The organism is Streptomyces gottesmaniae (genome assembly GCF_031845845.1).
GTDB lineage: Bacteria > Actinomycetota > Actinomycetes > Streptomycetales > Streptomycetaceae > Streptomyces > Streptomyces akebiae.
This window is the reverse complement of record NZ_JAVRFJ010000056.1, coordinates 1-53,652: the sequence shown is the minus strand read 5'-3', so window position 1 is coordinate 53,652 and position 53,652 is coordinate 1. Positions and strand designations below refer to the sequence as shown.

At 72.1% G+C, this 53,652-nt stretch carries 45 protein-coding genes and 1 tRNA gene; 22 read left to right on the top strand and 24 right to left on the bottom strand.

Features of this window, described 5'->3' with window-relative positions; all coding sequences use genetic code 11:
* Nucleotides 1-192: 192 nt before the first annotated feature.
* Both RM704_RS41090 and RM704_RS41085 read right to left on the bottom strand, forming a co-directional pair.
* The gene (locus tag RM704_RS41090; RefSeq protein WP_033531938.1) at nucleotides 193-2,514 is read right to left on the bottom strand and encodes an MMPL family transporter; all 2,322 of its coding nucleotides are present in this window, start codon (nucleotides 2,512-2,514) and stop codon (nucleotides 193-195) included.
* A gap of 160 nt (nucleotides 2,515-2,674) precedes the next feature.
* Nucleotides 2,675-3,280, bottom strand: coding sequence for a TetR/AcrR family transcriptional regulator (locus tag RM704_RS41085; RefSeq protein ID WP_033531937.1), 606 nt, complete (start codon nucleotides 3,278-3,280; stop codon nucleotides 2,675-2,677).
* 241 nt (nucleotides 3,281-3,521) lie between these two features.
* On the opposite strand from RM704_RS41085, the gene RM704_RS41080 reads away from it, so the two are divergent.
* Nucleotides 3,522-6,896, top strand: a complete 3,375-nt coding sequence (locus RM704_RS41080) for a S41 family peptidase (protein ID WP_033531936.1) — start codon at nucleotides 3,522-3,524, stop codon at nucleotides 6,894-6,896.
* Nucleotides 6,897-6,938: 42 nt separating this feature from the next.
* On the opposite strand, the gene RM704_RS41075 is transcribed toward RM704_RS41080, so the two are convergent.
* On the bottom strand, nucleotides 6,939-7,601 hold the full coding sequence (locus RM704_RS41075; RefSeq protein ID WP_033531935.1) for an NADPH-dependent F420 reductase: 663 nt from the start codon (nucleotides 7,599-7,601) through the stop codon (nucleotides 6,939-6,941).
* 102 nt (nucleotides 7,602-7,703) lie between these two features.
* Here RM704_RS41075 and RM704_RS41070 point away from each other — a divergent pair, with 102 nt between their 5' ends.
* On the top strand, nucleotides 7,704-8,060 hold the full coding sequence (locus RM704_RS41070) for a winged helix-turn-helix transcriptional regulator (RefSeq protein WP_033531934.1): 357 nt from the start codon (nucleotides 7,704-7,706) through the stop codon (nucleotides 8,058-8,060).
* Between the two features lie 88 nt (nucleotides 8,061-8,148).
* Here the strand turns inward: RM704_RS41070 and RM704_RS41065 are convergent, their stop codons facing one another.
* From RM704_RS41065 to RM704_RS41050, 4 genes are all read right to left on the bottom strand, one after another.
* Complete coding sequence (locus RM704_RS41065; RefSeq protein ID WP_033531933.1) at nucleotides 8,149-8,433, bottom strand: hypothetical protein; 285 nt, start codon at nucleotides 8,431-8,433, stop codon at nucleotides 8,149-8,151.
* Between the two features lie 101 nt (nucleotides 8,434-8,534).
* Nucleotides 8,535-9,431, bottom strand: coding sequence for an SDR family oxidoreductase (locus RM704_RS41060; RefSeq protein ID WP_311592955.1), 897 nt, complete (start codon nucleotides 9,429-9,431; stop codon nucleotides 8,535-8,537).
* Nucleotides 9,428-10,363, bottom strand: a complete 936-nt coding sequence (locus tag RM704_RS41055; RefSeq protein ID WP_033531932.1) for an alpha/beta fold hydrolase — start codon at nucleotides 10,361-10,363, stop codon at nucleotides 9,428-9,430. Before RM704_RS41055 ends, RM704_RS41060 begins: the two co-directional genes overlap by 4 nt.
* Nucleotides 10,360-11,919: a flavin-containing monooxygenase gene (locus tag RM704_RS41050; RefSeq protein WP_033531931.1), complete on the bottom strand. Its 1,560-nt coding sequence runs from the start codon at nucleotides 11,917-11,919 to the stop codon at nucleotides 10,360-10,362. The genes RM704_RS41055 and RM704_RS41050 overlap by 4 nt, the downstream gene beginning before the upstream one ends.
* 190 nt (nucleotides 11,920-12,109) lie before the next feature.
* On the opposite strand from RM704_RS41050, the gene RM704_RS41045 reads away from it, so the two are divergent.
* The gene (locus tag RM704_RS41045) at nucleotides 12,110-12,745 is read left to right on the top strand and encodes a MerR family transcriptional regulator (protein ID WP_052146510.1); all 636 of its coding nucleotides are present in this window, start codon (nucleotides 12,110-12,112) and stop codon (nucleotides 12,743-12,745) included.
* A gap of 263 nt (nucleotides 12,746-13,008) precedes the next feature.
* Nucleotides 13,009-14,229, top strand: a complete 1,221-nt coding sequence (locus RM704_RS41040) for a recombinase family protein (protein ID WP_078937493.1) — start codon at nucleotides 13,009-13,011, stop codon at nucleotides 14,227-14,229.
* A gap of 59 nt (nucleotides 14,230-14,288) precedes the next feature.
* Here the strand turns inward: RM704_RS41040 and RM704_RS41035 are convergent, their stop codons facing one another.
* Nucleotides 14,289-15,131, bottom strand: coding sequence for an exodeoxyribonuclease III (locus RM704_RS41035; RefSeq protein WP_078937499.1), 843 nt, complete (start codon nucleotides 15,129-15,131; stop codon nucleotides 14,289-14,291).
* Between the two features lie 28 nt (nucleotides 15,132-15,159).
* Here RM704_RS41035 and RM704_RS41030 point away from each other — a divergent pair, with 28 nt between their 5' ends.
* Nucleotides 15,160-15,642, top strand: a complete 483-nt coding sequence (locus RM704_RS41030; RefSeq protein WP_033531928.1) for a GNAT family N-acetyltransferase — start codon at nucleotides 15,160-15,162, stop codon at nucleotides 15,640-15,642.
* Nucleotides 15,643-15,698: 56 nt separating this feature from the next.
* Entirely contained in the window at nucleotides 15,699-16,112 is a 414-nt protein-coding gene (locus RM704_RS41025) for a hypothetical protein (RefSeq protein WP_052146509.1), read from the top strand.
* Between the two features lie 22 nt (nucleotides 16,113-16,134).
* On the opposite strand, the gene RM704_RS41020 is transcribed toward RM704_RS41025, so the two are convergent.
* Nucleotides 16,135-20,775 (bottom strand): CHAT domain-containing protein, encoded by a 4,641-nt coding sequence (locus tag RM704_RS41020; protein ID WP_052146508.1) that lies wholly within the window; start codon nucleotides 20,773-20,775, stop codon nucleotides 16,135-16,137.
* Between the two features lie 145 nt (nucleotides 20,776-20,920).
* Between RM704_RS41020 and RM704_RS41015 the strand changes: the two genes are divergently transcribed.
* Entirely contained in the window at nucleotides 20,921-21,331 is a 411-nt protein-coding gene (locus tag RM704_RS41015) for a hypothetical protein (protein ID WP_033531927.1), read from the top strand.
* A 1-nt stretch (nucleotide 21,332) separates the two neighbouring features.
* The gene (locus tag RM704_RS41010; protein WP_033531926.1) at nucleotides 21,333-22,289 is read left to right on the top strand and encodes a hypothetical protein; all 957 of its coding nucleotides are present in this window, start codon (nucleotides 21,333-21,335) and stop codon (nucleotides 22,287-22,289) included.
* Nucleotides 22,290-22,339: 50 nt separating this feature from the next.
* Here the strand turns inward: RM704_RS41010 and RM704_RS41005 are convergent.
* The 7 genes from RM704_RS41005 to galU form a co-directional block, all read right to left on the bottom strand.
* A tRNA-Ala gene (locus RM704_RS41005) sits at nucleotides 22,340-22,413 on the bottom strand.
* A gap of 147 nt (nucleotides 22,414-22,560) precedes the next feature.
* Complete coding sequence (sepX, locus tag RM704_RS41000) at nucleotides 22,561-23,913, bottom strand: divisome protein SepX/GlpR (protein ID WP_033531925.1); 1,353 nt, start codon at nucleotides 23,911-23,913, stop codon at nucleotides 22,561-22,563.
* A gap of 241 nt (nucleotides 23,914-24,154) precedes the next feature.
* The gene (locus RM704_RS40995; protein ID WP_033532012.1) at nucleotides 24,155-24,769 is read right to left on the bottom strand and encodes a GNAT family N-acetyltransferase; all 615 of its coding nucleotides are present in this window, start codon (nucleotides 24,767-24,769) and stop codon (nucleotides 24,155-24,157) included.
* A 26-nt stretch (nucleotides 24,770-24,795) separates the two neighbouring features.
* Nucleotides 24,796-25,377, bottom strand: a complete 582-nt coding sequence (locus RM704_RS40990; protein WP_052146507.1) for a MogA/MoaB family molybdenum cofactor biosynthesis protein — start codon at nucleotides 25,375-25,377, stop codon at nucleotides 24,796-24,798.
* Nucleotides 25,374-25,856: a cyclic pyranopterin monophosphate synthase MoaC gene (gene moaC, locus RM704_RS40985; protein ID WP_033531924.1), complete on the bottom strand. Its 483-nt coding sequence runs from the start codon at nucleotides 25,854-25,856 to the stop codon at nucleotides 25,374-25,376. The genes RM704_RS40990 and moaC overlap by 4 nt, the downstream gene beginning before the upstream one ends.
* A gap of 84 nt (nucleotides 25,857-25,940) precedes the next feature.
* Nucleotides 25,941-27,263 carry a molybdotransferase-like divisome protein Glp gene (gene glp / locus RM704_RS40980; RefSeq protein ID WP_033531923.1) on the bottom strand — a complete coding sequence of 441 codons (1,323 nt, stop codon included), beginning with the start codon at nucleotides 27,261-27,263 and terminating at the stop codon, nucleotides 25,941-25,943.
* A 5-nt stretch (nucleotides 27,264-27,268) separates the two neighbouring features.
* Nucleotides 27,269-28,171: a UTP--glucose-1-phosphate uridylyltransferase GalU gene (gene galU / locus RM704_RS40975; protein WP_033531922.1), complete on the bottom strand. Its 903-nt coding sequence runs from the start codon at nucleotides 28,169-28,171 to the stop codon at nucleotides 27,269-27,271.
* A gap of 133 nt (nucleotides 28,172-28,304) precedes the next feature.
* On the opposite strand from galU, the gene RM704_RS40970 reads away from it, so the two are divergent.
* Entirely contained in the window at nucleotides 28,305-28,880 is a 576-nt protein-coding gene (locus tag RM704_RS40970) for a 5-formyltetrahydrofolate cyclo-ligase (protein WP_052146506.1), read from the top strand.
* 84 nt (nucleotides 28,881-28,964) lie between these two features.
* Here RM704_RS40970 and RM704_RS40965 read toward each other — a convergent pair whose 3' ends face one another.
* Nucleotides 28,965-31,742 carry a penicillin acylase family protein gene (locus tag RM704_RS40965; protein WP_033531920.1) on the bottom strand — a complete coding sequence of 926 codons (2,778 nt, stop codon included), beginning with the start codon at nucleotides 31,740-31,742 and terminating at the stop codon, nucleotides 28,965-28,967.
* Nucleotides 31,743-32,004: 262 nt separating this feature from the next.
* On the opposite strand from RM704_RS40965, the gene RM704_RS40960 reads away from it, so the two are divergent.
* The 6 genes from RM704_RS40960 to mscL all read left to right on the top strand — a co-directional run bounded on the left by RM704_RS40960 (nucleotide 32,005) and on the right by mscL (nucleotide 38,169).
* The gene (locus RM704_RS40960) at nucleotides 32,005-33,570 is read left to right on the top strand and encodes a potassium/proton antiporter (RefSeq protein ID WP_033531919.1); all 1,566 of its coding nucleotides are present in this window, start codon (nucleotides 32,005-32,007) and stop codon (nucleotides 33,568-33,570) included.
* Nucleotides 33,571-33,909: 339 nt separating this feature from the next.
* On the top strand, nucleotides 33,910-35,199 hold the full coding sequence (locus tag RM704_RS40955; protein WP_033531918.1) for an MFS transporter: 1,290 nt from the start codon (nucleotides 33,910-33,912) through the stop codon (nucleotides 35,197-35,199).
* Nucleotides 35,200-35,268: 69 nt separating this feature from the next.
* Nucleotides 35,269-35,601, top strand: coding sequence for an FmdB family zinc ribbon protein (locus RM704_RS40950; RefSeq protein ID WP_078937492.1), 333 nt, complete (start codon nucleotides 35,269-35,271; stop codon nucleotides 35,599-35,601).
* Between the two features lie 194 nt (nucleotides 35,602-35,795).
* Nucleotides 35,796-36,689 (top strand): S-methyl-5'-thioadenosine phosphorylase, encoded by an 894-nt coding sequence (locus tag RM704_RS40945; protein WP_311592941.1) that lies wholly within the window; start codon nucleotides 35,796-35,798, stop codon nucleotides 36,687-36,689.
* Nucleotides 36,690-36,933: 244 nt separating this feature from the next.
* On the top strand, nucleotides 36,934-37,563 hold the full coding sequence (locus RM704_RS40940) for a CpaB family protein (protein ID WP_311592938.1): 630 nt from the start codon (nucleotides 36,934-36,936) through the stop codon (nucleotides 37,561-37,563).
* 129 nt (nucleotides 37,564-37,692) lie between these two features.
* Nucleotides 37,693-38,169: a large conductance mechanosensitive channel protein MscL gene (gene mscL, locus RM704_RS40935; protein ID WP_033532009.1), complete on the top strand. Its 477-nt coding sequence runs from the start codon at nucleotides 37,693-37,695 to the stop codon at nucleotides 38,167-38,169.
* A gap of 10 nt (nucleotides 38,170-38,179) precedes the next feature.
* Here mscL and RM704_RS40930 read toward each other — a convergent pair whose 3' ends face one another.
* Nucleotides 38,180-38,368: a hypothetical protein gene (locus RM704_RS40930; RefSeq protein ID WP_033531915.1), complete on the bottom strand. Its 189-nt coding sequence runs from the start codon at nucleotides 38,366-38,368 to the stop codon at nucleotides 38,180-38,182.
* Between the two features lie 163 nt (nucleotides 38,369-38,531).
* Between RM704_RS40930 and RM704_RS40925 the strand changes: the two genes are divergently transcribed.
* The 4 genes from RM704_RS40925 to RM704_RS40910 all read left to right on the top strand — a co-directional run bounded on the left by RM704_RS40925 (nucleotide 38,532) and on the right by RM704_RS40910 (nucleotide 43,238).
* Complete coding sequence (locus RM704_RS40925; protein WP_052146505.1) at nucleotides 38,532-39,809, top strand: low temperature requirement protein A; 1,278 nt, start codon at nucleotides 38,532-38,534, stop codon at nucleotides 39,807-39,809.
* On the top strand, nucleotides 39,799-40,830 hold the full coding sequence (locus tag RM704_RS40920) for a P1 family peptidase (RefSeq protein ID WP_033531914.1): 1,032 nt from the start codon (nucleotides 39,799-39,801) through the stop codon (nucleotides 40,828-40,830). The genes RM704_RS40925 and RM704_RS40920 overlap by 11 nt, the downstream gene beginning before the upstream one ends.
* Nucleotides 40,831-41,104: 274 nt before the next feature.
* Complete coding sequence (locus RM704_RS40915) at nucleotides 41,105-42,322, top strand: L,D-transpeptidase (RefSeq protein ID WP_033532007.1); 1,218 nt, start codon at nucleotides 41,105-41,107, stop codon at nucleotides 42,320-42,322.
* Between the two features lie 157 nt (nucleotides 42,323-42,479).
* Nucleotides 42,480-43,238: a DUF6227 family protein gene (locus RM704_RS40910; RefSeq protein ID WP_033531913.1), complete on the top strand. Its 759-nt coding sequence runs from the start codon at nucleotides 42,480-42,482 to the stop codon at nucleotides 43,236-43,238.
* A gap of 69 nt (nucleotides 43,239-43,307) precedes the next feature.
* Here RM704_RS40910 and RM704_RS40905 read toward each other — a convergent pair whose 3' ends face one another.
* The 3 genes from RM704_RS40905 to RM704_RS40895 form a co-directional block, all read right to left on the bottom strand.
* Nucleotides 43,308-43,586, bottom strand: coding sequence for a hypothetical protein (locus RM704_RS40905; protein WP_033531912.1), 279 nt, complete (start codon nucleotides 43,584-43,586; stop codon nucleotides 43,308-43,310).
* Nucleotides 43,587-43,785: 199 nt separating this feature from the next.
* The gene (locus tag RM704_RS40900; protein ID WP_033530403.1) at nucleotides 43,786-46,581 is read right to left on the bottom strand and encodes an alpha/beta hydrolase; all 2,796 of its coding nucleotides are present in this window, start codon (nucleotides 46,579-46,581) and stop codon (nucleotides 43,786-43,788) included.
* Nucleotides 46,582-46,891: 310 nt separating this feature from the next.
* Nucleotides 46,892-47,617 (bottom strand): dienelactone hydrolase family protein, encoded by a 726-nt coding sequence (locus tag RM704_RS40895; RefSeq protein WP_033530404.1) that lies wholly within the window; start codon nucleotides 47,615-47,617, stop codon nucleotides 46,892-46,894.
* A gap of 352 nt (nucleotides 47,618-47,969) precedes the next feature.
* On the opposite strand from RM704_RS40895, the gene RM704_RS40890 reads away from it, so the two are divergent.
* Nucleotides 47,970-49,505: a fused MFS/spermidine synthase gene (locus RM704_RS40890; RefSeq protein WP_033530405.1), complete on the top strand. Its 1,536-nt coding sequence runs from the start codon at nucleotides 47,970-47,972 to the stop codon at nucleotides 49,503-49,505.
* Between the two features lie 96 nt (nucleotides 49,506-49,601).
* On the opposite strand, the gene RM704_RS40885 is transcribed toward RM704_RS40890, so the two are convergent.
* Nucleotides 49,602-50,132: a DUF4232 domain-containing protein gene (locus RM704_RS40885; RefSeq protein WP_033530406.1), complete on the bottom strand. Its 531-nt coding sequence runs from the start codon at nucleotides 50,130-50,132 to the stop codon at nucleotides 49,602-49,604.
* A gap of 251 nt (nucleotides 50,133-50,383) precedes the next feature.
* Here RM704_RS40885 and RM704_RS40880 point away from each other — a divergent pair, with 251 nt between their 5' ends.
* Complete coding sequence (locus tag RM704_RS40880) at nucleotides 50,384-51,289, top strand: phosphorothioated DNA-binding restriction endonuclease (RefSeq protein ID WP_033530407.1); 906 nt, start codon at nucleotides 50,384-50,386, stop codon at nucleotides 51,287-51,289.
* A gap of 285 nt (nucleotides 51,290-51,574) precedes the next feature.
* On the top strand, nucleotides 51,575-52,318 hold the full coding sequence (locus RM704_RS40875; protein WP_033530408.1) for a hotdog fold domain-containing protein: 744 nt from the start codon (nucleotides 51,575-51,577) through the stop codon (nucleotides 52,316-52,318).
* A gap of 76 nt (nucleotides 52,319-52,394) precedes the next feature.
* On the opposite strand, the gene RM704_RS40870 is transcribed toward RM704_RS40875, so the two are convergent.
* On the bottom strand, nucleotides 52,395-52,805 hold the full coding sequence (locus RM704_RS40870) for a nuclear transport factor 2 family protein (protein ID WP_202808153.1): 411 nt from the start codon (nucleotides 52,803-52,805) through the stop codon (nucleotides 52,395-52,397).
* Nucleotides 52,806-52,807: 2 nt separating this feature from the next.
* A complete protein-coding gene (locus tag RM704_RS40865; RefSeq protein ID WP_033530410.1) occupies nucleotides 52,808-53,614 on the bottom strand; it encodes an MBL fold metallo-hydrolase in 807 nt (268 codons plus the stop codon).
* Nucleotides 53,615-53,652: the final 38 nt, after the last annotated feature.

Below are 53,652 nucleotides of genomic sequence, written 5' to 3'. Positions count from 1 at the left end.
ACGTCAGTTCCCCGCTGAAAATCGGCAATCACAAGCAAGGAGCGCGGCACGACACAGGCCATCCACACCCACCCCCACTCACCAGAACGCTCTTGAACGCACTCCAACGCCAGCAGTTCCAAACCCCGTTCACGCGAGAGCCGGTGAGGGCGCCCGTCCCCACGGGCCCTCACCGGCGGTCCTCCTCGCGCGTCAGACGCGGACCAGCGTCCTGTCCTCGTCCTCGTCGTCCTCGGCCCGCTTCCGCGCCGCGTCGTCGTGCGCCCGCAGGCCCTCACCCTCGACGTCGACGTTGGGCAGGGCGCGGTCGAGCCACTTCGGCAGCCACCAGGCCCTGTCGCCCAGGAGGGCCAGGACGGCCGGGACGATGGCCATGCGGACCACGAACGCGTCGAAGAAGACGGCGATGGCGAGGCCGAAGCCGATCATCTTGATCATCGACTCGCCGGAGCCGATGAAGCCGGCGAAGACGGCCATCATGATCGCCGCCGCGGCCGCCACCACCCGGGCGCTGTACTTGAAGCCGGTCACCACGGCCTGGTGCGGGTTCTCGCCGTGGACGTACGCCTCGCGCATCCGGGTCACGAGGAACACCTCGTAGTCCATCGCCAGGCCGAAGACGACACCCACCATGAAGATCGGCATCATCGACATGATCGGGCCGGTCTCCTCGACCCCGATGAGCCCCGCCAGCCAGCCCCACTGGAAGACCGCGACCACGGCGCCGAGCGCGGCCAGCACGCTGAGCAGGAAGCCGAGGGCCGCCTTCAGCGGCACCAGGATCGACCGGAAGATCACGATCAGCAGGAGGAAGGCGAGACCCACCACCAGCGCCAGATACGGGATCAGCGCGTCGGTGAGCTTCTGCGAGAAGTCGATGTTCATCGCGGTGGCGCCGGTGACCAGCACCTTCGCGTCGGTGTCGGCCGCCACGCCGGCGCCCGCGTCACGGATGGCGTGCACCAGGTCCTCGGTCTGCGTCGAGGACGGCTTGGACTCCGGGATCACCGTGATCATCGCGGTGTCACCGGCCTTGTTGAACGTCGCCGGGGTCACCGTCACGACGTCCTCAAGACCCTTGATCCCGTCGGTCACCGCGTCGGCGGCCTCCTTCGGGGAGGCGCTGTTCTGTGCGTCGACGACGACCATCAGGGGGCCGTTGAAGCCGGGTCCGAAGCCCTCGGAGAGCAGGTCGTACGCCCGGCGCTGCGTCGTGGACGTCGGCTGTGAACCGTCGTCGGGCAGGCCCAGTTCGAGCTGGGTGGCCGGCAGCGCGATCGCGCCCAGTCCGACCACGCCGAACAGCAGCACGGCGACCGGACGCCGGACGACGAAGCCCGCCCAGCGGGTGCCCAGGCTGGGCTTGACCACGGCGGAGCCCTCGGAGGAGCCCTCGGAGGAGCCCACAGCGGATCCGGCGGCAGAGCTCCCGGTGGATCCCTCGGCAGAGGCCCCGGCGGAGTTCTTCGCCTTGCGGCGGGCCGGCGGTCCGCCCTTCTGTCCGGCCGGCCGGACCTTGCGGCCCGCGTAGCCGAGCAGCGCCGGGATCATGGTGAGGGCGATGAGGACCGCGATGACGACCGTGCCGGCCGCCGCGAGACCCATCTTGGTCAGCATCGGGACGTTGACGACCGCGAGACCGGCCAGCGCGATCACGACCGTGAGTCCCGCGAAGACCACCGCCGAGCCGGCGGTACCGACGGCCCGGCCGACCGCTTCCTCGCGCTCCCGGCCCTCGGCCAGTTCGGAGCGGTAGCGGGAGACGACGAACAGCGCGTAGTCGATGCCGACCGCGAGGCCGATCATCAGGGCGAGGGTGGAGGTGGTGTCGCCGAGGTCGAGCGCGCTCGCGAGGGCGGCGATGGTGGAGACGCCGATGCCGACGCCGATGATGGCCGTCAGCAGCGGCAGCCCGGCGGCGACGAGCGAGCCCAGGGTGACGACGAGGACGACGGCGGCGATGGCCAGGCCGATGATCTCACCGGCGACGGCCGTCTCGGGCTCGGCCTGGAGGGCGTCACCGCCCATCTCGACGGTCAGCCCGGCGTCCTGCGCCTTGTGCGCGGTGGTCTCCAGCGCCTCCCTGGAGGAGTCCTTCAGCTCCATGGCCGGGACCTTGTAGGTCACCGAGGCGTAGGCGATCGTGCCGTCCCGGCTGACCGCGCCGGTGGTGAACGGGTCGCTGACGGAGACGACCTCGGAGCCGTCGCCCAGTTCGCCGACGGTCTTCTCGACGATCGCCTTGTTGGCGGCGTCGGCCATCTTCTCGCCCTCGGGCGCCTTGAAGACGACCCGGGCGGTGGCGCCGTCGGCGCTCATCCCGGGGTAGCGCTGTTCCAGCAGGTCGAAGGCCTTCTGGGCCTCGGTCCCGGGGATGGAGAAGGAGGTCGAGCCCGCAGCGGGCGCGGTGGCGGCGCCGACGCCCGCGAGCGTCAGCAGGGCCACCCAGATCAGGGCTACGAAGTGTCGTCGCCGGAAGGCGAGTCGACCCAGTTTGTAGAGGAATGTGGCCACGGGGGCGTACTCCCGTTCAGGTCGTGGAGGTGCTTGAGGGCAGGACGGATCAGCCCGTGCCGTGGGGAGGAGGAGGCAGGGCGGGGCAGGGCGGGGCAGGGGTGATCAGCCCGACGACATGAGCGGTGGGTCGGACGGGTACGTGCCGAACTGCGGGGAACTACAGGGAGGTCGAGACGCCGAGAGCGGGGAGGACCACGGCGTCGAGGTACGACCGGAGGAAGCTCTGCGTGGGCGGCTGGTCCTCGATCATGCCCCGCGCGACGAAGGCGCCGACGAACATGTGCACCACGTAGTCGACGGCGGGGTTGTCCGGACGGACCTCACCCCGGTCGACGGCGCGCTGCACCACGCGGCGGATCTCCAGCATCTCCGGCTCGATGATCAGTTCACGGAAGGCCTTCAGCAGGTCGGGGTTTCCGTGCACCGCCATGGCCAGACCCCGCATCAGCGCGTTGTTCTGTTCCATGGCGCAGTCATCGGTGCTCATCACCAGAGCGTGCAGGTCGCCCCGCAGGGATCCGGTGTCGACCGAGCCGATGTCGGCACCCGGCTTGTTGTGCCGCATCGCCTTCGCGACGAGCTCGGCCTTGCCGCCCCACTGGCGGTAGAGGGTGGCCTTGCTGGACCGGGTGCGGGCGGCCACGGCGTCCATGGTGAGGGCGTCGTAGCCGACCTCGCGGAGCAGGTCGAGGACGGCCGCGTAGAGCTCGGCCTCGCGCTCGGGCGTGATCCGACTGCGGCGCGCCGTCGCGGTCTCAGTCATCCCACTCCCCTTGCTTCCAGGTTGCCGTTCGAGGCGACAAGGCTACCGGCCGTACGGAATGACGCTGATGCCACCGGCCGGACACCCGCTTCTCGAACGAAACGGTTTCGTACGCTTAAGAAGATACCCCGGGAGTCGAAGAAAACGAAACCGTTTCGTTCGTGTGGTGGGTCACGCGGGAGAAGTCGTGGGTCGCGCGGCAGAAGTTGCCGGGGCCCCCGGACCGGAAAAGCATGGGTGGGTGAGCGACAGCTACGAGCAAGGAACGGGCCGGGACTCCGGCTACCTCCGCCACCCCCACCTCAGCGGCGACCGCCTCTGCTTCGTCGCCGAGGACGACCTGTGGCTGGCCCCCCTGGACGGCACGGACCGCGCCTGGCGGCTCACCGTCGACCGTACGAAGGTCGCCACACCGCGTTTCTCGCCGGACGGCCGGCACATCGCGTACACGAGCTGGCGGAGCATCCTCCCCGAGATCCACCTGACCCCGGTGGACGGCGGCGCCCCCGCCCGCCGGCTCACCTACTGGGGCAGCCCCGACACCGAGGTCCGCGGCTGGACACCCCCGAACCAGGAGGGGCACTCGGACATCCTGGCCGTCGCCTCCCACGGCGAGCCGTTCTCGCACTTCACCTGGGCCTACAAGGTCGGCACGGACGGCGATCCCGGCCGCAAACTGCCCTGGGGCCCGGTCTCCGACATCCAGTCCGCCGAGATCGAGGGCGAGCGCCGCACCCTGCTGCTCACCGGCACGCCCCCGCACGAACCGGCCTCCTGGAAGCGCTACCGGGGCGGGGCCATGGGCCGCCTCTGGCTGCACGGTGAGCGGCTGCTGGCCGATCTCGACGGCCATCTGCACTCCCCCCTGTTCGTCGGCGGCCGGATCGCCTTCCTCTCCGACCACGAGGGCGTCGGCAATCTCTACTCCTGCGCCCATGACGGCTCCGACCTGCGCCGGCACACCGACCACGACGCGTTCTACGCCCGGCACGCGGCGAGCGACGGCACCCGGGTGGTGTACCAGTGCGCGGGCGAGCTGTGGCTCGTCGACGACCTCGCCGCCGACGCCGTCCCACGCCGCCTCGACGTACGGCTCGGCGGTGCGCGCACCGGACGGCGGCCGTACCAGGTGCCGGCCGCCCAGCACGTCGACGGCGTCTCCGTGGACGACACGGGCCGGGCGAGCGCGGTCGTCGTACGCGGCAGCCTCTACTGGCTGACCCACCGCGACGGCCCCGCCCGGACCATCGCCGACACCCCGGGCGTCCGCGTCCGGCTGCCGGAGATGCTGGGCTCCAGCGGTCAGGTGGCGTACGTGACGGACGCGGACGGCGAGGACGCGATCGAGATCGCCCACCTCCCCCGGGCCACCGGCGCGCACGCGCCCCGCCGCCTCGCCTCCGGCGATCTGGGCCGCGTCCTGGAGCTGGTGTCCGACCCACGCGGCGAACGCCTCGCCGTCGCCTCGCACGACGGCCGCGTCCTGCTGCTGACCGTGCCCGACAGGGTGGCCGCCGCCGCGGGGACCGAGGAGTCGGACGGCGAGGTCGTCGAACTCATCACCTCCCTCAACGGCCCCGTCCGCGACCTCGCCTTCTCCCCCGACGGCGCCTGGCTGACCTGGTCCCACCCGGGCATCGGCCGCACCCTGCGCCAGATCAAGATGGCCCGCTTGAAGGACCGGACCGTCGTGGACGTCACGAACGGCCGCTTCGAGGACGAGAACCCGGTGTTCACCCGCGACGGCCGCTACCTCGCCTTCCTGTCCTGGCGCGGCTTCGACCCGGTGTACGACGTGCACACCGGCGACCTGTCCTTCCCGCTCGGCTGCCGCCCCTACCTGGTCCCGCTCTCCTCCGCCACGCCCTCCCCCTTCGCCCTGAACCCCGACGGCCGCCCGGTCGCCGGAGGCATGGACCCCACCGAGGACGAGGACACCGTCGGCACGGTGACCGTGGAGACCGAGGGTCTGGAGAACCGTGTCACGCCGTTCCCCGTCACCGCCTCCAAGTACTCGGCGCTGTACCCGGTCGCGGGTGGCGGCCTGGTCTGGCTGCGCTGGCCGATCTCGGGCGCCCTGGGCGAGACCTTCGCCAACCCGGACGACATGACCGGGCGCCCGACCCTCGAATACTTCAACATCTGCAAGGCGAAGAAGTCCGAACTCGTCGAGCACCTGGACTGGTTCACGGTCAGCGGCGACGGCTCACGGCTCGTGGTGGTGGACGAGGGCGACCTGCGGGCCGTCCCCTCCACCGAGCCCGGCGACGGCGACACGACCGTCTGGATCGACCTGCGGCGCATCCCGCACGAGGTCGACCCGGGCGCCGAGTGGCGCCAGGCGTACGCGGAGGCCGGGCGGCTGATCCGCGCGTACTTCTGGGACCCGAGGATGAGCGGCATCGACTGGGACGGGGTCCTCGCCCAGTACCGCCCGCTGGTCGAACGGGTCGCCTCCCCGGACGAGTTCGCGGACCTGCTGAGGGAGGTGCTGGGCGAACTCGGCACGTCCCACGCCTATGTCTCCCCCGCACGCCGCAACGAGGGCCCGCCGCACTACCAGCGCCGCCAGGGCTTCCTGGGCGCCAACTTCGTCCGCCGGGGCGACGACTGGACGATCCGCCGCATCCTGCCCGGCGACTCCTCCGACTCCAAGGCACGCTCACCCCTGGCCGGCACCGGCATCCGGGAGGGCGCGGCGCTCACCCACGTCGACGGCCGCCCGGTGGACCCGACGACGGGCCCGTACCCCTTGCTGGCGGGCGCGGGCGGCACGACGGTCGAGCTGACCTTCGCCCAGCCCGTCACTGCCCACCCGTCCGAGGAAGGCCCCGCGGACCCCTCCGACACGGAAGGGGAGGACCGCCAAGGGGAGGACCGCCCCCGCCGTGTGGCCGTCGTCCCCCTCATCGACGAACGCCCCCTGCGCTACCAGGACTGGGTCGCCAAACGCCGTGAGGTCGTACGGGAGTTGAGCGGCGGCCACTGCGGCTACCTGCACATCCCGGACATGGGCGGCTCCGGCTGGGCCCAGTTCAACCGCGACCTGCGCATGGAGGTCTCCCGGCCCGCCCTGATCGTCGACGTGCGCGGCAACGCGGGCGGCCACATCAGCGAGCTGGTGGTGGAGAAGCTGACCCGCACGATCCTGGGGTGGGACCTGACGCGGAACGCCCAGCCGGTGTCGTACGCGTCGAGCGCCCCGCGCGGCCCCGTCGTCGCCCTGGCCGACGAGGCGACCGCCTCCGACGGCGACATGATCACCGCCGCGTTCAAGCTGCTCCAGCTCGGCCCCGTCGTGGGCCTGCGCACCTGGGGCGGTGTCGTCGGCATGACCGGCCGCCACCAGCTCGGCGACGGCACGATCATCACGGTCCCCATGAACGCCGCCTGGTTCGACGCGTACGGCTGGACCGTCGAGAACCGAGGCGTCACCCCGGACCTGGAGACCCTTCGTACCCCCCTGGACTGGGCCGAGGGCCGCAACACCCAGCTGGCGGCGGCGGTGGACCTGGCGCTCGAACTGCTGAAGTCCCACCCCCCGGCGAACCCCCCGGACTACACCAACGTACCGAACCGGGCCCGCCCGCCACTGCCACCGAGGCCGATCCCGTGACCGGCGCAGCGGGCGACGGCCGCGGGGGCAGAGCGCGCCGCCTCACGGCTCCCGCCGCGGAGGGCCGGACGCGTGGGAGAGGGGCGGGGCGATCGCCTGCGCGTCGGCGCCCTCTCCGACCCACAGGGAGATGAAGAGCGCGGCGGTCGCCTCCAGAAGTCCCGCGCGTTCGAGCCCGCCACCGGACACGGGTTCACAGCCCGTGTCCCGGACCAACGCGCGTACGCGTGCGAGGGCCGTCTCGTCGTCACCGCACACCGGTACGGCCAGGGGGCGACCGTCGAACACGGGGGGCCGCATGCGCCACACATCCTCGTGGCAGAGGTTGAAGGCCTTGACCACGTGGGCTCCCGGCGCCGCCTCCGCCAGTCGCCGCGCGGCGGACGGACCTTCCCCGGTCAGTAGCCGGAAGCCCGGCCCGACCGGGTTGGAGCAGTCGAGCAACACCCTGCCGTCCAACGCCGGGCCCAACTCCCGTGCCACGTCCGCCCCCGCCCCGAAGGGCAGCGCGACCAGCACCACGTCCTGACCGGCCTCGGCCGCCGCCCGCAGACCGGCGGGCCTCGCACCTCCACCGATCCGCGCCGCGAGCCGCTCCGCCCTGCGCGCGTCCCTGCCCCCGACCGTCACCTCGTGCCCGGCCCGCACCCAGTGGCCGGCCAGCGCGCCCGCCATGCCGCCCGTGCCCCACACGCCGATCCTCATCACGATCTTCCCTCCGCACCGCTCACGTCCGGTCAGGCCCGCGCACGTCGTCCGCGGACCGTCGCACCCACGCTAGGGAGGCGTTCGGGCACCATTCGGTACGTGACGACCGACACCTTCCTCGCCGACTGCCGCGCCCGCCTGGCCTTCGACCTGCTCGCCAACACCTGGAACGCCGTGGTGCTCCGCGCCCTGCGGGACGGCCCGGCGCGCCCGGTCGAACTCCGGGAGCGGATCGGCGGCATCAGCTCCAAGGTCCTCACCGAGACCCTGCGCAGGCTCCGGTTCAACGGCCTGGTCGACCGACGGACGCCCCCCGACCGGCCCTCCCGGGTCGAGTACCGGCTCACCCCGCTCGGCCGCACCCTGCTGGGCCCCCTCGACGCCGTCGGCGCCTGGGCGTTCGAGCACGGCGACGAGGTCATGGCGGCCCAGGAAGCCGCCTGCCGACGGGAGTAGTGGCCGTCCGGGGGAACGCACGAACGCGGGGCACCCTCCGTCAAGGAGGGCACCCCGCGTGTCACACGGCCGGGGCCGGGTGCGGGAGTTACACGTCGTAGTCCGCGCGGACGCGGTCTTCCTCGTCCCGCATCAGCCGCTCCGACTCCTCGTCACGCCGCCGCGCACCGCGCTCCGGCTGCCCGTGCTCGCGCTGGGGCCGGCCGGGCTCACGCTGCGGCTGCCCGTGCTCGCGCTGCGGCTGCCCGTGCTGCGGCTGACGCTGGGGCTCGCGCTCACCAGGCCGCTGAGCCCGCTGCCGCTCCTCCGGCGACTGCCCGGCCTTCCGCTTCAGCTGCTCAGCCTTGTCCTGGAACTGGTCCTTCATGCCCATGTGGATTCACTCCCGTTTCGGGTGAGGGGATCGGGCCTCGACCAGACAAACACGCACGGACATTCCACGCATTTCGATCAGTGACGCTCGGTGACGCACCGCTATCGAGGCCCCGGATCCCCCACCCCCCGCGTCCGCTCGTCCGCCGCCCCACCGGCCCCCACCAGCCCCTTGGCCACCCCGCGCAGCCGCGGCTCCATCCGCCGCACCTCGCGGGGCGCGAACGTCCCTATGAGTGACGGGAGATACCCGCGTACGCCCTGCATCCCCCGCAGCCACCACTGCCCGTACACATGACTGGACCGCCGCTCGATCCCGGCGACGAGCCGGTCCACGGCCGGCCCCAGCGGATACGTCTTGCCCGCCGGCCACGGCAGCCGCTCCCGCAACTCCCGCAGCGCCTCGTCCTTGTCGGCCCCGCGCACCATGTCCGTGTCGGTCCAGGACAGATACCCGACCCCGACGCCCACCCCCTGGTGCCCGACCTCGGCCCGCAGACAGTGCGCGTACGCCTCGACGCCCGACTTGGACGCGCAGTACGCCGTCATCATCGGCGCCGGGGTGATCGCCGCGAGGGAGGCGATCTGCAGCAGATACCCCCGGCTCTCGATCAGCGCCGGCAGGAACGCCCGCCCGGTGACGGCCGATCCGACGAGGTTGACCTCGATGACCCGCCGCCAGGAGTCGGGGGCGGAGTCCACGAACGGCCCGCTGTTGGCGACGCCCGCGTTGGCGACGACGATGTCGACCCGCCCGAACCGCTCCTTCACCTCGGCCGCGACCCGCGTCATCACCTCGTGGTCGGTCACGTCGGCGTGCCAGTAGTGGCTCTCGCCGTACAGCCGTTCCGACACCCGCTTCAGTTCGTCCGGTTCGAGGCCGACGAGCGCGACCTTCACCCCCCGCACCGAGAGCTTGCGCGCGAGGAGTTCCCCGACGCCCCGCGCGGCCCCGGTGACGACCGCGACCCGCCCCTCCAGGGTGCTTCCGTCGCTCATGCGCCCGCCTCCTCCAACTCGTCCCGCCCAGCACGTACGTACATCGCCACCAGCTCGCGTATGCGCGCGGTGACCGCCTCCGGTGCCTCCACCGGCGACATGTGTCCGACCCCGGTCAGCTCGCTCACGCCCACGCAGTCGGGCAGCGCGGCGGCCAGCGCCCGCGCGTGCACCGGCGGGGTCATCCGGTCCGCGGTGCCGACGACGACGGCCGTCGGCACCGTCAACCGCCGTACGCCGTCGTCGAGATCGAGCGAGTCGAGGACGTGCGACCAGGCGTGCCGCACCCTGGCCGGGCAGGCGTGCACGATCCGCGCGCACGCCTCGACCATCACCGGTGACGAACCGGGGCCCATCGTGGCGTACTTGAGGATCCGCCGGGCGATGGGCGTGACCGGCCCGAGCGGCGCCCGGGAGCCGAGGACCTTCCGGGTCAGCCAGGTCCGCAGGCGCCCCGGCCGCAGCGGCACGACCAGCGACTCGGCGACCAGCCTCGAACTGCCCGTGCTGCACAGCAGGACCGCCGCCGCGTGCTCCTGGAAGCCCGGCCGCCCGGCGGCGGCCATCAGGGTCATCCCGCCCATGGAGTGGCCGACCAGCACCGCCTTCTCGCCCGGCGCGAGCGTCGCCGCGAGCACCGCCTCCAGATCGTCGGCGAGGCCGTCCGCGGTGCACGCGGCGGAGGCGGGACTGCGGCCGTGCCCGCGCTGGTCGTAGACGACGACCCGGTGGTCGACGGCGAGGTCCCGGACCTGCGCCGCCCAGTACGCCGTCGAACAGGTCCAGCCGTGCACGAGCACCACCGTGGGCGCCTCCCGCGGGCCGTGCGTCTCGACGTGCAGCCGCGCCCCGTCGGCGGACACGGCCGCCAACTCCCGTACCGCGACGGGCGGCGCGTAGGGCCCGTGCTTCACATGGGTCAGTCGGGTCACGCTCCGGCCTCCACCTTCTCCGTGTCCTTCGCCCGGCCGGCGTTCCTCGTACCCGGCGGGGCCGGGCGCACCACCTCGTACTCGCTCAGATCGACCCGCCGGGTCGCGCTCCTGAACTCGGTGGTCGTGCCCGGCCAGACGGTCGTGTTGCGGCCGCTCGCGTCGAGGTACCAGCTGGTGCAGCCGCCGGTGTTCCACACCGTGCGCTCCATGCGCCGCTGGACCCTCCGGTTCCAGGCGTCCACGGCGTCGGGCCGCGCGTCGAGGGCCACCCGACCGCCCAGCACGTCCAACTGCCGTACGAAGTCGGCCATGTAGGTGAGCTGGGACTCGATCATCAGGATCATGCTGGAGTTCCCGAGCCCCGTGTTGGGTCCGATGATCGTCATCCAGTTGGGGAACCCGGCCGCGGACGCACCGCGCAGCGACCGCATGCCGCTGTCGGCCCAGGCCTCGGCGAGCGTGCGCCCGTCGGCGCCCACCACCCGGTCCGCGATGGGCATGTCGGTGACGTGGAACCCGGTGCCGAAGACGATCGCGTCGGCCTCGGCGGCACTCCCGTCGGCGGCGACGAGCGTGGAGCCGTCGACCTTGGCCAGCCCCGAGGCGATCACGTCGACGTTCGGTCGTGTGAGCGCCGGATAGTAGGTGTTGGACAGCAGGATGCGCTTGCAGCCGATGCGGTAGTCCGGGGTGAGCCGGGCCCGCAGCTCCGGGTCCCCGACCGCCCGCGTCATGTGCCGCTTCGCCAACCGCTCCACCAGGCCCAGCTGGTTCGGCCGCTTGGTGAAGGCCTGCACCTGCAACTCCCGTACGCCCCACAGCAGTCCGCGCCGGGCCCGCGCGGTGAACGGCAACTGCTTGTGCAGCCACCGCTCGGCCCCGCCGATGCTCCGGTCGACCCGGGGCAGCACCCAGGGCGGGGTCCGCTGGAAGAGGGTCAGCCGGCCCACCTCGGGCTGGATCGCCGGCACGATCTGGATCGCGGAGGCGCCCGTGCCGATCATCGCGACCCGCTTGCCGCGCAGGTCGTAGCCGTGGTCCCAGCGGGCGGAGTGGAAGACCTTGCCGGGGAAGGAGCCGAGCCCCGGCAGTTCGGCCTCGGTCGGCACCTTCGGATCGGAGAGCGGCCCGGTGGCGGAGACGACGAAGTCGGCGGAGTACGGCCCGCCGCTGGTCTCGATGTCCCAGCACAGCCGCTCCGCGTCCCAGGCCATCCGCGTCACCTCGGAGTCGAAGCGGAGGTGCGGCCGCAGCCCGAAGACGTCCGCCACATGCTCCAGATAGGCCCGGATGTGCTCCTGCCCGGAGAAGGCGCGCGGCCACTCGAAATGGGGCGCGAAGGAGAACGAGTAGAGATGCGACGGCACGTCACACGCGCATCCGGGATAGTCGTTGTCCCGCCAGGTTCCGCCGACCGACCCCGCCCGCTCCAGGACGACGAAGTCGGTGATCCCCTCGCGCCGCAGCCGTACGGCCGCCCCCAGCCCGCCGAACCCGGACCCGACCACCGCCACCCGCACATGCGGCCCGTTCCCGCCCTTGTGCTCGCCCATCCGGTACCTCCACGCCTCATCGCGTGCGCACACCGCGTTCGCACCTACACGTCCGCGCCAGTAATCACTGGCGCAGTGGGAGCGTAGGGCAGGACCGTACCGATGGGTAGGGGTCGCGCACTCTGGAGTTACCAGCGGTACGACATAGGCTGCCCGAGTGGCAGAAGACGGCGAGCGGCACGAGTACCGCATGGAGGAGCTGGCCGAGGCGGCCGGCATCACCGTACGCACCCTGCGCTTCTACCGGGAGCGGAAACTGATCCCGCCACCCCGCCGCGAGGGCCGCATCGCCTGGTACGACGACACGCACCTGGCCCGGCTGCGCACGATCGCGGCCCTGCTGGAACGCGGCCACACCCTGAGCGGCATAGCGGAGCTGGCCGAGGCCTTCGACGAGGGCCGCGACGTGGGCGACCTGCTCGGCCTCGGCGCACCCACCGAGGAGGTGCCGGTCCGCCTCACCCCCGAGGAACTCGCCGACCACTTCGGCGACCAGGCCACCCCGGAGAACCTCGCCGCCGCTCTCGACCTCGGCTATCTCGGCACCGACGGCGGTGAGATCGTCCACATCAGCCGCCGCCTCCTCGACGTCTCGGCCGCACTGGTCCGCGAGGGCGTCCCCCTCGCCGACGTCCTCTGCGCCGGCCGCCGCGTCCGCGAACACGCCGAGGCCCTCGCCACCCTCTTCACCGACCTCGTCCTCGCCCAACCGGGCCGGACCCCCGAGGACCTCCGCCGCCTGCGCCCGCTGGCGAAGAGCGTGGCGGAGGCGGAACTCTCCCTGGCGCTGGACAGGCGGTTGCGACGAGAGGGCCGGCTTCCGTGAACGTCTGCTTCCTCATGCGTCCGGCATTGCACGCGCGTTCACTCCATCGAGGTACTTACAGGGCATCGCCGGACGCAATCGGGTTCGTGCTCCGAGAGTGAGATCGAAAAGGCCCCGGCGGCTGTGCTACCAGCCCCGGGGTATGGCCGACACTTTCGAGGAGCGTCGACGTGCCCCAGCCTAGCCCTCAACCGTCACAACGGGTTTCTACTCCGCCCCGCCCGCGAGCTCTTGGGGCCGTGCGCCTCAGCAACCTGACAGCAGTGACCACCTCACCCGGCAGGCAGCGCGCTTGCATCCAGCAGTGCGCCGAGCAGCTCGGCTTCGTCCTGACCGCCGAGGCCGCAGATCTCGGGGTGTCAGCGCGCAGGATGTCCCCCTTCGAAAGGCCTGCGTTGTCGCCTTGGCTGCGACGCCCCGACGAATACGACGCCATCGTGTGGTCACACGTGGACCGCGCCGTACGCTCCGTCGCCCACATGTCCGAGTTGATCGAGTGGGGTCATCAGCATTCGACAACACTCGTCTTCGGAATGCCTGAAGAGCGTCAGCCGCTCGTGGTGGCACCGGAGGCGGACGGCGCCGCCACGCGCCGCTGCATGAATCTGGCCTACGCCGCCGAACAAGAGGCTCGCGCCCTGTCTGCCCGCCTCCCGAGCGCCCATGAGGCACTGCGCGCGACAGGCCGATACGGCGGTGGCCTCGTGCCGTTCGGATACAGGAAGGCGCCTCATCCTTCCGGCGTCGGCTGGTGTTTGGCTCCCGACCCGGAGACCGTCACCATTGTTCGCGCGATCGTGGACGACGTGCACTCGGGACGGTCCTTGTCCGCCATCGCCCACCAACTCGAAACCGCGGGTGTTCTGGTGCCGCGTGACCGCCATGCCCAACTACAGGGGCGCCCCACCGGTGGACGACGCCACGGACGCGACTTCGAGCGATTCCGCTGGACGGCGGGCAGTCTGTGCAAGATCCTCAGGACCCCGGCGCTGATGGGCCACCGGGTACACAAGGGAGAGACCGTCCGCGACGCCGAGAACGCACCCGTGCTGATCGGCCCTCCGCTGCTCACCGAAGTGGAGTTCCAGGCCCTTCAGAACGTCCTCGACGCCCGCTCGAAGGGCACCCACCCCAAGCGTCGGGAAACGTCCCTGCTGGTCGGTGTCGCGCACTGCGCCGGGTGTGCCGGCCGCATGTACTTCGCCACACGGAAGGCCTATACGTACGGCGATTACGCCTGCCGTGCCACTGCCCGTGGCACGACCTGTCCCGCGCCCGCAGCGATCCGCGCCAGCTGGCTCGACGAGTACACCGTCAGCCGCTACCGCGAGGTTTTCGCGACGGACGGCGAGGTGACACGAGAGCATCTCCTCAGGGACGGAGTTCGCGTCTCCGTCGCCAAGGGGCGGTCGGGCGGCGGACCTGCTCGGCTGACCGGACCCGAGACCTCCCGACTGACCTTCACCATCAGGTCACGCCCCTGATCTGCCTTACGGCCCGTGCGGGGGTGCGTCAGAGCCGCCACCCCCCACGGGTCGTGGGATCAGTCGAAGACGACTGTCACAGGAGCGTGGTCCGACCACCGCTCCGCATGGCTGGCAGCCCGCTCCACGAACCCCTTGACCGCCCTCCCAGCAAGACCCGGGGTGGCAACGGCGAGGTCGATCCTCCAACCTGCATCGGTGTCGAAGGCCCGCCCCCGGTACGACCACCAGGTGTAGGGCCCCTCGACATCCGGGTGCAGGGCGCGCAGCACATCGACGTACGCCCCGTCCGCCTCGTCGAACACGCGCCCGAGCCATGCCCGCTCCTCGGGCAGGAAGCCGGAGTTCTTCTGGTTCCCCCGCCAGTTCTTGAGGTCGGCGGGCTGGTGGGCGATGTTCCAGTCGCCGCAGACCACCACCTCGCGCCCGTCGGCGGCGGCACGCTCGCGCAGTTCCTTCAGGTAGGCGAGGAACTCGTCCATGAAGCGGACCTTCTCGTCCTGCCGCTCGGTCCCGACCTCGCCGGAGGGAAGGTAGAGGCTGGCCACGGTGACACCGGGCAGATCGACCTCGACGTACCGGCCGCTGCCGTCGAACTCGGCCGATCCGAAGCCGATCCGGACCCGGTCGGGCTCACGGCGGCTGTAGAGCGAGACCCCCGCGCGCCCCTTGGCGGCGGCCGGGGCGTGCACGACGTGCCACCCCTCGGGCTGCCGCACCCCGGCGGGGAGCTGTTCGGGCTCGGCCCGCACCTCCTGCAGGCACACCACGTCCGCCGAGGTCCCGGCGAGCCACTCCACGAAGCCCTTCTTCGCGGCGGCCCGCAGCCCGTTCACATTCACAGAGGTCACAGTCAGCACCCGGGCACGATACCCGTCGCGCCGCGGAGCACCCTGGAGCATGCACATGCATAGATGTACGATGCTTGACATGATTATCCGCCGGGTCCCCTTCGACCACCCCGACGCCGTCAAACTGAACGACGAGGTCCAGGCCGAGTACAGCGTCCGCTACGGCGACGACGGCGACGCCACCCCCATGGACCCGGCCCACTTCGTCCCGCCGGCCGGGCTGTACCTGATCGCCTACGACCAGCGCGGAAACCCCCTGGCCACGGGCGGCTGGCGCAGCCAGGACACCAACGACGAGGGATACCAGGACGGGGACGCCGAGATCAAGCGGATGTATGTGACCCCCGGCGCCCGGGGCCTGGGACTGGCCCGCCGCATACTCGGTGAACTGGAGTCCGACGCCCGGGCCGGCGGCCGCACCCGCATGGTCCTGGAAACCGGCTCCAAGCAGCCCGAGGCCGTGGCCCTCTACACCTCCAGCGGCTACGAGCCCTGCGCGAAGTTCGGCTACTACCGCTTCCACGAACTGAGCCTGTGCTTCGCGAAGCCGCTCCACCCCTGACGCCGGGCCGCTAAACCCCGGTGCCCATCGGAAGGTCGGGCCCCTACGGTGGGCCCGTGAAGAAGAACACCCGCCTTCGCCGCCTCGTCGTGGGCGACACCACCTGGCACTGGACCGTCCGCCAACTCCCCCACCGCGTCACCCGAGGCGACTGCCATCTGAAGCTGTCGCTCTATCCGGGCGGCGCCCGGGGGCGCCGCCTGGTCCTGCTCTTCCGCCCGTCACAGGACCGTGTCGTCTCGAACTGCTACTTCGACTCCGGCGCCCTGGTCCGCCTCTCGGACCACGCCTACCTCAACCTCCACGAGCCCGGCACCGTCCGCCGCCTCCTGGACGCCGCCGCCCCGGACCTCGACCTCCACCCCCGCGCCCACACGGTCGAGAGGGACGGCTGGCCGTACTTCGACGCGATCACGGAAACGGAGGCCCCCCTTCCGGTACCCGGCCGGGCTTCCTCGCCGCGCGGATGACGGGCGGGGAGACCTCTCGGGTTCAGGCCCCGGCATGGATGTGGGACGCCCACAGGGAAGGTGTCGCCGGCAGGCGCCGCCGTAGTGCCAGCACTGCCGCGTGCAGGGCGTACGCCGACCGGTCGGGATCCAGGACTCCGGTGGCGCCCTCCGGTGCAAGGCACGTGTAGAAGGCCTCGGCCACATCGACCGCCGTGTCGTCGACGACCGGCCACAGCGTGCCGATGACCTGCCGGAACCCGGACATCTGGAAGGCCGTCGTCATGTGGATGGCCTCGTCCAGCAGGTGTCCGGCGTGGGAGACAGCGGTGCGGCAGGCGGAGAGATAGGCGAGCCGGGCGTGGTCGAGCCGCACGGTCGCCAGCCTCGCGACCGTGAAGGGCGCCTGCCCGTGGTCCTGGAGGAACAGCAGGCTGTGCGACGGATCCGCGGCGTCGGCGGCGCCGTGACAGGCGAAGTGGGCGATCGAACACCCCGGTAGCCGCTCCAGTACGGCCCCGCTCGTCGCCGGCCCGTCCGCGCCGCCGAGGACCACCCGGTCCGGGAAGTGTTCCTGGAGCACGTCGACCTCGTCCAGCGCCCAGTCGAGCGGCGCGTGCCCGGGTGTCGTGGGCATGGCCACCACCAGCGCCCGACCGGTGACACCGTCCTCGGGAAGCGGCCGCCGGGCGTGGTGCAGGGCACGGACGGTGGGGGTGTACGAGGAGACGACCCGGTCGAGGACGGCCGCACCGGGGACGTCGTGGCGGCCCGCCGCGTGGATCGGCAACGAGCTCAGCGGCCCGCAGGGCACCCACCACAGGCGCGGCGGCGCGCCGTCCCCGCCCGCCCCGTCGTGGCCGAGAGCGGTGAGCACGGGCTCGGCGACGGCCTCCCACAGCTGCCCCAGGATTCCCGACAGCTGACGCTGCGCGACACGGCGCTCGTGCTCGTCCGGTGCCTGGGTCGCGTCGTGCGTGGCGACCCGGAACGCGTCGGCCGCCCGCGCCGCAGCCTCCGGGGTGAGCAGGGGCAGCGGTACGGCGGTGACCCCCGCGCCGGTGAGCACCAGCGCGTCGCTGCGCAGCGCCGCGACGTTGAGGACGACGATCGCGCCCTCCCGGGCCTCCATGAGGAGTTCCTCCGTCGAGGGCGGCAGCCCGAACCCGGCGAATCCGTCCAGCCGCCGCACCTCGGCGAGCACGTCGGCGAGGTCGGCGACGAGCCGGTGACGATCACCGGTGACAGGAACGCCGTCGGGCCCGACGTCCGTGGTGAGCCCGGTCAGCGCGTCCGTCCGTCCTTCCGGCAGGTCGAGGAGGTCGCGCAACGTCTCGTAGCGGGCGGCGAGTTCCGGAGCGCGCCGCCGCAGCCGGGAGAGGTCGCCGAAGGTGTCCAGCGCCTGGCTCAGCATCACTCCCCGGCCCGTCTCCAGCAGCCGCAGCGCACGCAGGGCGCGTTCCCCGGCCGGCCTGCCGGTGTCGTCGAGCGCCCTGGCGGCCGCGTCCGCCGCCAGGTTCTCGAACCGGCCGAGCATGTACTGCTGTTCCCTGCGGTGCAGTTGTCGCGGCGCCACGTACGGGAGCTGGAGCACGGCCGTCTCGTACAGGTCCGCCGCCCGTGCCGGGTCGGACTCCGCGACGAGCTTGCCGCCCTCGACCGCGGCGAGCACCCGCGCCATCGCCGACGCCGTCGTGAGCGCCGCGCCCTCCTCGTACAGGCGCACCGCGTCCTCGAAGTCCACGGTGCTCCCGGATCGCAGGGATCGCAGGTGCAGGGCTTCGGCCAGCGCGAGGAGCACGATCTGCCGGACCGCGTGAGCGTCGCCGGTGTCACGGTGGGCGGCGCGCAGCACGGACACCGCCTCGTCCAGGTCCGAGGCCCGGCCGCCCCGTCGATGCCGATGCAGCAGAGCCCGGCCGAGCACGCTGACGTTCCAGAACCTCCGCGTGCCGCGCGACGGTGCGGCGTCGACCGCCAGGCGGGCCGCGGTGACAGCCGCGTCGAGATCGGCCGCCTCTCCCGTCGCCTCGGCCTTCAGCAGCAGGCTGTTCCCCAGATTCGCGACCATCAGATGCAGCATCGGGTGGCGTGGTGGTGCCGCCTCGACGGCGGCGCCGAAGGTCGTGATCGCTTCGGACAGATCGGCCGACACGCCGGTCTGGGTGCTTCGAGCCTGGAGCATCGCGCCGAGCCCGTTCAGCAGCGCGGGGCGGTGGCTGTGCGCGGGCCCGGCCTCGTCCAGAGCGGCGCGCTGCGCGCCGATCGCCGCGTCGAGGTCCACGGCGGACAGGGTCCGGGCACATCTGGCCATCAGGGCGAGGGCGAGATTGTGCAGGGCCGCCAGACGTTCCGCGTGTCCCGGGGCCAGCGTGCCCAGCGTCGTGCGGAGCGCGGTGATCGCCTCGTCGAGGTCCGTCGCCGAAAAGGTGTGCAACTGCTGGACCAGCAGTGTGCCGGCCCCCGCCGAGAGCCGCGCGGCCATGTCGTGGTGCGCTGCGCCTGAGGCCGCCCGGGTCACGGTACTGCCGCGCTCGGCGGCCTCGGCGAGGTCCGCGGGGTCACCGACGAGCTCGAAGCGGCTGCGGAGGGCGTTCGTCAGCAGCGTCAGCAGCGTGACGTGCTCGGCGCTGTCGACGGGAGCGTGGGCGAGCGCCTCCCGGGTCAGTGACACGATCTCGTCCGGGTCGCCCTCGCCTCGCGACTCCAGGCGGACGTACAACGCGCTCGCCAGATTGTGCAGCGACCTGTTCCGTACGGGCGAACCGGGTGGCCCGACGGCCACGGCCTCCCGCAGGACACCGATCGCCTCGTCCAGGTCGGGTCCGTCTCCCAGCCGGGCGAAGCGCGTCTGCAGCACGGCACCGAGCGAGGCGAGGCATCCGACGTGGGCGGCGTGGCCCTCCGGGGTGGCCGCGAGGGCCGCCCGCAGCACGGTGACGGCCTCGTCGAGGTCCGCGGTGTCCCCCGCGACGGCATAGCGCCGTTCCAGCACCTCACCGAGGTTGGCCAGGGCCATCCCCGGCCCCAGCGGATCGGCCGCCTCCGCCCTGGTCGCCTCGCGCAGTGCCGCCACGGCGTCGTCGAGGTCCGCCCGGTCCCCCCGCTGGTGGAAGCGCAGCGCCAGCGCGCCTCCCAGGTCGCTGAGGCAGCGCCCCCGGTTGCCGTGTCCCTCGGGGAAGTGCGCCAGTGCCTCCCGCGTCAGGTCGACGGCCAGGTCCATGTCCTCCTCCTCGTTCTCCCTGCGGAACCGCTCCAGGAGCGCCGCCGCCAGGTTGCCCAGCCCCCGGCCCTGATCGGGATGTCCGGCCGGTGCCTCCCGCACCGACCGGCGTGCGGCGTCCAGCGCCGCGCCGAGGTCGGCGACCGCTCCGGTGCGCTGGTGGCGGAGCAGCATGACGAAGCTGAGGTTGGCGAGGGGGACGTGCCGATGGGGGTCGCCCGCCGGGGCCAGGTCCACGATGCGCCGCCACAGAGCGACGACCGCCTCGTGCGCGGCCGGGTCGTACGAGCCGTACAGCCGCGCGGTCAGGCCGCTGACGTAGTTGGTGGCCAGGATGACGACGCCGGACGCCACCTCGGGCGGGAGCTCGTCGAGGCCGGACAGGAAGCAGAGCGCGAACAGTTCGAGCGTGGCGGCGGGCGACGGGCTACCCGCAGGGCCCTGCGGGACGGCGGCCGCGGCGGCGCTGAACCAGGGGTGCCCCCAGGGAACGGCCGCCGCGGCGCTGCGCAGCCCGGTGGCGATCTCCAGCAGTTCGGCCTCGCCCCTTTCCTGCCGGCACCGGAGCATCAGCGCGGCACCCAGGTTGTTGAGCCGCACCCCGCGGTGGGGTTCGTCGGAGCCGGTGCGTTCCCAGGCCTGCCGGGCTGCGTCGAGCGCCGCGTCGAGGTCCGCCGGGTCCGCGCTCCGCCGGAACCGGTTCCGTAACGCCAGTCCCAGGTTGGACAGGCACATCGCGTGCCGCGCGGGGTCGGCCGCTGAGGCGTCCGCCGCCCGGCGCATGGCGTCGACAGCGGCGTCCAGGTCGGCGAGGTCGCCGGTCAGCTCGTGACGGGCGCGCAGGACCCCCGCGAGACCGTTGAGGCGTCCCGTCAGCTCGGGGTCCTCCGCCGGGGTCGCCTCGATCGCGGCACGGTGCAGGGCCAGTGCCTCGTCGAGGTCCGCGCGGACGCGCTGCCGGTCGAACCGGGTGTGCAGGGCCACCCCCAGATTGGCGAGTCGCTGCGGTCGCCCGGGGTGGTCGGCAGGGGTCGCTCCCAGCACCCTGCGGCACTGGACGACAGCGGTGTCCAGCAGTTCGGGATCGGCGTCGGCGAGAGTCCGCCGCAGCAGGGCGACGGCCCGGCCCTCGGCGGCGGACGCGATCCCGGAGAGGAGACGGGGCGGCAGGTCGTCGACGCCGGCCAGGAGACAGACCGCGAAGGAGTCCGCCATGGTCTCCAGCTGCCCGTCATCCGGTGTCTCCACGAGGTTCCGCAGCAACAGCGACCAGCCGAGCCGGTAGTGGACCTCGACGTCGTCGCCGTCGACACGGAGCAGTTCGAGGAGGCCCTCGACCACGTCGCGGGCCCTCTCCCGCCAGGCCTCCGAGAGACCGTCCGGCCCCGTGCTCTGCCGCAGCAGCGTGCGTGCGGACGCCAGCCGCCGATCCCGCGCGGGGGGCTCCCCCTCTGTGCACATGTCCGCCGAGACTAGAGCAACTGGACAAGACTCGGGTGGAGTTGACCGAGCGGCCCCGATATCGTCACATCGCCTCCCGAGCGGCCCGACCGACCGGCGGTGTGACACCGATCGACGGGGGGCCGCACCGCCGACCGGAGTTTCCATGACCGACCTGTCCGACCGGAAGGCCCGACGCACGGCCGACGCGCTGGCGTACTTCTGCACCCATGTCGACGAGATCCGTCACCAGTTGCGCGCGGGGCAGAGCGCGGACGACACCGCCGTGGACCGGCTGCTGGCCGCCGCCCGGGACGGTCAGGACGTCGGCACGGCCGTCCGCCTCCTGCACGAGCGTCTCCAGGCGAGCGGCGACGCCCGCGGCCTGTACGGCCGTACACGGGGCCCGAACATCGAACCAGCGGGAATCGGGGTCGCCGGGATCGACGGCGACGATCGTCCCTTGACGGTCCTTCTGTGCCCGCACCGCCGCTGTACCCGCCACGAGTGGCCCGACGCCGACGCGCCCGCGGCCTGCGGTGTCGACGGCACTCCCCTGCTACCGAAGAGCGTCTGACGTGAACGGCTTCCTGACCGAGCTGGGGAAGAGGCTGGCCGAGCGGTGGCTCTCCCTCCTCGTCCTGCCCGGAGCCCTCTTCCTCGGCGTCCTGGCCGCCGGCCGGTTCCTGGGCCATGCGCGCTGGTACGACGTCGCGGCCCTGCCGGACGGTCTCGACGCCCACACCACACAGGCGACGGGGTCCGCCGCACGAGCGGTCCTCCTCCTCACGGCCTTCCTGCTCGCCGCCTCGGCCTGCGGACTCGCCGCGCAGGCACTGGGGTCGCAGGTCGAGCGCGTGTGGTTGGCGGCCGACTGGCCGAACTGGCCGAAGCGCACGCATCCCGCGGTCCTCCGGCTCATCGCCCACCGACAGCGCCGCTACGACGAACGCCGCGAGCAGGTCGCGAGGAGCGCGGCGGAGGATCATGTCCTGGGCGACTCCAGCGGCCCGGCGGGCATGGGCCTCCGTACGGCGGTGGCCCGTCATCGACTGCGCCGGATCGCCGACGCGCGCCCGGTCCGCCCCACTTGGCCGGGGGACCGTCTCGACGCGGTGGACGCGCGGCTGAACGAGCAGCTCGGTGTGGACGTGGCGGCGGTCTGGCCGCTCCTGTGGCTGCACGCTCCCGACACCACTCGCGCGGAGATCACCGCCGCCCGGGACGCGATGCAGCGGGCCACCACGCTGGCGGGGTGGGCGCTGCTGTACCTCGCCGTCGCCGGCGTGTGGTGGCCGGGCGCCCTGGTCTCCGCCGCGATCATGGCCACGGCCTGGCACCGCTTCCGCGTCACCACCGACGCGTACGCCACGCTGGTGGAGGCCGCGACGCGACTTCATGTCGGTGACCTGGCCCGCCATTTGGGTCTGGAGAGCGACGGTCCTCTCACCCGGCGGCGGGGCACCGACCTCACGGCCCATCTCACCGAGGGCCGTCCCTCGACTCGGCGAGACCCGCGCCCACCCACCACCTGAAAACGACCAGAGGCCCGCTCCCCTGACGGGGAACGAGCCTCTGTGATGCGTGGACCTGAGGGGATTTGAACCCCTGGCCCCCTCGATGCGAACGAGGTGCGCTACCGGACTGCGCCACAGGCCCTTGCAACGAGTGAAACTCTAGCATCCCCATCGCGGTGCTTGGAAATCCGTTCCCGGGCGGCCGGAGAGCGGCCCGCGGTCGGTGCCCGGACGGCTCGCGGGCCGCTCATGGCTGGTCAGCGGGGCGGGCGGAGCCGGAGGGCGAGGGTCACTCGTTGGCCGCGCGCGGCCGGTCGCCGTCCTCGTACTGGTCGAAGAGCGGCGTACGCCCCCGCTCGCGGGAGCGGCGCGCGGACGCGGCCCGGCGGGCGTCGGAACGGCCGCCGTCGGGCGCGTCGGCCGCTTCCCCCGGACCGGCGTCGTCCGCGTCCTCCTCGCCGCCGCACTCCCCTTCCGACGCGCGCCCGGAGGCGCTCGGGGAGTTCGCGGGGGCGCCCGACGAGCCGTGCGGGTCGGCGGCGCTGGAGCGCGCGGAACTCCACGCGTCCGGGGCGCCGAGGTCGACCCCGGACGTGGCCCGGGGTGCGACCGGCGCGGTGACGTACGTCGGCAACGGCACCGGGACGGGGTCCCAGCTGTCGCCCTGCCCGGGCCGGCGCTGACGCTCACGCTGCTGGTCGACCCACTCGGCGTGGTCGGTCTGCTCGACGAGGGCCCGGCGGTCGGCCGCGAGCGCGGTCAGGTCGGCCCTGGTCTCCTCGCTCTCGGGTCCGTCCTCCGGCTCGTCGGTGTCCACCGGGTCCGGCGCGGGGCGCCGCCGCTGGGGCTGCCGCTCCCGCAGTCGCTGCGCCGCCGCCTCGGCCTGCCGCCGGTCCATGGTGTACGCGAACCGCTTCCGCTCCTGGCGGCGCAGGTGCGCGATGTAGGTGCTCAGGAGCACCGCCGGTACGGCCGGCGCCCACAGGAAGGCGAGTCCGCCGACCGCCGCGACGACCGTGCCGAGGGTGAAGGCGAGGAAGAGCATCATGGTCGTACGCCGTCGGCGCGCGAGCACCTTCGAGCGCTGGGCGCGCGCCTTGGCCTCCGCCGAGTCATCCCTGCGCGCGCCCGCCGTCTGCTTGCCCGGCCGCTTCGCCCGCGCGGGAGCGGGCACTTGGGCCGCTCCCTGCTTGGCGTTCCCCTGCTTGGCCGCCGGCGCGCCGCCCTGCTGGGGCACCGGCTGCGCCGGTGCGGGGGCGGGGGCCTGCGTCGCCGGTTTCCCCGGCTGCCGCAGCTGCTGGCCCTGCTGCTGGCCCGGCTGCGGTGACTCACCCCGCTCCACCGGCAGTTGTGCCTTCGTGTGCTCCCGGTGCGGGGGCACGGCGAAGGCCCGGACGTCCACCGAGTCGGTGACGCCGTCCGGTTCGGCGCTGGGCTCCCCCTCTTCGGTGGAGCGCGCCCGCAGGTCCTTGGCGTATCGGCGCTCCATCCCCGCCCGGCCGGAAAGCAGCCGGATGGCGGTGCTGAAGCGTTCCGTCGGACGGGCTTCGTTCAGCTCGTCCTGCCTACGGAGCCACATCGGCACCAAGTAGGCGGCCCAGGCCCCGACGATGACTGCGTAGATGAGGCCGCTGCTGCTCACGACTCACACGGTAGAGGGGTTTGCGTGAGGCCATCCGCCAATTGAGCCGGTGTGTCGCACGATCTGGCTGATATTTCGAGCTTTTTTTGTGACCGATCCGATCAGCGGGCCGTCGAGAGCGCGAAATTAACCTGCCGAGAACGTGCCGAGAACGTGCCGACTCGTTCAACCCGATCGTTCAACCGGTCGTCGTCCGTGCATTTTTTTCGAACACGTATTTCATTTATTGCGGCTGGCCGGGCTAACCGGCGTCGGAACCCGCGTTCCTCGCGTTCCGCGCCCGTTCCCGCTGCCAGCGGCCGAGCAGCCCCTCGGGCACCTCTTCGGCGGTGAGCGCGAAGACGAGATGGTCGCGCCAGGCGCCGTCGATGTGAAGATACCGTGGACGAAGGCCTTCCTCGCGGAATCCGAGTTTCTCCACGACCCGTCGGCTGGGCCGATTCTCGGGGCGAATACAGACCTCGACGCGGTGCAGTCCGACGGTCCGGAAGCAGTGGTCGACGACGAGCGCGACCGCTGTCGGCATCACACCCCGGCCGGCCACCGACTCGTCCACCCAGTAGCCGACGTGGCCGGAGCACATGGAGCCCCAGGTGATCCCGGCGACCGTCAACTGCCCGACCAGCCGCCCCTGGTACTCGATCACGAACGGCAGCATCCGGCCCGCGTTCGCCTCCGCCCGCAGATGGCGGACCATCTGACGGTACGTCGGCCGGTGCGCGATGGGACCGCTGGGCGTGGGGGGCGGAATGGTCGCCTCCCAGGGCCGCAGCCAGTCCCGGTTGCGCCGGTTGACCTCGCGCCAGGCCCGCTGGTCGCGCATCCTTATGGGCCGGAGGACGACCTCGCCGTCCACCAGCACCACGGGCCAGGATGGGCTGTTCAGCTCGCACCCCCACGGGGTCTGGAGGGGTCCTCCTCGGCCGGTGAGCCGCCGGGGGCCGGCCTCTGGTGGTCTCCGCCACGGATCTGGTCGACGGCGTGGGTCAGCAGGGGTTCCAGGACGGCCAGGCCGTCCCGTACGCCGCCGGTCGAGCCGGGCAGATTGACGATCAGGGTGCCGCGCACGACTCCGGCGAGGCCCCGGGAGAGCACAGCTGTGGGCACCTTCTGCCGACCGTACGCCCTGATCGCCTCGGGGATGCCGGGGACCTCGTGGTCGAGGACCGCGCGGGTGGCCTCGGGGGTGCGGTCGGTGGGCGAGATGCCGGTTCCGCCGGTCGTCACGATCACGTCGTAGCCGGCGTCGACGCCCGCCCTCAGCGCGGCCTCCACGGGGTCGCCGTCGGGAACGACCTGGGGGCCGTCGACGGCGAAGCCGAACGCCCTGAGTCCCGCGGCGATCAGGGGCCCGCCCCGGTCCTCGTAGATTCCGGCGGCGGCGCGGTTGGAGGCGGTCACCACCAGGGCGGCGTACGGCGCGGTGAGGGCGCCCCCGAGCGGTGGTTCCGCCGGGGCCGTCATGCCCGGCTCCAGTCGCCCGACTTGCCGCCCGTCTTCTCCTCGACGCGGACGTCCGTGATGACCGCGCCCTTGTCGACCGCCTTCACCATGTCGATCACGGTGAGCGCGGCCACGGAGACCGCCGTGAGGGCTTCCATCTCGACGCCCGTGCGGTCGGTGGTCTTCACGGTCGCGCGGATCTCGACGGCGTCGTCCGCGACCGCCAGGTCGACCTTGACGCCCGAGACCGCGAGCGGATGGCAGAGCGGGATCAGGTCGGGGGTGCGTTTGGCGCCCATGATCCCGGCGATGCGCGCGGTGGCGAGGGCGTCGCCCTTGGGCACCCCCTCGCCGCGCAGCAGTTCGACCACGGCCGGCGACACCAGGACCCGGCCGCTGGCGCGGGCGGTGCGCGCGGTCACGTCCTTCCCGGAGACGTCGACCATGCGGGCTGCGCCCGCCTCGTCGATGTGGGTCAGTCGGTCCTGCGGCGTACTCATGGTGGTGTGGCGCTCCCGGTCGGGGCCCGTCGCGGTGCGGCGCGCGGCCTGTTGTGCGCGACACGGTACGCCACCCTCGACGGTTCAGCCGAGCAGGACGACCTCCACCTCCGTACCGGGCTCGACCGACTCGGTGTCCTCGGGGATCACGATGAGCGCGTCCGCGTGCGCGAGGGCGGCGACGAGGTGCGATCCGGCGCCTCCCACGGGGGTGACCTCGCCGTCGACATACGTCCCGCGCAGGTACTGCCGACGGGCCGCGGGCGAGGTCAGCGCCTTGGGGGCCCGCAGGGTCGCCGTGGTCGTCGGCCGGTGGACGTCGTCGAGGCCCATCAGGGTGCGGATGGCGGGCCGGACGAAGAGTTCGAAGGAGACGTACGACGACACCGGGTTGCCGGGGAGCGCGAGGAGCGGGGTGTGGTCGGGGCCGATGGTGCCGAAGCCCTGGGGCTTGCCGGGCTGCATGGCGAGCTTGCGGAAGTCGATGCCGGCGCCTTCCTCGTCCTCGTCGCCGACGGACTCCAGGGCTTCCTTGACGACGTCGTACGCGCCCACGCTGACTCCGCCGGTGGTGACCACCAGGTCGGCGCGGACGAGCTGGTCCTCGATGGTGGAGCGGAGGGTCTCGGCGTCGTCGGCGACGGCCCCGACGCGGTAGGCGATGGCCCCCGCGTCCCGGGCGGCGGCGGTGAGGGCGAAGCTGTTGGAGTCGTAGATCTGGCCGGCGGCCAGGGTCTCGCCCGGCGGGATCAGTTCGCTGCCGGTGGAGAGCACCACCACGCGCGGGCGCGGGCGTACGCGTACCGAGGCGCGGCCGATGGCGGCGAGCAGGCCGAGCTGGGGCGGGCCGAGGATGGTGCCGGCCGCCAGGGCACGCTCGCCGGCCTTGACGTCGCTGCCCTCCGCGCGCACGTGCGCCCGTGCCTCGGCGGCGCGGTGCACGGCGACCTGGCCGGTGGCGCCCTCGGGGCTCGCGCTGCGGGCGCGCATCCCGGAGACGGGTCCCTCGCCGAGGCCGCCGTCGGTCCACTCCACCGGGACGACCGCCTCCGCGCCGGGCGGCAGGGGGGCGCCGGTCATGATGCGGGCGGCCTCGCCGGGGCCCACCCGCGGCTGTTCGGTCTGGCCCGCCGCGACGTCGCCGATCACCGTGAGCACGGCGGGGAACTCCTCGCTCGCGCCCGCGACGTCCGCGACCCGCACCGCGTACCCGTCCATGGAGCTGTTGTCGAACGGCGGCAGTGACACGGGCACCGTGACGTCCTCGACCAGGACGCAGCCCTGGGCGTCGAGGAGTTGCAGCTCGATGGGCTCCAGGGGGCGGACGGTGGCGAGGATGTCCTCCAGGTGCTCGGTCACCGACCAGAGGTGGTCCCGGCCGGTGGTGCGGGTCGCGGCGGTGCTCAATGTGGCTACATCTCCTCGGCTACGTAACTGCGAAGCCAGGTCCGGAAGTCCGGGCCCAGGTCTTCACGTTCGCACGCGAGTCTGACAATGGCACGCAGGTAGTCGCCACGGTCTCCGGTGTCATAGCGGCGGCCCTTGAAGACGACGCCGTGCACCGGGCCGCCGACCTTCTCGTCCGCGGCGAGCTGCTGGAGGGCGTCGGTGAGCTGGATCTCGCCGCCGCGGCCCGGCTCGGTCTGGCGCAGGACGTCGAAGATCTGCGGGGCGAGGACGTAGCGTCCGATGACCGCGTAGTTCGACGGGGCGTCGGCCGGGTCCGGCTTCTCGACCATGCCCGTGACCTTGACGACGTCGCCGTCCTCGGTGGCGTCGACGGCCGCGCAGCCGTAGAGGTGGATCTGCTCCGGCGCGACCTCCATGAGGGCGATGACGCTGCCGCCGTTCTGCTCCTGGACCTCGACCATGCGCTGCAGGAGCGGGTCGCGGGGGTCGATCAGGTCGTCGCCGAGGAGGACCGCGAAGGGTTCGTCGCCCACGTGCGGGGCGGCGCACAGCACCGCGTGGCCGAGGCCCTTGGGGTCGCCCTGGCGGACGTAGTGCATGGTCGCGAGGTCGCTGGACTCCTGGACCTTGGCGAGCCGGTGGGCGTCGCCCTTCTTCTGGAGGGCCGACTCCAGTTCGTAGTTGCGGTCGAAGTGGTCCTCAAGGGGGCGCTTGTTCCGGCCGGTGATCATCAGGACGTCGTCGAGACCGGCCGACGCGGCCTCCTCCACCACGTACTGGATCGCCGGCTTGTCGACCACCGGCAGCATCTCCTTGGGAGTCGCCTTGGTGGCCGGCAGGAACCGGGTGCCCAGACCCGCGGCGGGAATGACAGCCTTGCTGATCCTGGGGTTCGCCTCACTCATGGGCGGAACCATATCCGGCGCCTTTGTGCGGAATCTGTGGCTCCGATGAATTCGTTCTCATATGAGCCGATTACGAAGAATACTGGAGCTACCTGTGGACCGGATGGGACCTGAACCGGAGCTTTCCAAGCGAATGTTGCGACGAGAGCTCCTCCTGATGAGGAGCGGGTTGACACCGGATGACGTCCGGGAAACGACGGGCGCCCTTGCGGGCCGGGCCCTGGATCTGCCCGAACTGGCGCACGCGCGCACGGTCGCGGCGTACGTCTCCGTGGGGAGTGAGCCGGGCACTCTCGCGCTCCTCGACGCACTCCGCGCGCGGGGCGTGCGCGTCCTGCTCCCGGTGCTGCTGCCCGACAACGACCTCGACTGGGGCGTCTACGAGGGAGAGGCCTCCCTCGCGCGCGTGCGCCACGGCGGCCGCATGGAACTCCTCGAACCCGCCGGCGGGCGGCTCGGTCCGGACGCCGTGACCACCGCCGACGTCGTCCTGCTCCCGGGCCTGGCGGTCGACGCGCGCGGGATGCGTCTCGGACGGGGCGGCGGCTCCTACGACCGCGTCCTGGCCCGTCTGGACCGCGCGGGCGCCGACCCGGCGCTGGTGGTCCTGCTGTACGACACGGAGGTGGTCGACCGGGTGCCGGAGGAGGAACACGACCGCCCGGTGCACGCGGTGGTGACGCCCTCGGGGGTACGGCGCCTGACATGACGGTTCCCCGCGTCCCGAAGGAGCGCGGGGAACCGTGCGACCGGCCACGACGGGCCGGCGGCCGACCCGTGGCGGGCGGAGGGACTACGGCTTCAGCAAGAGCGTGTCACTGGTGCTGTCGTCGACCGCCTTGTCCGAGAACGACCAAGTGAGCAGCTCGCCCTTGACCCACTTCTCGGTCTGGTCGGTGTAGTGCGCGTTGTACGCGTGCCCGGAGGCGCCGGTGAGGTTGATCCACTTGGACTTGTCGAGGTCCCCGAGGTTCACCACCATGCGCATCGAGGGCACCCAGACGACCTCGTAGCCGCCCGCCGCGTTCCAGCCGGTGGCGTTGACCGTGCCCTCGCCGCCGCCCAGCTTCCAGGGGCCGCGGTTGAGCATGTACTGGAGGAAACCGGGGCCCTCGGCGCCGAGGGTCTGGTTCTTCAGGAACAGACGGTGCATCCGGCCCCAGCTCCAGCTGTCGATGTCCTTGCCGAGCTTGGCGGTCAGCTCCCAACGGGCGTCCCGCATGGCCCGGTTGAACAGCTCGTCACGGGTGTCGGCGGCCTTCAGGTTGCGGGTCTTCGGCGTGGACCACCAGGCGTTGTCCTGGTCGTCGACGAGCCGGCGGACCACCTCGAACCAGCGGTCGCCGCCGTCCGGCTGCGCCTGGTCCGCGTCGCGCCTGCCGCACTCGCGCACCTTCTGGTCCTCGTCGGCGGGCCCGGTCGTGTCGACCGGCTCGACCGACAGGCACTGTCCCTCGACGCGCAGCTCCTTGGGCAGCTTGTCACCGAAGGCGAGCTTGAGGATGTTGCGCCAGACCGCGTTGAAGTACGCGGCGGCCGCCGAGTCGGCGTCCTGGGTGTAGTCCCAACCCTCCAGGAGCTTCTGCGCCTCGCGGACGTGCTGGTCGCCGACGTCGATCTTGAGCAGCAGCGGCACCAGCAGCTTGGCGATCTCGCTGCTGTTGTCCATCTGCATCTGCCGCATGTCGTCGGTGGAGATCTTGCCGCCACCCTTGATCTTGGACTCGATCAGGCTGGTGATCCGCTGCGCGCGCGTGCCGTAGCCCCAGTCCGAGGTGAGCGTGTACGGGTACTTCTTGTCGACGACGGCCTGGTTGGCGGTGACGATGTAGCCGCGCTCCGGGTCGTACTCGTAGGGCAGTTCGTCCTGGTCGATGTAGCCGGTCCAGCGGTGGCGGGGGTCCCAGCCCGGGGCGGGCAGCGAGCCGTCGCCCTCGCCGCGGGTGGGGATCTTGCCGGGCAGCTGGTAGCCGATGTGGCCCTCGGTGTCGGCGTAGATCAGGTTCTGCGAGGGGACGTCGAACAGGGCGGCGGCCTTGCGGAAGTCGTCCCAGCCCTTGGCCTTGTTCATGGCGAAGACGGCGTCCATGGAGGTGCCGGGGTCGAGCGCGGTCCAGCGCAGGGCGATGCCGTAGCCGTCGCCCCGGTCGGGGGCGTCCTGGTCGACCGTGGCCTTCTTGCCGACCTGGACGAGTTCGTCGTTGCGGTCGGAGAGCAGGGGGCCGTTGTTGGTCGTACGGACGACGATCCTCTTGGACGTGCCGCCGGCGACCTCGATGGTCTCCTCGCGGGTGTCGAAGGGCAGGACCTTGGATCCGTACTGGTAGCCGTCGCCGGTGAGCTTCTCCAGGTACAGGTCGGTGACGTCGACGCCGGAGTTGGTCATGCCCCAGGCGATGTCGGCGTTGTGGCCGATGACCACGCCGGGCATGCCGGAGAAGGTGTAGCCGGAGACGTCGTACTGGCACTTCGCGGAGACGGCCTTGCAGTGCAGGCCCATCTGGTACCAGACGGACGGCAGCGCCGCCGACAGGTGCGGGTCGTTGGCGAGCAGCGGCTTGCCGGTGATGGTGTGGTCGCCGGAGACGACCCAGGAGTTGGAGCCGATGCCGTTGCCGTTCACACCGACGGCCTCGGGCAGGTCCTCCAGGACGTTGTAGAGGCCGTCCAGCTGGGTCTGGAGGGCTCCGGAGCCGGTGGACGTGCCGGCGGTCCCCGTCCCCGTACCCGTCCCGGTGCCCCCGGTGCCCTGTGTGGAGCCGTCGGCGCTCTGCGTCGCCCCCGACCCGTCCGACCAGGTCTCGGTCAGCTCGTCGTACTGACCCTCCTGCACGATCGTCCCGTTGCGGCCGTAGGGGTACTGCGGGTACAGGTCGGCGATCTGCTTGGGGCCGAGGCGGCTGGTCATCAGGGCGCGGTCGATCTCGTCCTGCATGTTGCCGCGCAGGTCCCACGCCATCGCCTTCAGCCAGGCGACCGAGTCGACGGGGGTCCAGGCCTCGGGCTTGTAGTCGTTGGAGAAGCCGAGGGCCGCGTACTCGACGGAGATCTCGTCGCCGTCCTTGCCGGCCAGGTAGGCGTTGACCCCCTTGGCGTACGCGTCGAGGTACTTCTTCGTCTCGGCCGAGAGCGTCTTCTCGTACTCCTCCTCGGCGATCCGGTGCCAGCCGAGGGTGCGCAGGAACTCGTCGTTGTCGACCTGGCCCTCGCCGAACATCTCCGAGAGGCGGCCGGCCGTCATGTGGCGGCGCACGTCCATCTCGTAGAACCGGTCCTGCGCCTGGACGTAGCCCTGCGCCATGAACAGGTCCTCGTCGGAGGAGGCGTAGATCTGCGGGATCCCGTGGCCGTCGCGTTTGACGTCGACCGGTCCCGCCAGACCGTCCAGGGTTATCGAACCCTTGGTCTGCGGGAAGGAGGCGCGCACGGTGGAGACGGACCAGAACGCCCCGTAGCCGACGCCACCGATGATGGCCAGGACCAGGACGATCAGGAGAAGACGGACTTTGCGCCCCTTCTTCCTGCCGGACTTGCCGGACTGCTGGCCGGAGGGGGTGGTGTCGGTGGGCATCGCTGTCCTTGCTGTCCTAACACGAGCGGCAGGTCGGGCTGTGCTTTGTACTGAACGCTGGAGCAACCATAGGCGCAGGGCCCGACACGACTTGACGCGGAGTCGGGAACTGGCGCGGACGACCGTTCGATCCTGCCTGCGCAAGCGTCAAGAAATCGTCAAGAGTTAGGTAAGGTAACGAAGTACTCGCACTGACGTAACCGCAATCGCACGGTTTCCGTGATCGGCTTCGCATGCCCTCGCGCGCGCGTGCCCGCATCCAGTGCTCGGCACCCCACACTCGGAACCACGTGCGGTTCGGCAAGAAAGGTACGGCCCGCTGACTGTCCACGATCTCAACCAGCTCCTGCTCGTCTGCTCGCTCGTCCTTCTCGTCGCGGTCGCCGCGGTCCGGATCTCGTCGCGCAGCGGGCTCCCCAGCCTGCTCGTGTACCTGGGCATCGGCGTCGCCATGGGACAGGACGGCATCGGCGACATCCACTTCAACAACGCCGAACTGACCCAGGTCATCGGCTACGCGGCCCTCGTCGTGATCCTGGCGGAGGGCGGCCTCGGCACGAAGTGGAAGGAGATCGAGCCGGCCCTGCCGGCCGCCAGCTCACTGGCGCTGGTCGGAGTGGCGGTGAGCGTCGGCGTCACCGCCACGGGCGCGCACTATCTGATCGGGCTGGAGTGGCGGCAGGCGCTCATCATCGGCGCGGTCGTGTCCTCCACGGACGCGGCGGCCGTCTTCTCCGTGCTGCGCAAGATCCCGCTCCCCGCGCGCGTGACGGGCACCCTGGAGGCCGAGTCCGGCTTCAACGACGCCCCGGTGGTCATCCTCGTCGCCTCGCTCTCCATGGCCGGACCGGTCGAACACTGGTACGTCCTGATCGGCGAGATAGCGCTGGAACTGGCGATCGGCGCCGCCATCGGCCTCGCCGTGGGCTGGCTGGGCTCCTGGGGCCTCAGGCACGTGGCGCTGCCCGCCTCCGGTCTCTACCCGATCGCCGTCATGGCCATCGCCGTCGCCGCGTACGCCGCCGGCGCCCTCGCCCACGGCAGCGGATTCCTCGCCGTCTACCTGGCCTCCGTGGTCCTCGGCAACGCCAAGCTGCCGCACTGGCCGGCCACCCGCGGTTTCGCCGAGGGCGTCGGCTGGATCGCCCAGATCGGCATGTTCGTCCTGCTCGGCCTGCTCGTCACCCCCCACGAGATGGGTGACGACATCTGGCCCGCGCTCGTCATCGGCCTGGTGCTGACCATGGTGGCGCGCCCGCTGAGCGTCATCGTCGCGCTCACGCCGTTCCGGGTGCCGTGGCGGGAGCAGACGCTGCTGTCGTGGGCCGGCCTGCGCGGCGCGGTGCCCATCATCCTGGCCACGATCCCCATGGTGAGCGGGATCGACGGCAGCCGCCGGATCTTCAACATCGTCTTCGTGCTGGTCGTGGTCTACACCCTCGTCCAGGGGCCGACGCTGCCCTGGCTGGCCCGCAAGCTGCGCCTCGGCGGCTCGGGCGACGAGGCGGCCGACCTCGGCATCGAATCGGCGCCCCTGGAGCGGCTGCGCGGCCACCTGCTGTCCGTCGCCATCCCCGAGAAGTCCCGTATGCACGGCGTCGAGGTCAACGAACTGCGACTCCCCGCGGGCGCGGCCGTCACCCTCGTCGTCCGCGACGGCAAGTCGTTCGTCCCCCTGCCCACCACGGTCCTGCGCCGCGGCGACGAACTCCTCGTCGTCGCCACCGACCCCGTCCGGGACCAGGCGGAGCGCCGACTCAGGGCCGTCGGCCAGGGCGGCAAGCTGGCCGACTGGCTGGGGACGGGCAACGGGGGGTCCCGGCGCTGACCGCAGCTGAGGGGCGGGGTGCGGGTTCCGTCGTCGGGTGCGGGTTCCGTCGTCGGGGGCGGGCTCTGTCGTTACGGGCAGGTTTCGCACCGTTCACACCCTCCGGAACGCGGGGCGCGGCCGCCCATGGTGCTCACTTTCACAGGCGACTCGCCCCGGCCCCCCTGTAGGATGAAGGCGCACTTGATCGGACCAACTCTGTCTGACGCAGAGCTGGCGCGACCGTATGGCGGCCGTCACCCCCCCTCTCGTGGGCCCGGCATCTACCGCAGTGGCGCAAGAGGACAGCTCTCGGCGCCCCCGCACAGGCGCGCTACCAGGCGGCGGAAAGGCACGGCCGTGGCATCCACGGTCTCCTCGAACACCTCGAACACCTCGAAGACGTCCCGTCCGGGCTACGGGCAACTGCTGCGCACCCGTGGCGCGTGGACGTTCCTCCTGCCCGGCTTCGCGGCCCGCCAGCCGTTCGCGATGCTGACGCTCTCCATCGTGCTGCTCGTCCAGCACACCACCGGCTCGTACGGCGCGGCCGGTGCCGTGGCCGCCGCGACCGGCGTCTCCATGGCCCTGTTCGCCCCCTGGAGCGGCCGTCTCGCCGACCGGCACGGCCAGCGGGCCGTCCTGATCCCCGGCATCCTCGTCCACGGCGCGGCCGGCCTCTCCCTGACGGCGCTGGCCCTGATGGACGCCCCCCTGTGGGCGCTCTTCGCCGCCGCCGTGCCCACCGGTGCCTCGGTGCCGCAGATCGGCCCCATGGTGCGCGCCCGCTGGGGTGTCAAGCTCCAGGACTCGCCCCTGATGAGCACCGCGGCCGCCTTCGAGTCCGTCACCGACGAGCTGACCTTCGTCCTCGGCCCGCTGCTCGCGACCGCGCTGTGCACCGCCGTGCACCCGGCCGCCGGCCTGCTCACCGAGGCCGCGCTCACGCTGATCGGCGGCCTGCTGTTCGCCGCGCAACGCGGCACCCAGCCCCGCGTCGTTCCCGTGGCCCACGCGCGCGTGGAGCGGGTTTCCGCCCTGTCCGTCCCCGGAGTGCGCGTCCTGATCGTCACCTTCCTGGGCATCGGCTCCGTCTTCGGCGGCATGCAGGTCTCCCTCGCCGCCTTCTCCCAGTCGATCGGCGAGCCCGGCCTGAACGGTGTCCTGTACGGCGTGTTCGCCGCCGGCAACATGCTCTCCGGCATCGTCTGCGGCGCGATCGCCTGGAAGACGGCCCCGCAGCGGCGTCTGGTCATCGGCTACACGGCTCTCGCGCTGGTCGCCTCCGCCCTGTGGACCGCCGACTCCGTGCTCGTCCTCGCCGCTCTCGGCCTCCTGGTCGGAATGTGCATCGCCCCCGCCCTGATCACCGGCTACACGCTGGTCGACTCCCTGGTCCCGTCCGGTGCCCGTACGGAGGCCTTCACCTGGCTGACCGGCGCGGTCGCGCTCGGCCAGGCGGCCGCCGTCACGGCCGCCGGTCAGCTGGAGGACAGGCTGTGGACCGGCGCCGGATTCCTGGTGCCGGCGGCCGGTACGGCACTGGCCCTGGCGACCCTGTTCGCCCTGCGTACGCGGCTGGTGGGCAGCCCTCGCAGCCGTACCGTCGCGCGTGTCGTCGGTCACCGAGTGCCGGTGACAGTGGACTGATCCCCGGGGAATAGGTCACTATGGACCGTCGTTAGCACTCATCGAGTGAGAGTGCCAGGAGGAAGACCAGTGCCGACGTACCAGTACCAGTGCACCGAATGCGGTGAGGGCCTCGAAGCGGTGCAGAAGTTCACCGACGACGCCCTGACCGAGTGCCCCAGCTGCAATGGCCGCCTCAAGAAGGTGTTCTCGGCGGTCGGCATCGTCTTCAAGGGCTCCGGTTTCTACCGGAACGACAGCCGGGGCTCGTCGTCGAGCAGCAGCCCGGCGACGTCGAAGTCCTCGTCGTCCTCCTCGGACGCGAAGTCCTCGACGACCGCGTCCTCGTCCTCGTCGTCCTCCGACGCGAAGTCGTCGTCCTCGGGTTCCTCCTCCACCAGCAGCAGCACCTCGGCCGCGTAGCACCTCGCCGCGTAGCGCTTTCGGCCGCATCGCGTGTGCGGCCGGGTGATGCTCGCGCCGCGTAGTGCTTTCGTCACCTGGCATGTGGCCGCGTGATGCTCGCGCCGCACCGCGAGCGCTTCCGTCCAGGACCCTGCCGTCGCACGACGACCTGCGGGGTCCTCGGGTTTTCCGGGCCCGGTTAGGGTGCGGGCATGGCGAACACGGAGCACCTGGTGGCGAGCGGGACCGGCACGGCGGGCGGCACGGCAGCGGCGGGACCGGCCGAGATCGGTGTCATCGGAGGGTCGGGGTTCTACTCCTTCCTCGACGACGTGACCGAGATACAGGTCGACACCCCCTACGGACCGCCCAGCGACTCCCTCTTCCTCGGCGAGATCGCCGGACGCCGCGTCGCCTTCCTCCCGCGCCACGGCCGCGCCCACCATCTGCCGCCGCACCGCATCAACTACCGCGCCAACCTGTGGGCGCTGCGCTCCGTCGGGGCGCGCCAGGTGCTCGGCCCGTGCGCGGTGGGCGGTCTGCGGCCCGAGTACGGACCGGGCACGCTCCTCGTCCCGGACCAGCTCGTGGACCGTACGAAGTCCCGCACCCAGACGTATTTCGACGGCCTCCCCCTGCCCGGCGGCGCCGTCCCCAATGTCGTCCATGTCTCGCTCGCCGACCCCTACTGCCCCGTCGCCCGCAAGGCGGCCCTCGAAGCGGCACGCCGGTGCGACTGGGAACCGGTGGACGGCGGCACCCTCGTCGTCGTCGAGGGCCCCCGCTTCTCCACCCGCGCCGAGTCCCTGTGGCACCAGGCCCAGGGCTGGTCCGTGGTCGGCATGACCGGCCACCCCGAGGCCATCCTCGCCCGCGAACTGGAGCTCTGCTACACCTCCCTGACCCTCGTGACCGACCTCGACGCGGGCGCCGAGACCGGCGAGGGCGTCTCCCACGAGGAGGTCCTCCAGGTCTTCGCCGCCAACATCGACCGCCTCCGGGGCGTCCTCTTCGAGGCGGTCGCCGCCCTGCCGCCGAACGACGGCCGCGACTGCCTGTGCACGAAGGCACTGGGCGGGATGGACCCCGGGTTCGATCTGCCGTGACGGGGTGACCACACCGCCCGGCCGGGGTGGGGGCGGTGTGGGGTGGGGCGAAGTACGGGGTGCGTGGTGCGTGGTGCGCTGTGTGCGGCGCGCTGTGTGCGGCGCGCGGTTCGCAGTGCGGAACTCCTCGTTCGGGTGGCGGGGTTCTCCACAGTCGTCGAGTGGTCCACAGGCCCCAACCGGCTCCGCCGCGAAGCCTCATCGTGGGACCGCAAGCCGATCCCACACCGCAGGTGGTGACCCCATGTCCCGTCCCTCGTCCCCCTCCACGTCCCCGTACGCGTCCCCCTCCACGTCCCCGTACGCGTCGTCCTCGACGTCCGCGCACCCGTCCTCCCCCACATCCACCCGCCTCCCCTCCTGGGCCGCCGGCCCACCCGGCACCGATGCCCCTCCCACCTGCGAGGTCCCGCACTTCGCCCCACTTCGGGTGAGCGGTGGAGCACATCGGCTCCGCCGTCTCGCCCGCTGCCGACGGCGTGCCATGGCCGCAGGTCTGGCGGTGACCGCCGCCGCCCTGTTGGCGACAGGCGCGGGCCCGAGGGACGCGGGACGGGTCAGGGGCCACCCGGTGGCCGACCCGGTCCCCGAACGCTCCGCCGCCGTGGGCACGGTGACCGCCCCGGTGCGCATCGCCGACGGCGCGACGGTCCGGCTGCTGCGTCCCGGTGACCGGGTCGACGTGATCGCGGCCGAGGAGTCCGCGACGGGCGGCGCCGGGAGGGTCGTCGCCCGGGGCGCCCGCGTCTCCCAGGTGCCCACCGCCGACACGGCCGAGAGCGGAGCCCTGGTCGTCCTGACCGTCCCCCGGCGCACGGCGGCCCGGCTGGCCGGCGCGGGCGCCACGTCCCGCTTGGCGGTGACCCTGTGGTGACCGCGCCTCCCACCGCCGGGCCTCGCCCGTCAAGTCCCACGATGGAGGGACCCAGTTGGGTACTCGGACCCGGCCCTGACGTAGGTTGCGGAGTCGTTTGTTCCACAACCAGCGCAGAGAGGCCTCGTGGTGAGCGAGAAGAAGGATCCGAGCGTCTGGGAGGGCTTCAAGGCCTTCCTGATGCGGGGGAACGTCGTCGACCTGGCCGTCGCCGTGGTCATCGGCGCGGCCTTCACCAACATCGTCAACTCGGTGGTGAAGGGGGTCATCAGCCCGCTGGTGGGGGCGTTCGGCACGAAGAACCTCGACCAGTACCGCTCGTGCCTGAAGGACCCCTGCACGGTGGCGGCCGACGGAACGGTCACCGACGGCGTCGCGATCCTCTGGGGCACGGTGCTGAACGCGACGCTCACGTTCGTCATCACCGCGGGCGTCGTCTACTTCCTGATGGTGCTCCCCATGGCCAAGTACCTGGCCCGCCAGGAAGCCCGCCGCAAGGCGAAGGAGGGCGCGCACGAGGTCATCGAGGTGACCGAGCTGGAGGTCCTGAAGGAGATCCGCGACGCCCTGGTGGCCCAGCGCGGCTCGGGCCACGACCGCACATAGCTCGGCCCTGTCAGATGTGGTGGGGCGGCTTCTCGTCGAGGAAGCGCTTCAGGTCGGCCGCGCTGTCGCCGCCGTCGCCGGACCGCTCGCCCCACCCGTGGTCCGTGTCGTCGGACGACGGCCGGCTGAGCGGGTCGTCGAAGACCAGCGCGGCCTTGGGGTCACGCGGTTCGGAGCCGGGGGCGGGAGCAGTACTCATGCCTCCAGAGTACGGCCCCGCGCCCGGACGACCTCCGGCGCCGGCGCCTCCCCCGGCTTCTCCTCACCCGCCCCCGGCCCGTCCGCGCACATCCTCGGTCCACCCCGGCACCGGTGAACACCTGAGCGAGAATTCCACCGGGATCTCTGGTGTGCTTGGCCCCATGACGCCACGTTCCACGCCCCCGCCTCCCTCGGCTCCCGGCCCTTCCTCCGGCACAGCACGGGCGCCGGTGCGCAGGCTTGTCGCACGGGGCCGTGGGGAGGAACACCGGGTCGCCTCGCCGCTGGAGCTCTTCTTCGACCTGTGCTTCGTCGTGGCCGTCGCCCAGGCGGGCGTCCAGCTGGTCCACTCCGTCGCCGAGGCACACGCCGCCGAGGGCATCCTCAACTACGCGATGGTCTTCTTCGCGATCTGGTGGGCCTGGATGAACTTCACCTGGTTCGCCTCGGCCTACGACAACGACGACGTGCCCTACCGGCTGGTGACCCTCGTCCAGATAGCGGGCGTACTGGTGCTCGCCGCCGGGGTCGGCCGGGCCTTCGAGGACCACGACTGGACCCTGGTCGTGCTCGGCTACGCGATCATGCGGCTGGCGATGACCGCGCAGTGGCTGCGGGCCGCGCGGACGGCGGCGGACGCGGAACGGGTCACGGCCCTGCGCTACGCGGGTGGTGTGGCGCTGTGCCAGATCGGCTGGCTGGGGCTGCTGGTCCTGCCTGAGCCGGCCAGACCGTGGCTGTTCCTGGTGATGGCGATCGCCGAACTGTCCGTCCCGCTGTACGCGGAGAGAGGCTTCCAGACGTCCTGGCATCCCCATCACATCGCCGAGCGGTACGGCCTGTTCACCATCATCGTGCTCGGCGAGACGATCCTGGCGGCGACGGTCGCGGTGAAGTCGGCGGCGGACGAGAACGACGCGTTGGGCGAGTTGCTGCCGATCGCGGTGGGTGGGCTGCTGATCGTCTTCTCGGCGTGGTGGATCTACTTCACCGTTCCCATCCACGGTCATCTGCGCTCCAGCAAGGAGAGCTTCCTGTGGGGGTACGGCCACTACCTGATCTTCGCGTCGGCCGCCGCGATCGGCGCCGGTCTGGAGGTCGCGGTGGAGGAGACGGTGCACAAGGCGCACATCTCCACCCTGGCCGCGTCGTCGGCGGTGACGCTGCCGACGGCGCTGTACCTCATCTCCGTGTGGGCGCTGCACGCCCGCCACTACAAGGTGGGGACGGCACAGCAGACCGTGCTGCCGCTCGCCGCGCTCGCCGTGGTGATGTGCACGTTCCTCGGGCACTGGGCGGTGCCGGCGGCGGGCATCGTGGCGACCGTGACGGTCGCGGTCGGGGTGGTGCTCACCGCCCGTGGCCACGGCACTCCGCACGCCCACGGGGCAAGGGAGCAGGAGCAGGCCCCCAACACCAGGGGTACTCATGGCAGTTGACGCGTTGACCGATGTGTCCGGCCTGCGGGTCGGGCATGCCACCCGGATCGGCGAGGGCTGGCTCACCGGCACCACGGTCGTGCTGGCTCCGGAGGGCGGCGCGGTCGCGGCCGTGGACGTGCGCGGCGGCGGGCCCGGCACCAAGGAGACGGACGCGCTCGACCCACGCAACCTGGTGCAGAGGGTCGAGGCGGTGGTACTGACCGGCGGCAGCGCGTACGGGCTGGACTCCGCGTCGGGCGTGATGGCCTGGCTGGAGGAGCGCGGACGGGGCGTGCGGGTCGGCCTGGACCCGGCGCACGTGGTGCCGGTCGTGCCGGCCGCCTGTGTCTTCGACCTGGGCCGGGGCGGCGACTTCAGGGCCAGACCCGATGCCGCCGTCGGCCGGGCGGCGGTGGATGCGGCGGACGCGAGCGGGCCCGGGGCGCCGGTGGCGGAGGGATGTGTGGGGGCGGGGACAGGGGCGACGGTCGGGCTGCTCAAGGGCGGCGTCGGCACGGCGAGCACCGTGCTGGACTCGGGGATCACGGTGGCCGCGCTGGTGGTGGCCAACGCGGCGGGATCGGTGACGGACCCGGAGACGGGGGTGCTGTACGGGGAGTTGTTCCAGGGGCGTGCGAGGTATCCGGCGCCGGAGGTGCACGAGAGTGCGCGGCGGCGGATCGCCGAGACGGCCGCGACGAGTCCCCCTCCCCCGATGAACACCACGCTGGCCGTGGTCGCCACCGACGCCGACCTCACCCGCGCCCAGGCCCAGAAGCTGGCCGGCACGGCACACGACGGCATCGCCCGCGCCGTGCGCCCCGTGCATCTGCTCAACGACGGGGACACCGTGTTCACCCTGGCGACGGGCGCGCGACCGCTGCCACCGCAGGCCGGCCCGCTCGCCCTGAACGAACTCCTCGCGGCAGGAGCGGACTTGGTGACCCGCGCGATCGTACGGGCGGTACGGGCGGCCGAGTCGGTGGCCGGTCCGGGCGGAGCGTGGCCTTCGTACGGGGAGTTGTACGGGAGGGGTTGAGGGGCGGAGGGGTGAGGGCGGGGGCCCGTTGCGTGGCAACGAGGGAGGGAGGGGAGGGGCCCGGGGGGGAGGGGAGGGGGAGGCCCCCCGGAGGTTGCGGGGCCCTGGGCGGCCGGTGGTTTCGGTCGGGTCGCTGGGAGCGATTGTCCCGGTTCTGTCACGTGATGCGCTGAGGCGGGGGTCGCGGGAACCCGCTCGGCCGCCGTTCGCTCTATGTCCACGTACCGGAGCGGATGACGTGGATCGCCTAGAAGCGAAGAAGCTGGAGCAGATCGTGACAAGGCCGAAGATTGCTGTACGGCGGGCACTGGGGACCTGTGCCGTGCTGGTGGTCGGTGCGCTGACCCTCACCGGCTGCGGCGGCGACGCCCAGGCCGACAACAAGAGTGATGGCAAGGGGACTTCGGCCGAGGACACGGCGGCCCGGATCACGATCTCTGCGAAGGACGGTTCGACGGGCGCGTCCATCAACGCGACCGGGGTGAAGGTCAGCGGCGGCAAGCTGACCGAGGTGGAGATGACCGTCGCGGAGGGCGGCGAGGCCGTGGCGGGCGAGATAGCCGCGGACGGGCGGTCCTGGAAGCCGAAGGAGCAGTTGGAGCGGGGCACGAAGTACCGGATCTCGGCGACCGCGAAGAACGCCGAAGGCAAGACGTCGGCCGCCAACTCCATCTTCACGACCGTGTCGACGGCCAACAGCTTCATCGGCACCTACACGCCGGACAACGGCACCACGGTGGGGGTGGGGATGCCGGTGTCGTTCACCTTCGACAAGGCGATCTCGGACCGCAAGGCCGTGCAGTCGCACATCTCGGTGACGTCGAGCAGCGGGCAGGAGGTGGTGGGGCACTGGTTCGGGGAGCAGCGGCTCGACTTCCGGCCCGAGGAGTACTGGAAGGCCGGGTCCAAGGTCACGATGAAGATCGATCTGGACGGCGTGGAGGGCGCGAACGGCGTCTACGGGGTGCAGGACAAGACCGTCACCTTCACGGTGGGCCGGTCGCAGGTGTCCACGGTCGATGTGAACACCCAGACGATGACGGTCGTGCGGGACGGAAAGACGATCAAGACCGTGCCGATCTCGGCGGGCAGCGCCGCGACCCCGACGTACAACGGCCAGATGGTGATCTCGGAGAAGTTCCGGCAGACGCGGATGAACGGGTCGACGGTGGGCTTCGGCGGTGAGTACGACATCGCGGACGTGCCGAACGCGATGCGGTTGACGACGTCGGGCACCTTCGTGCACGGCAACTACTGGTACAGCCGGTCCAACCCGCCGTTCGGACGGCAGGGCACCAGCCACGGCTGCGTCGGTCTCGCGGACGCCCAGGGCGCGAGCAGCGACACGCTCGGCAAGTGGTTCTTCGACAATTCGCTGATCGGTGACGTGGTGACCGTCAAGAACTCCCCCGACAAGACGGTCGCGCCGGACAACGGCCTGAACGGCTGGAACATGCCGTGGAGCGAGTGGACGGCGGGCGACGCCATCTGACCATGTCGTTCCGGTAGTTCGTCGGGCCGCGCGGGAACCAACCGCGCGGCTCCGGCGTTTTAGAGGCGTACGTTTTCTCGGTTCCCGGACATGATGTCCGACCGAGGGGCTACGGTATGCACCCACAAGGTGACATGCAGCAACGCCGGGAGAAACCTTGAGCGTTCCGTACGAGACGGCAGCGTACGAGCCACCCGAGTCGCCCGAGTCTCCTGAGGAGCACCTCGCGCGACTCCTCGGCCGCGCCCTGAACTCCTTCGAGCTGCCCGACGAGACGATACGGCAGCTCGACTGCGCCCTCGCGCACGACAGCTCGCTGCACTCCGCGCACTACAGTTCGGGGCTGCACCGGGCGACGTACCGGCACACCTGGCTGCTCGCCGACGGCTCGGCGGTGACCTTGTGGGAGCTGGTGCACAACACGGTGCCCGGCAGCGACACCCAGCACGAGGTGTACACGGACGACGAGGAGCTGCGGGCCGCCACCGCGCGGTTGCCGCTGCCGTCGGACGCCCCCGACTTCGAGCTGCCGGTCACGGTGGAGCTGGCGGCCTTACCCGAGCCGCGTCACGAGTACATGCCGGACGACTCGGCGGATCACGCCCGTCGGCTGCTGCGGCGCGCGGAGAACCCGGACCCGCCCGGGGACGAGCTGGCCACGCTGCTGCTGCGGACGGCGTTCGCGCACGAGATCACCCAGGCCTTCGGCCGCCCGCACCGCCCCGCGCGCCGGGGTCGGCCCGGCCTCAGCTTCTCGCTCTACGAGCACGCTTTCCTGCTCACCGACGGGCAGGAGATCTCCCTCTGGGAGGTCGAGCACACGGCCACCCCGGACGGTCGCCACATGTGCGAGGTGTACGTGTCGGAGGACGCGGCCCGGGACGCGATGGAACGCCGGGCGGGGACGCTCGGCTGACCGACGCCCGGCTGGGACGCTCGGGACCGACGTCCGGCGGGGACGCTCGGCTGACCGGAGGCAGGCGTCTCAGGCCAGGCGGTCGTCGCTGAACTGGCGGGCCAGGAAGGCGAACGCGTCCTGTTCCGCCGGGCTCAGCTCCACGTGTTCGACGTGGGGGCCCTTGCGGCGCTGATGGGGCAGACCGCGCAGCCGCTGTCCGCGTCGGCGGGCCAGGTCGCCGAAGCGGCCTTGGTGGATCTCGCGGTCGCGGCGCAGTACCCGCACGAGCACAGCGACCCAGATGACCGCTGCGAGGGCGAGGGCGGCCCCGCCGAACAACTGGAGTATCGACACGTGCTCAGGCATGCCGTCCAGTAGACACCACCGGGTGGGACTTTGAGCCCGGACCGTGACGTATCTCGCAGGTGCGGCTTACGCGTCACACCGGTTGTAAAGGCGCCCAAAGGGACGCACGGGGCGGAAACGCGGACGGCCGCGGGCCCCCCCCCGGGGGGGGGGGGGCCCGACGGTGCCTCATGGGTTCTCGGGCGGTGTGGGTGCTCCGCTAGGAGGCGTCCCGTACCGTGCCGGTGAACTCCGGGCCCTCGACCGGCGCTCCGTCGGCGTCGTAGGTCCACAGGAGCAGGCGCAGCGACTCCGTGTCCTCGCCGAGTTGATCGGTGACGGTGGGCACGGGCACGTCGATGCTCAGGCCGCCCGCGGGCACTTCGGACATGAGCAGCGCGCCGTCCGACAGAGCGGACAGGGGGCGCTCGGGATCCGGCGAGGCCCCGAAGGTCTCCTCCAGCCACGTCGCGGGGACGTCCTTGGTGGACAGCTCGGTCCCGTCGGGGACGGGCAGCAGTTGCAGATCCGTCCACGTGACGACGTCGGCGGCCGCGGAGAGGCTGATCCGCCAGACCAGTGGCCGGCCCTCGGTCACCTGGTCGGCGACCGGCGTCACGGTCACCGTGGGCTGGGGGTCGTCGTTCTGCGCGGTGACGCCGCCCAGGTAGGAGCCGACCAGGGCGCCGCGTACGGTCTTGACGGCCACCCGGTGGAGGTCGTCGGCGCCGTAGCGGGTGTTGCCCTCGACCGTCACGGGCACGTCGACGCGGGTGCCCGCCCGGACCTCCACCGTGCGCGCGACCGGCTGGTCGCTGCCCGGCTCGTCCACGAACAGCCGCACCTCGCCGCTGCCCGACCCGGAGACCTGCACCGGCACCTGGTAGGTGCGCGTGCCGGAGTCGCCCTCCTTGACGGTCAGCGCGCCGACGTCCACGCGCGCCAGCCGCGCGGGCTCGACGACGGGGGTGCCGGGGCGCCAGCCGTGGGCGTCCACCAGCCAGGCCGTCCCGGACCCGGTGCGCGGGGTCAGGTGGAGGGTCCTGACGTGGCCGAGGTCGATGCGCTCGCGGGTCTCGGCGGACAGGGGCACGCGGACCTCGCGCGCCCAGTAGGAGGAGGTGCGGGAGGTGCCCGGCAGACCGTCGACGCCGACCCGGCCGAGGTCCGCCCGCTTGCCGGCGGTGTCGGTGAGGGCGATGTCGAGCTCGGTGCCGGTGGTGTTCGGCGGGACGATCACACGCAGGCTCAGCGACTTCGCGCCGGACAGGGAGACCGGCCGGGCGGGGCTGAGCTCGGTGGCGGTGCCGGCGCGGCTCCAGTTCATGGCCAGCGCGTACCGGTCCGGCTCCTTGCCGGGCGACACCCTGCGCCACTGGGCGAAGTGCGGTGAAGCGGTCCTGAGTTCGGGGTCCAGGCAGGAGACGTCCGGGTCCGGGTCCACCTGGGCGCACAGCCGGCCGCCGCCGACCGTGGCGGAGGGAGCCGGAAGGAAGGCACCCGAGCGGGCGGCGCCGACGGCGTGGGTGAGCACGCGGGCGGTTCCGGCGGAGGCGGCACGCACGGAGGAGCCGTCGAGCAGTGGGCGGGCCCGGTCGTCACCGGCGACGAACAGCCGGGCCGCGGCGGCTATGTACGTCGAGCCGGCCTTCTGCTGCTGCTCGGCGGTGAGCCGGGTGGCGGTGCCGGGCGAACACAGCGGGTCGTGCTCGTCGCCACCGTAGGAGAAGTCGTCGTCGGCCGGGGCCGTGGCCTGGCCGGGGGTCCACTCGCTGTTGAAGTAGTTGTGGTTCGCGCCGGTCATGTAGACCGCGCTGTGCAGGGCCCTGCCGCGGCTGACCCCTCGGGTGCCGTCGACATAGAGCTCGCCCTGAAGGTCGATGACGTCTCCGTCGCAGCCCGGCAGGATCGTCACGGACGGCACGTCGGGTGCGGGGTTCTGGCCGAAGATCGTGGGGCCTATGAGGACGGTTCCGCGTATCGTCCAGCGGGTTTCGCCGTGGTGGCCGTCCTTGTCGGCGGGCGGCGGGGTGAGACTGTCCAGCGCGGCCCTGTCGGCGCCCTCACCGCCACGGGAGTGGCCCACCAGCAGCACCCGGCCGAGGTCGGCGCCGGGCGCCCGTCGTACGACCTCCGGGGCCGTGGACGGGTCGGCGGCCCAGTCCGCCCAGTGGGCCAGGTGCAGCCGTATCAGCGAGGAGCGGGCCTGGGCGCCGGCGTCGTCGGCCTGCCAGTCCTGGGCGTTGATCGAGTTGGCCGAGATCGAGACCGTCACATAGCCCTGGGAGGCGAGGAGTCGCTGGTCGTGGAGATAGCCGCGGTAGCTCGGGACGGACTCGTGGTCGGCCGGGCACGGCCACTCCAGGGTCAGGTCGTCGCCCTTGAAACAGGTGGCGTGGCGCCCGTGGAGGAACAGTGCCAGCGGGCGGCTGCCCGGGGCGTCCTCCGGCGCGACCACCACGGCCTTCATCTCGACGTCGGTGTCGTAGCCGGGCAGGTGGACCGACGGCAGGGAGTACTCGCCGCTGGTCGTACGGTACGAGCCGGGCACGCCGGGGTCGACCTCGTTCACGGCCGCCGCGCGGGGCAGGCGTGACGGGTCCGACGAGTCGTCGAGTTCGCGGCGCTCACGGGCCGCGTCTTTCGCTCCGGCCGCGTCCAGACGGCGCCCCGCGGCCTCGACCCGCAGGTCGTCCGTGCTGCCGAGGCGCACCCCGTCGAGCGGCAGCCGGAAGGTGCGCCCGTCCGGGGCGGGTCTCGGGGTGCCCAACAGGCGTTCCCCGCTGCGGAACTCGACCTGGGCGTCGCCCACCGGCACCCTCTCGGGCGCGCGCCACACGAGCTCTGCGGACTCCCCGACACCGCTGGTCAGCCAGCCTTCGGGAAGTCCCGGAGACGCGGGGGCGGACGGCCGCCCGGGCTCCGGTTCCGGCGCCGCGAGTGCCGTCCCCGGCACCGCCAGCGCCACCGCGAGGGCCGCTGTCACAGCGGCCACCACGCGCGAGACACGGATCACTTGTTCTTCCTCCTGATGGTCGGTGCCCCGGGAACCCCACGGGCCCCGGGCTCCCCCGGCGCACCCAATGCAGCACATCCGATCGCCCTGTCACCTCTTCGCACAGCATTCGCACAACTTCCGCCCGCTGTGCACATCAAGTGGCTTGTATCCAGGGGCTGTTGGGACGAGAACAGGCCAACGCCCTTGTGGTGAGGGTCGTTCCTCGTCCGGGGTGCGTCGCGTGAACTCGTGCCTGTCGGCCGAGGCCCGCCGGCCGGGACCGATCTGCCGGGACCCCGCTCTCCGGGGCCCCGGCAGACGGTCGGCCTCACTTCAGGTGACGGTCCAAGAACCGGCAGCCGTCCTCCAGTTCGAACCACGGGGTGCCGGTGTGCCCGCCCGGATTGGCGTGCAGCGTCTTCTCCTCGCTGCCGAAGGCGTCGAACAGGTCCAGGGCCCGTTGCCGTGGGTTCCCCTCGTCGTCCCACTGCAGCAGGAGCAGCAGCGGAACGGTGACCTGCCGGGCCTCCTCGCGCTGGGCGCGGGGCACGTACCCGCCGGCGAAGAAGCTCGCGGCCGCGATGCGTGGCTCGACCACCGCCAGCCGGATGCCGAGGGCGGCCCACCCCCCGGAGTACCCGACCGGGCCGCCGATGCCGGGCAGTTCGAGGAGGGCGTCCAGGGTGGTCCGCCAGTCCGGGACCGCGTTCTCGACCAGTGGGCCGATGAGGGACTCGAAGATCTCGTCGACCGGCTCGCCCGCCCGCATCGCCCGCCGGAGGTCGCTGCGCGCCCGCTCGTCGGCGGCGGAACGGGGACGGTCACCGCACCCGGCGGCGTCGATGGTGGCCACCACGTAGCCGCGCGCCGCGGTGTACCGGGCCCGGGCGATCAGCCGGGGGTCCGCCTTGGGCAGGCCGTTGTTGTGGGACATCAGGATCAGCGGCAGCGGTGCGGCGGATTCGGGCGTCCACAGGGTGCCGGGGATCTCGCCGAGGGTGAATTCGCGTTCGAGGACGCCGTCGTCGAGGCGCTGCTCGGAGGTGAATCGCATGGTCGTGCCTTTCGGGAGTGCGCGTGAACGGCGCTCCCGGACGACCTATCGCCCGACCGTGACCCCTGAGGGGAGCACCCATGTCGATACTGCGTCCACGGGTACCACCCCCTCGTTCTCTCGCACGGCCACCGGGAAGCTAGCAGCGGTCGCCGTGACCGGCCAACGGGTTTTCGTGGCAGCCCGGCGCCCGACCCTGATCCCGACACCGGCACCGAACCCGGCACCGACATCGAACCCGGCACCGGCACCGACCCCGATCGCGGTCGTGATCCCGGTCCCGGTCCCGGTCACGGCAGCCAGCGGATGCGGGTGCTGTCCGGTCGTGGGGCCGCGTGCGAGGATGTCGGCCGTGACCGGATCGTCGTCCTTACCCGGTGCCGAGGGCAGTCCTCGCGAGCACGGGCTGGGTTCTCGTGCCGCCGCCGCGCTCGTGTTCGGGTCCTCGGCCGCGGTCCTGGTGGTCGAGATCGTCGCTCTGCGGCTGCTGGCGCCCTACCTCGGCCTCACCCTGGAGACCAGCACCATGGTGATCGGCATCGCCCTCACGGCGATCGCCGTCGGCTCCTGGCTGGGTGGACGCCTCGCCGACCAGGTCGATCCGCGCCGGCTCATCGGCCCCTCGCTCGGGGTGTCGGGAGCGGTCGTGGCGCTCACCCCGGCCGTGCTGCGCACCACCGCCGAGTGGGCACCGGCGATGCTGCTGCTGATCGCGTCGCTGACCATCCTCGTGCCGGGCGCGCTGCTCTCCGCGGTGACGCCGATCGTGACGAAGCTGCGTCTGACCAGTCTCGCCGAGACCGGGACGGTCGTCGGCCGGCTGTCCGGCGTCGGCACCGTCGGCGCCATCGTCGGCACCGTCCTCACCGGCTTCGTCCTCGTGTCGCGGCTGCCCGTCAGCGGCATCCTGATCGGCCTCGGAACACTGCTGTTGGTCGGCTCGGCGCTGACGGAGTGGCGAACGCGTCGGTGGAGCGGCACCCCTGCCCTGGCCCTCGTGGTCGTCGCCGGCGGCCTCGGCACCGCGGTCGCGCCCGGTGGCTGCGACGCGGAGACCAGGTACCACTGTGCCCGGGTGGTCGCGGACCCCGACCGGGACAGCGGCCGCACGCTCGTGCTGGACGGCCTGCGTCACTCCTACGTCGACGTCGACGACCCGACCTTCCTGGAGTTCGCGTACGTGCGCGCCATCGCGTCGGCGGTCGACGCGGCCTTTCCCGAGGGTGAGCCCCTCGCCGCCCACCATCTGGGCGGTGGCGGACTCACCCTTCCCCGGTACCTCGCCGCGACGCGGCCCGGGACGCGCAGCCTCGTGTCCGAGATCGACAGCGGGGTCGTGCGCATCGACCGTGAACGGCTCGGTCTGCGACCGGGGGCCGGGATCGACGTACGCGTCGAGGACGGCAGGCTCGGCCTGCGGGCGCTGGCCACCGACAGTCGGGACCTCGTCGTCGGCGACGCCTTCGGGGGCGTCAGCGTGCCGTGGCACCTCACCACGGCGGAAGCGATGGCCGACGTACGCCGGGTGCTCGAACCGGACGGCCTGTACGTCGCCAACCTCATCGATCACGGCGGTCTGGACTTCGCCCGTGCCGAAGTGGCCACCCTCGGCCGGACCTTCGAGCACGTCGCCCTCGTCGGCGACCCCGTCGACATCGGCGCCGACCCGAACGCCACCCCCGACGGCGGCAACCTGGTGGTGCTCGCCTCCGACCGGCCCGTCGACCTGCGCGCGACACAGGAAGCGCTGGACGCCCGGCGAACCGGCTGGCAGATCACCACCGGCGACACGCTCACCGCCTGGATCGACGACGCCCGGCCACTCACCGACGACTACGCACCCGTCGACCAACTCCTCCAGCCGTCGAGCACGCGACGGGGACGGTGACATGGCGTCCGACCCGGTGGCAGCGCCTCCGAGTGAGGGCTGATGAGACGGCCTCCTCCGCGGAGGCCGTCCCCTTGGCCAGTGCCAGTCGCGGCTCTAGAACCCGATCGGGTTGAGGTAGGTGGCCGGGCGGGTGGCGGCGTCCTGCTTGAGGATCTGGCCGCCGAACGGCCACGTCAGGGTGAAGTGCTCCGTCTCGTTCGGCGGGGTCACCAGGAACTTCGCCGGAACGAACTTCTCCGCCCGGGGCGTCGACGCGGCCACCGGGAGCAGGGTGATGCTGAAGTCCACCGTGTCGCCCTTCTCCAGCGTCATCTTCTGCGGCTTCTTGGAGGAACGCATGAGCGACCACGTGCCGTCGGTCGGCTGAGCGCCGACCATGTCGACCCCGGCGAAGCCGGACAGGGTGCAGGTGCGGTCGCTCTTGTTGGTGAACCAGATGTGCGCCTGGGTCTGCTTCTGGGTCTGCTGCATCTCCGGCTTCGCGCTGTCCCCCAGGGCGAAGCCGGCGTCCAGGTCGGCGGTGTGGCAGCGGGTCGGCTCGGCGGCGGAGGCCGGTGCGGTGGCCGCGGCGGTGCCGGTGACGACGATCGCCGCGAGGGCCAGGGCGGTCAGCTTGCTCTTCATGACGTCTCGGATTCCCCTCGAATACGGATCGGCGCACGAGGTCGGTGCGCGCCTGCGCCCCTGTAGATGCGTGATGCACGGAAGGGGTTCGGCGGGGACGGGGATCCTTCTCGAAAGTACGAGTCAATGCCCTTTCCTCCCCACGCGGTTGCCTCGAAGGGCAGAGGGAAAGGGCTCCGCCGCCGCGAAGCGATCCGGGTCACCGACCTCACTCTCGCCGCGACCGCCGAGTCTCACTACGATCACCTGCCATGGACTGGCTGGAGCGCGTCGCGGGACTGCGGCAGTGGACCAGGAACGGGACGCGCGCCCCGCACAAGCCGTTGCTGCTCCTGCACGCCCTCGGCCGGTTCCAGCAGGACCCCGACGGCGAACTGCGGTACAGCGCGGTCGAGGAGGACCTCCAGCGCCTGCTGACCGAGTACGGCCCGCCCCACAGGACGTCACCCGCGTACCCGTTCCACCACCTGGTCAACGACGGGGTGTGGGAGGTCCGTACGGATCGCGGCCCCGGCAGTCCCGGCAGCGGGGTGCGGGACCTCCGCGAGACCGGCGCCACCGGCCGGCTCGCGCCGGAACTCGGGGCGGCGCTGCGCGGCGATCCCGAACTGCTGGAGCGGCTCGCGCGGTTGCTGCTGGACCGGCACTTCCCGCCGTCGGTCCACGGCGAGTTGTGCGAGGCGGTCGGTCTGGAGCTGGAGGCCGCGGAGGTCGTGCGCATCTCGACCGCGCGCAGGCAGCGGGACCGGCGCATGCGCGAACTCGTGCTGACCGCCTACGAGTACCGCTGCGCCTTCTGCGGCTACGACGGCAGGATCGGCGCGGTGCCGGTCGGGCTGGAGGCCGCCCATGTGCGCTGGTGGGCGCTGGGCGGGCCGGACGACGTCGACAACGGTCTGTGCCTGTGCGCGCTCCACCACAAGCTCTTCGACAAGGGCGTCCTCGGGGTGGACGGCGACCACCGCGTCCTCGTCTCCCAGCGCTTCGTCGGCCACAGCCCCGCCGCCCGCGAACAGGTCCTCGCGCTGGCGGGCCGCCCGCTGGTCGGCCCACAGCCGGGCGTGCGCCCCGTGGCGGCCGACCACCTCGCCTGGCACCTCGGCCAGGTCTTCCACGGCACCCCGCGTCCCGCCCCCGGCCCCGCCACGGCCGCCTGACGCATCATCCGCCGACCTGAATCACCGCTGTCGCACACCATGGTCGGGCGGCCGCACGTCCCTGGCATGTACACGGGGCCAAGGGTCTCGCGACCGCGTGCGAGGGCTGGGGCGGCGAGCTGAGCATCGTCCGGCGCGACGAGACGTGGTGCCCGAGGGCACCGCCGGCCACCTCGTCGAGACCTGCTGACACCGCCACGGGCTGCGGCGCTGCCGGGCCGGCACCGTCGTTTCCCGGCACCCGCTCCACGCTCGGCACCCCGCCCGCTGTGGTGGAGTGGCGGCATGAGCGACATCGAGACGATCACGGTGCCCGACCTGCTGCGGGGTTATCCCGGGGTGGCGTTCGGCGGGTATGTGGCGGGGGTGCTGGCGCGGCGGGCGGAGGCCGGGACCGTACGGGTGGACTTCCGGCGGCCGACGCCCGTCGAGGTGCCGGTGGGGCTCGCGCGGACCGCCGACGGCGGGGCCGTGCTGACCGGCGCTGACGGGGTCCTCGCGGCGGCCGTGCCCGACGAGGAGGACCTCGCGGCACCCGGCGTACCCGGACCCCCCTCCTGGGCGGAGGCGTCCGCGGCGGCCGAGGCCTATCGCGCGGCACCGCCGGAGGGGGCCGTGGACTGCTTCGGCTGCGGGCTCGACCGTACGCCCGACACCGGGCTCCGCCTGCACTGCGGAGCCGTGCCCGGCCGGGACCTGGTGGCCACCGCGTGGGCACCCGGGCCCGCGCTCGCGGACGCCGACGGAATGCTGCCGGCGGAGCTCATGTGGGGGGCGCTGGACTGCCCGGGAAACGCGGCGGGCCGGCTCCTCGGGACCATGCGGGAGGGCGCGGTGACGGCCTCGCTCGCCGCCCGGCTGCTCCGGCCGGTGCCGGTCTCCGCGCGACTGGTGTCGTACGCGTGGGTCGTCGCGGAGGAAGGACGCAAGCACCGGGTGGGTGCCGCCCTCGCCACGGCCGAGGGCGACCTCTGCGGGGTCTCCTCGGCGCTGTGGGTGGCTCCTCGACAGGCCCCGCCCCCACGGTGACCGCACGGGGCCGGGGCCCGGGACGTGCCGCGCGCCGAGCCGGGCGCGCGGCACGCGACCTCGACACCGGCTGCGGTCAGGCCCGCATGGCCTCGCGGACGAGGGCCGTGTCGACGAACTGCTCGAAGCGGACGATGAGGCCGCCACGGACGGTGAAGTGGTGGGCGACACGGACGTGGATGTGCTTGCCGGTGGCCTTGTTGGTGGCGGTGTAGCGGGCCAGGACGACGACGTTCTCGCCGTCGACGACATAGGTGTCGTCGTGGGCGGTCCAGTCGTCCCAGTCCTGGCCGAGCTTCTCCATGACGTGGAAGGTGACCCCGTCGGGGGTGCGGTAGGTGCCGGCCAGGGGGAAGCCCGCCATCTCCGTCCACTCCACGTCGGGGGCGAGGGTGGCGCGCAGGGCCTCCAGGTCACCTGCCGCCGAGGCCAGGTACTGACGCCGTACGACGTCGGCGGGCGCGGCGGAACGGGCGAACTCGTTCATGCTCAGCCCCACTTCATCTCGCCCTTGGCGACCTTGGCGCCGATCTGGGCGGCGATCTGCATGCCGTTGTCGGGGTAGCGCTTGACGAGGGCCTCGGTGAGGGACGGGCCGTCGGCGGCCTTGTCCAGCTCTTCCTCGAAGGCGAGCAGGTACGCGCGGGTGGCGGCGATGGCGGAGGCGTCGGCCGGGGTGCCGGGCAGGCGGTGGCCGGGGACGACCAGCTCCGGGTTCAGGGCGGCCATCTCGTCCAGCAGGTCGATCCAGGCGGCGCGGTCGCCCGGGGTGGGGGTGTCGGCGACCCAGACGTGCTCCTGCTGGAAGAGCAGGACGCCGCCGAGGAGGGCGCGGGACTCGGCCTGCCAGAGGTAGTGGCGGTCGGGCAGTGCGGCCGGGCCGCCCTTGAGCTCGAAGCGGTGGCCCTCCAGGGTGAGGTCGCCGGTGAGCGGGGTGAGGTCCACCAGACGGGTGGGGAGGTTGGCGCCGAGGGCCGCCCACGCCTTGAGCTTGCCCTCGTAGGAGTGGTGGATGTGGTCGATGACGAGCGGGGTGGCGACGAAGACCGCGTCGGGGAAGGCGTCGGCGATCACTTCGGCGCCGAAGTAGAAGTCGGGGTCGCCGTGGCTGACGAAGACGGTGGTCAGCCGCTTGCCGGAGTCGAGGATCTCGGCGGCCAGGCGGTGGCCGTCGGCGCGGGTGAAGGCGGCGTCCACGAGCAGCGCCTCGGTCTCACCGGTGACGAGGGTGGCGGTCTTGTTCCTGCTGCCGGCCGGGAAGTCGAGGTCGAGGACCTTGTAGGAGAGGGTGCTCATCGTTGGCTCCTTGGCGTGGGGTGAGCGGGGGTGGGACG

Excerpts from the sequence above, each read along its gene's own strand:
- RM704_RS41085 (WP_033531937.1), bottom strand. The coding sequence starts at position 3,280 with ATGACTGAGACCGCGACGGCGCGCCGCAGTCGGATCACGCCCGAGCGC.
- RM704_RS41075 (WP_033531935.1), bottom strand. The coding sequence starts at position 7,601 with ATGAGGATCGGCGTGTGGGGCACGGGCGGCATGGCGGGCGCGCTGGCC.
- RM704_RS41065 (WP_033531933.1), bottom strand. The coding sequence starts at position 8,433 with ATGGGCATGAAGGACCAGTTCCAGGACAAGGCTGAGCAGCTGAAGCGG.
- RM704_RS41060 (WP_311592955.1), bottom strand. The coding sequence starts at position 9,431 with ATGAGCGACGGAAGCACCCTGGAGGGGCGGGTCGCGGTCGTCACCGGG.
- RM704_RS41050 (WP_033531931.1), bottom strand. The coding sequence starts at position 11,919 with ATGGGCGAGCACAAGGGCGGGAACGGGCCGCATGTGCGGGTGGCGGTG.
- RM704_RS41045 (WP_052146510.1), top strand. The coding sequence starts at position 12,110 with ATGGAGGAGCTGGCCGAGGCGGCCGGCATCACCGTACGCACCCTGCGC.
- RM704_RS41035 (WP_078937499.1), bottom strand. The coding sequence starts at position 15,131 with ATGCTCCAGGGTGCTCCGCGGCGCGACGGGTATCGTGCCCGGGTGCTG.
- RM704_RS41030 (WP_033531928.1), top strand. The coding sequence starts at position 15,160 with ATGATTATCCGCCGGGTCCCCTTCGACCACCCCGACGCCGTCAAACTG.
- RM704_RS41020 (WP_052146508.1), bottom strand. The coding sequence starts at position 20,775 with ATGTGCACAGAGGGGGAGCCCCCCGCGCGGGATCGGCGGCTGGCGTCC.
- RM704_RS41015 (WP_033531927.1), top strand. The coding sequence starts at position 20,921 with ATGACCGACCTGTCCGACCGGAAGGCCCGACGCACGGCCGACGCGCTG.
- RM704_RS40990 (WP_052146507.1), bottom strand. The coding sequence starts at position 25,377 with ATGACGGCCCCGGCGGAACCACCGCTCGGGGGCGCCCTCACCGCGCCG.
- moaC (WP_033531924.1), bottom strand. The coding sequence starts at position 25,856 with ATGAGTACGCCGCAGGACCGACTGACCCACATCGACGAGGCGGGCGCA.
- galU (WP_033531922.1), bottom strand. The coding sequence starts at position 28,171 with ATGAGTGAGGCGAACCCCAGGATCAGCAAGGCTGTCATTCCCGCCGCG.
- RM704_RS40970 (WP_052146506.1), top strand. The coding sequence starts at position 28,305 with ATGTTGCGACGAGAGCTCCTCCTGATGAGGAGCGGGTTGACACCGGAT.
- RM704_RS40965 (WP_033531920.1), bottom strand. The coding sequence starts at position 31,742 with ATGCCCACCGACACCACCCCCTCCGGCCAGCAGTCCGGCAAGTCCGGC.
- RM704_RS40945 (WP_311592941.1), top strand. The coding sequence starts at position 35,796 with ATGGCGAACACGGAGCACCTGGTGGCGAGCGGGACCGGCACGGCGGGC.
- RM704_RS40940 (WP_311592938.1), top strand. The coding sequence starts at position 36,934 with ATGTCCCGTCCCTCGTCCCCCTCCACGTCCCCGTACGCGTCCCCCTCC.
- RM704_RS40930 (WP_033531915.1), bottom strand. The coding sequence starts at position 38,368 with ATGAGTACTGCTCCCGCCCCCGGCTCCGAACCGCGTGACCCCAAGGCC.
- RM704_RS40925 (WP_052146505.1), top strand. The coding sequence starts at position 38,532 with ATGACGCCACGTTCCACGCCCCCGCCTCCCTCGGCTCCCGGCCCTTCC.
- RM704_RS40920 (WP_033531914.1), top strand. The coding sequence starts at position 39,799 with ATGGCAGTTGACGCGTTGACCGATGTGTCCGGCCTGCGGGTCGGGCAT.
- RM704_RS40905 (WP_033531912.1), bottom strand. The coding sequence starts at position 43,586 with ATGCCTGAGCACGTGTCGATACTCCAGTTGTTCGGCGGGGCCGCCCTC.
- RM704_RS40895 (WP_033530404.1), bottom strand. The coding sequence starts at position 47,617 with ATGCGATTCACCTCCGAGCAGCGCCTCGACGACGGCGTCCTCGAACGC.
- RM704_RS40885 (WP_033530406.1), bottom strand. The coding sequence starts at position 50,132 with ATGAAGAGCAAGCTGACCGCCCTGGCCCTCGCGGCGATCGTCGTCACC.
- RM704_RS40880 (WP_033530407.1), top strand. The coding sequence starts at position 50,384 with ATGGACTGGCTGGAGCGCGTCGCGGGACTGCGGCAGTGGACCAGGAAC.
- RM704_RS40875 (WP_033530408.1), top strand. The coding sequence starts at position 51,575 with ATGAGCGACATCGAGACGATCACGGTGCCCGACCTGCTGCGGGGTTAT.
- RM704_RS40870 (WP_202808153.1), bottom strand. The coding sequence starts at position 52,805 with ATGAACGAGTTCGCCCGTTCCGCCGCGCCCGCCGACGTCGTACGGCGT.
- RM704_RS40865 (WP_033530410.1), bottom strand. The coding sequence starts at position 53,614 with ATGAGCACCCTCTCCTACAAGGTCCTCGACCTCGACTTCCCGGCCGGC.